Raw genomic sequence first — 57,671 nt, forward strand, 5'->3', positions numbered from 1 at the left:
CCACACAGTGTTAACCGCAACATTTAAAGTTCAATAAGGACGGTTTCAATTTTATGTATAAAACAGCATTAGTGATGATTATCGGGATCCTCGGATGCAGTAAAGCATTTGCAGCCACTGAATTACAGCTCCAGCAAAAACGCGTTATGCAGTTCTGTGCCAACGCCAGTCTTCCATTGTTAGTTGCGGGTACAACGTACGCGAATACGTCTGACAACGGGCGACCAGAAAAAGAAAGATTGGCAATCCTGAAAAATTCAGTTGCAAGCTCGACAGCTTATAAAATGGCATCTCCCGGAGTTCAGATTGCCATGATGAGCGTGGTGGAAGATATTGCCGATCCGAAAGAATTAGCTCTACATCAAAAAGAAGTTAGACGTCTTGGGGCTAGTTATCTTTCCGACAGCGGTGTTTCATGGGCTTCAAAAACTGTTTCACCATTTACAGCCTGGTGTAACTTTAACCGTTTAGAAAGTTAAGGCTGGCAAGGCGGTTCCTGTTCAGGAAAGTTACTTTCCGTGCGGGGACCGTAAGATACAGATAAAGCTTAAGGCCTTTGAATTTCTGGAAAGCATTTGAAAATTTCATTGCGCTTGTCTGATATGAAACAGCCCCTGCATTTCTGCAAAGGCTGAAAGAGTGTGTACGGACTTTGGAAGGAGTGATGATATACGCCTGAGCCATCCCATCACCGCAGACAGGGTAATTAACCCTGACTAAAGCTTTCACCTATTCCGTCGCTCGCAAGCGGCTTTCGCACACTAACGAAGGTATGGCCTTTCGTCGGTGTTAAATTTTTCAAACTTTGCTTACTTTGTCAAGGAAGGTGACCGCAGTAGTAGGCACAACTACTTTAATCTGTATGAATAATAAGGTAGAACCGGCCAGTGAATGAATGCTTTCCCTGAAATCAGGCGGACAACCTTCAGGAATATTGATAGCAAGACTGAATCTCTCGCTGCGGCGATAAACATTTCGCCATAACCCTGAACGAGAGTGGTTCATCCATCATATACAGGAGCGTTACATGCGCAAATTTAAGTACATAATCTGTCACCAGTGCGAAGGCCACGGGACCATGGAAAACCCGGCCTTTGAAAATGGATTCACCCAATCAGAAATGGCTGAGTGGGAGCCAGAAATGCGTGAAAAGTATTTTGCCGGAGCATTTGATGTTCGCTGTGACGTTTGTGCCGGTGACGGTAAGCTCAGCGTACCAAACGTAGCGGCTATGTCTTTTTCAGAACGACGGGTTCTGGCAGCACGGCGGCGTGATGAGCGTCTTCAGGCTGCTGATGAACGGCTGTCCCGCCAGGAACGAGCAATGGGGTACTGAGGTGTTACAGCAAAGATGAAAATGACGAAGCCAAAACCGGTAAGCCGGATGAAAAGACCGTTTATTAGTGAGCTTGCAGAGCTGGGTTTATCGGGTGAAATTCTTTCAATTCGAACTGACGGCATGCAGGGGACGCTCATACCCGATCTTACCGCAGGGGTGAGTGAAGCAGGCCGTGTGAAAACCGGCAACTGGGTAATCTCTGACAAGAGAACCTTCGACCATGTCGTTCTGTGTGTTGAAAGACAAGATGAGAACCATGATGTGTACGTAGGTAAATTCATCCAGTTACATGTAGCCGCTAATAAGAGCCTTAAGATCGTCGAAATGGGCGATGTGAAACTGGTGGCCATAACCAGCTCGATTCCTACCACTTTTAATGGTGGGATAAAGAGATACAAAGGGGTTACGTATGTGTCACTTTCCCAAACAGCTCAAACCACTATCGACTTCCCGAAGCGTATCTACAAAGAGGGCCAGGAATGTACTTCTGTCACCAGTCCTGACCAAGGTCCTTTCGCCCGGGATGTTAGGTTGAATTGCTACGGGCGATGTGTTGTCACCGGCGTAAGGTCCCCCTGGCGTACTGAGGCCGCGCACTTAACGCCACGTCATGAAGAAGGCATTCCCGACGTAACGAACGGAATTTTACTTCGCCGTGATATCCATACACTGTTCGACAATGACCATTGCGCCATAAACCCTGACACTATGAAAATTTACTTCAGCCGGGAGGCCCGGGAGTTGGATGATGATCTCCTGAAATGGCATGGGAATGAGATAGAGACGACACGCATGCAGGTTCCGGTTAACATCGAAAACCTTCGGATACGATGGCAAAAATTTAAGGCTAAGGATCGTCAGCGTAAATAAAGCCATAAGCTGAACCACGGCGAGGATTAGTCTTGTTCACTAAATGACAGCGAGAGATTAAATGCAAACCCAAAAAGATATTACAGTTGGCCAGATCTGGGAAGAAGTGGATCCAAGACTGATCCGGAAAGTGCGAGTTGTTGAGGTGGCCTCGTTAGAAGGGCCCAAAGGCATCCTAATCGAAAACGTGGAGTCTGGTCGTAAGAACTGGGCGTCGTCATCCCGCTTTAATGGAAAGCGTGGAGGGTATCGTCTTATTTCCTGAAGGTTTTGCCAATATGGGAAACTGAAGAGGTTGAAACCATCCCGGTGAGGGAGCATATCTGGTAAAGAAGAGTCTTTAAAAAGGTTTTACGCGACCTGGGATAATAAACGGGAAAACGATACCCAAAAAAAGAATACAGCGATGATAACGATAAGGAATGGTAAGGGCTTCAATATTTTGAGAAATGACCTGGCTTCCTTTGCATCTGCATTTCTAATCAAACTGTCCACATAGGGATCACAGCTCTTAGGTTCTGAATTTTTCATATGTTCTGTACCTGAAATTGATTCCGTATGAGAAAAGGCCACCGAAGTGGCCTCTATCAAAACTGGTGGCAAAAGTTAGATCAGGAAATCATCAAGACTTTTACCGGCTGCAATTTGTTCTGCCAGAGCTTTGGGGGTACGGCCCTGTCCAGTCCACGTTTTTGTTTCGCCATTTTCATCAGTAAATGAGTATTTGGCCGGGCGTGGTTCACGGCTTTTCTTGGTAGCCGTAGATTTGGCCTGGAATGAGCCAAGCAGCTCTTCCGGGTTGATACCATCTTCTTCCATTAACTTACGCAGGGCGTCAAGTTTCTCCTGACGAGCTTGCAGTTCGGCAGCTTTGGATGATTCTTCCTGACGACGCTCATCAACAATGACATTAAGCTTTTCGAGGATTTCCTCAAGTACTTCTAAAGGCAGCTCGCGGCCCTGGGCGCGAAGAGTACGAATATTGTTTAACGATTTGAGTGCTTCAGACATACGACCTCACTTTCTAATTCTTTGATAAGGATTTACTTAATCATAATACACTCTATAAGGAAAAAGATGCCAGCTTTATGTCTTCAGGTACAAAGATATCTTGCTAAGAATACTCCTTATCTTCCTTGTGCAGACTGTTTCGTGCTTTCGATGTTGTTCATGAGTCTTAAAATCTGCTCACTGTTTAGGGTACTCATGCTGTAAATCATCAAGAAGGAAGCGCAGAACAACATAAGCAATCGGAAAAGGAAACCATGCCAGTGACAGGCCATATATGGCGGAGATAAACATAGGGTAATTTAACTCACTTACAAAATTCGCTTCATTGTATTGTTGAATCGAAATGGCAGAAGCAAAAATTATAATTAAAGTAAGAAAAATCCACTCTAGCCATCTCTTTTTATAACAAGCATAAGCGAAAGCTGTAGGGTAAAAAATAAAGCAAAAAATTCCAGCTGCAATTACGTTCATAAAAGTAACTTTCCTGATAGCGCAGTTATTTTTCGAATGCAGCATCATGAACAACTGCCATAACATTGATGATTGGCTTTCTTTTTCTGAAGAACCTTCCGCGCGGCAAAGTTTCTCCCGCTTTGAGACGATAAAGCCAGAAAACATAAGCCGGAGGAACATTGCTGTCAAAAATATCTGAACAAGTTTGAACTGTGATGCCTACTGTATTGTCTTTCCTCATCTCTTTAAAAGTGCCTTGCAATGCAGCGGATAACGTCATTTTTAAGAAACCTTTTTCTGTTTGAACGGATAGACTTGACTTAGCTGGCTTGACTGTAATGTTTGCCACTAAAGATCCCTCGTTCTGAGGATGCAGGCACTACAAAGTTACCGTCAGGTCTAATCATACGAGTTTGGATGAAATTTTTGCCGGATTTGGTTTTTTCAACCTGGTGCTCGATCTTCCATTCTTCTTTGACGGGACCGGATGACAAATGAACTAGAACCGGTACTTTTTTACGTGTTCTATCCAGAACAATACAATTTGATTTATCCGTATCAACGCTTCCCTGAAGAGTATTCAAAGAGCAATTATCATATCCCTCAACCGGAACTGCATTACCTTGGATATCAATTTTGAATCCTCCAGCTATTACAATTTCGGGTGCATTATCATTTAAAGTCTCGTCATAGGCAGCATCAACTACATCGCAAGCAGTAAGAGTAAGTGACGATGCCACAGCAAGACACAATAAAGAAAATCTGTTTTTGAGCATATTTGAGACCTTTTATAAAAATAAAATAACAGGAGAATTGTATCATTAACAGTCTAGTTCTAACGACTACCACTTTTAAGTATGTATTGAGCCAGTTTTATATTCAGGCACACCATATTGCACTCTAGGGAAGGTGCGAATAAGCAGGTCATTTCTTCCCAAGCTGACTCGCTGATTAAAATTTCGCGGATCTGGGCCGATTTTTTTCCCGCAAACACATCGAATCAGCCTATTTAGGCTATTTTTTCCACCATTTCTGGCGTTATTTCCGGTTTTTACTGAGATCTCTCCCACTGACGTATCATTTGGTCCACCCGAAACAGGTTGGCCAGGGTGAATAACATCGCCAGTTGGTTATCGTTTTTCAGCAGCCCCTTGTATCTGGCTTTCACGAAGCCGAACTGCCGCTTGATGATGCGAAACGGGTGCTCCACCCTGGCACGGATGCTGGCTTTCATGTATTCGATGTTGATGGCCGTTTTGTTCTTGCGCGGATGCTGCTTCAAGGTTTTTACCCTGCCGGGACGCTCGGCGATCAGCCAGTCCACATCCACCTCGGCCAGCTCCTCGCGCTGTGGCGCTCCTTGGTAGCCGGCATCGGCTGAGACAAATTGCTCCTCTCCATGAAGCAGATTACCCAGCTGATTGAGGTCATGCTCGTTGGCCGCGGTGGTGACCAGGCTGTGGGTCAGGCCACTCTTGGCATCGACACCAATGTGGGCCTTCATGCCAAAGTGCCAGGCACTGTTGCAAATAGTCGGTGGTGATAAACTTATCATCCCCTTTTGCTGATGGAGCTGCACATGAACCCATTCAAAGGCCGGCATTTTCAGCGTGACATCATTCTGTGGGCCGTACGCTGGTACTGCAAATACGGCATCAGTTACCGTGAGCTGCAGGAGATGCTGGCTGAACGCGGAGTGAATGTCGATCACTCCACGATTTACCGCTGGGTTCAGCGTTATGCGCCTGAAATGGAAAAACGGCTGCGCTGGTACTGGCGTAACCCTTCCGATCTTTGCCCGTGGCACATGGATGAAACCTACGTGAAGGTCAATGGCCGCTGGGCGTATCTGTACCGGGCCGTCGACAGCCGGGGCCGCACTGTCGATTTTTATCTCTCCTCCCGTCGTAACAGCAAAGCTGCATACCGGTTTCTGGGTAAAATCCTCAACAACGTGAAGAAGTGGCAGATCCCGCGATTCATCAACACGGATAAAGCGCCCGCCTATGGTCGCGCGCTTGCTCTGCTCAAACGCGAAGGCCGGTGCCCGTCTGACGTTGAACACCGACAGATTAAGTACCGGAACAACGTGATTGAATGCGATCATGGCAAACTGAAACGGATAATCGGCGCCACGCTGGGATTTAAATCCATGAAGACGGCTTACGCCACCATCAAAGGTATTGAGGTGATGCGTGCACTACGCAAAGGCCAGGCCTCAGCATTTTATTATGGTGATCCCCTGGGCGAAATGCGCCTGGTAAGCAGAGTTTTTGAAATGTAAGGCCTTTGAATAAGACAAAACGCTGCCTCATCGCTAACTTTGCAACAGTGCCACATAAATCACTCGAACTGATGACGCCAGTGGACTATATTTTACGTGAGAGTAAAAATTGCAATATGTGGTGGACCCATACAAGTTCTTGAAATTCTATTCTTGATTGCATATCATCTCAACGAGTTTCGATAAGAAAGGATGCGCATGCGACCGTCTGTTGTGCTTGACATGAAGCGAAGCGCAGTGCGTGAAGCGGTAGGCCGCTTTCGCGCCGCGAACCCGCGCGTCTTCGGCTCGGTGCTGCATGGCACCGACCGGGATGGCAGCGACCTCGACCTGTTGGTCGATGCGCTGCCCGGTGCCACGTTGTTGGACTTGGGCGATTTGGAAGAAGAACTGAAATCGCTGCTCGGCGTTGACGTCGATCTGCTGACTCCCGGCGACCTGCCGCCGAAGTTCCGGGCCAAGGTGCTCGCGGAGGCGCAACCGATATGAGCGAGAACCGCCTGCCCGATTACCTCGACCACATTCAGCAGGCCGCAACCGATGCGCGCAGCTTCGTGGAAGGGATGGCCAAGGACGACTTCTTGGCCGACAAGCGCACCCAGCAGGCCGTCATCATGAGCCTGATCGTCATCGGCGAGGCGGCCACAAAGGTGATGGATGGCTACGTCGAGTTCACCCAGGCGCATGCCGACGTGCCGTGGCGCAGCATGCGCAATATGCGTAATCGCATGGCTCACGGCTATTTCGACATCAACCTCGATGTGGTGTGGGAGACGGTACAGGAATGGCTGCCGGCGTTGCTCCAGCAATTGCCCGCCGTGCGTCAGGATGCCGACGATGAAGACCGTAACGACAACTGTGAAAGAGGGATCTCCGATGACTGTTGAATCGAGAATATTTTCTGTAGCCGAGTATGTTCAGCCGTCCGAAGGCGAGCCTATTCGTTCCGTTGTGCTTGAAACCCGAGACTCAATTATCGTGGTTTGGCATGTCCATCCCGGGCAGGAAATTGCGGCTCACATTCATCCTCACGGCCAAGACACGTGGACTGTTTTGTCGGGAATGGCTGATTACTTTCAGGGCAATGGGATTGTTCGTGCCCTCAGGGAAGGTGAGATAGCCGTGGCAAGACCGGGCCAAGTGCACGGGGCGCGAAATACAGGTACCGAGCCATTTGTGTTAGTCTCGGTTGTGGCATCAGCCAATGCCGGTTTCGTATTGGCTGAGCGATAGAGCCCAATCTCTGGAGTTGGTCCAATGAGCGGTCGGGGAGATAGGTAACAGACATGCAGCGGACACGGCTGCTAAACCAGGTCGCAAACCTCCTTGCGTCGCAGCGTGCCGCAAGCGACGCGATCAATCGAATGGGGTCGGCATGAGACTGAACACCATCCAGTTCCCGACCGCGTAGCCGCCTGTCCTGCCGATCAGGTCTTGACCATCGACGCCTGGGATCAGTCCTGAATGTTCTTGGAGACCACTACGTTATGAGCCGCAGCCGCCGCAAAACACCCATCGTCGGGCACACGACCTGCGGCAGCGAGCGCGAGGACAAGAAGCTCTGGCATCAGCGCTGGCGCACCCGTGAGCGCACGGCGCTGACCAGCGCGTCGCCCGAAGCCCTGAGCGCCCATCTGCCCCTGCTGGAAAACCAGGCCAGCAGCGTCTGGTCGATGGGCAAGGATGGCCGCTCCTACTGGCCCGTCAAGCGCCAGGCCGCCACGGCGGATCGCATCGCCAATCACAAGGGACGCAACCCGCAAGAACGCGCCTCCCTGAAAAAGCGCCTGCTTACACTGTGATTCCTTCAAAATATCTCAACGAAATTTCCCGACACCTGTTTGGGGTCGTCTCAGAAAACGGAATCTATGGTCACTCCCGTTTTTGCAACACCGATTTTGACGACAAGTTGGCTTGCTTGAATCTATCCGGCGTCTGAATGGGATTTTATTCCCGCGCCTTGATGAGTTCCGCGCCTGATGAACCTCCAGAAAATATACGGCTTCAATGAGCCTTTCCGTTTTACAGGTTCCTCAACAGGCCGGTGGGCCGTTAGTATCATCAATATCAGTATTCGCAAAACCAGATCAGTAATTCTTTAAACCGGTGTATTTCTGCCGTTATGCTACATAAGTTTGCTGTCGTGCCGTTAGGGCCCAGGCTATTCTGGCCAGCTTGTTTGCCAGAGCACAAGTGACGACAAAGTTGCTTTTCCGGCACAGTAAATCCCTGACCCAATCGGCCAATTTGCCAGACTGGTGTTCCAGTTTTTGTATGAATACCCTGGCACATTGAACCAACAAAGTTCGGATCTTTTTATGGCTATTTGCATTCTGAGGTAGAATCGCAGATTTAGCTAGGAATTGAAATCCATCCCCTTTTGTGCAAAATCTGGTTGACATTCGCAGATTGACTACAGTACCGTTCTGTGCAAAAGGTGGTTGGAGTCAAGAATGAACGAATTTACGGGATCGGCAGCTTCACAGGCTGACTTTATTTGGAAGAACGCGGAAGACCTGTGGGGGGACTTCAAGCATACGGACTTTGGCAAGATCATTTTGCCGTTTACCTTGCTGCGCCGCCTGGAGTGTGCGCTGGAGCCGACTCGCGAGGCGGTGAGAGAAGCGCATGACGCTTTCAAGGATGCCGATGTTGAGCTGGATACCATTCTGCGCTCAACCGCTGAATACCCCTTCTACAACACCTCTGAATACTCCCTTGGCACCCTGGGTAGCACCAAGACGCGCCGCAATCTGGAAGACTACATCGCCCTGTTTTCGGATAACGCCCGCGCTATCTTCGAGGAGTTTGAGTTTGGCAATACGGTGATCCGGCTGGAGAAAGCGGGCTTGCTGTACAAGATTTGCCAGAACTTTGCCAAGATCGACCTGCACCCGGACGTGGTGCCGGATCGGGTGATGAGTAACATCTACGAACACCTGATTCGCCGCTTTGGTGCCGAGGTAAATGAAGGGGCCGAGGACTTCATGACGCCGCGTGACATCGTTCACCTGGCGACCGCATTGCTGCTTGACCCGGATGATGCCCTGTTTGAGGCCAGCCCCGGTTTGATTCGAACTCTGTATGACCCGACCTGTGGTACGGGTGGCTTCCTCACCGATGCCATGAACCATGTGGGCGACTACGGTAACCGCGACAAGATCCCGCCAGTGCTGGTGCCGCACGGGCAGGAGTTGGAGCCGGAAACCCATGCGGTTTGTGTAGCCGGTATGCTGATCCGCCGTTTGGAGTCCGACCCCGGCCGAGATCTATCGAAGAACATTCGTCAGGGCAGCACGCTGTCCAACGACCAGTTTGCCGGTGAGCGTTTCCACTACTGCCTGTCCAATCCGCCTTTCGGCAAGAAATGGGAGAAGGACAAAACCGCCGTCGAAGCAGAACACAAAAAAGGTGAGTTGGGCCGTTTTGGGCCGGGCCTGCCGAAAATTAGCGATGGCTCCATGCTGTTTTTGATGCACCTGGCGAGCAAGCTAGAACTGCCGATCAACGGCGGTGGCCGCGCCGCTATCGTGCTGTCGGGTTCGCCACTGTTTAACGGCGGTGCCGCGTCTGGCGAATCGGAAATACGCCGTTGGTTGCTGGAAGACGACCTGATTGAAGCCATTGTAGCTCTGCCAACGGAGCTGTTCTTCCGAACCAATATCGCCACCTACCTGTGGATTCTGTCCAACAAGAAGCCGCAGGAGCGCAAAGGCAAGGTGCAGTTGATTAACGCCACCGACCTTTGGACTTCAATCCGCAACGAGGGCAACAAACGCCGTATTGTCAGCGATGAGCAGCGCCGCCAGATTCTGGACATCTACGCCACAGGCGAAAGCGGAGCGCTTTCCCGGATGCTTGACTACCGTACCTTTGGCTACCGTCGTATCAGGGTTCTGCGCCCGCTGCGCATGACCCTGGAGCTGGATAAGGTGGGCATGGATCGGCTGGAAGCCGAAGCTGCCTGGGAAAAGCTCTCTGATGCGCATCAGACATTCTGGCGTGAAGCCCTCAAGCCGCTGATCGGGCAAACGCAGCCCTATAGCTGGGCAGAAACCTTTGTTAAGAACTCGATCAAGTCCGACGAAGCTAAGCAGCTCAAGGTCAAATCCAGCAAAACATTGATCACCGCGCTGATCAACGCCTTTGGTCACAAAGACCCGAAAGCCGAGCCAGTCACGGATTCCAACGGCGAGCTGGTGCCAGACACAGATTTAACTGATTACGAGAACGTCCCCTATCTGGATGACATCGACGACTACTTTGCTCGCGAAGTGCTTCCTCATGTGCCGGATGCCTGGCTGGATGAGAGTTTTACCGATGCCAGGGATGGTCAATTGGGCCGCGTTGGCTATGAGATCAACTTCAACCGCTTCTTCTACCAGTACCAGCCGCCGCGCAAGCTGCAAGATATTGATGAAGACCTGAAGCAAGTAGAAGCCGAGATTGCCGCGCTACTGGCGGAGGTGGCCAGCGAATGAGCCAGTACAGAGCATATCCCGCATATAAGGATTCCGGTATTGAGTGGATTGGGCAGGTGCCGGAGCATTGGAAGGTAGCGAGAGTCAAGCGACTGGCGTCATTGCGCAATGAACGACGAAATGATGTATCTACTGATACCATTTATATCGGACTTGAGGATGTAGAAGCAGGATCAGGGCAGTACAAGCCAACGAATGGAAGCTCCCGTCAATCAGAAGATTCAACTGTAGGCATCTTTTATGAAGGGGATGTCCTGTACGGTAAGCTGCGTCCATATTTGCGAAAAGCCATTATTTCAGAGATGGCAGGGTGCTGCTCAACAGAATTTTTGGTTCTGAGGGCTGAAAAAACAGAACCCAGATGGCTGCAAGAATGGCTTTTAACTCCTGATGTAACGCATCAAATAGAGTCAGGATGCGAGGGAGCGAAAATGCCTCGTGCAGATTGGGGGCATATCGGTTCAATTGAAGTTGTATACCCAGATCAGCCTGAGCAAGCGAAAATACTAACCTCCCTCGACCGCGAAACCGCCCGCATTGATGCGCTTATCGAGAAGAAAACCCGCTTTATCGAGCTACTGAAGGAAAAGCGCCAGGCGCTGATTACCCATGCTGTCACCAAGGGACTAGACCGCAACGCCAAGATGAAGGACTCCGGCATTGAGTGGATTGGGCAGGTGCCGGAGCACTGGGAGGCGACAAAACTAAAGCATGTTGCTGCATTCTCTGGTGGTGGTACGCCATCAAAAGAAAATCCAGACTATTGGAACGGCTGCATCCCTTGGGTCTCTCCAAAGGATATGAAACATGAGGTGATTACCGATTCTATAGATCATATAACTACCAAAGGACTGGAAAATAGTGCCACGAAACTGATTGACTCGGGAGCGGTGTTGCTGGTTGCTAGATCAGGTATTCTTCGTCACACGATACCGGTTGGGATCAATAATGTTCCTGTTAGCTTAAATCAGGACATGAAAGCATTGAGCCTTGATGAAACTAGGGTTAGACCCCGGTTTATACTTCGGTGGGTACAGGGGCTTAACCGCTCGTTGCTTGGGATATGGGCAAAAGAAGGAGCTACTGTTGAAAGCTTAGAGCATGAATATGTAGCGAACACTCGTCTACCTCTTCCAGATCTGAAGGAGCAAGATGCCATTCTAGCCACCCTCGACCTTGAAACCGCCCGCATTGATGCTCTGATTAGCAAGTCGGAACAAAGTATCATCCTGCTCAAAGAACGCCGCGCCGCCTTTATCACCGCCGCTGTCACAGGCCAGATTGATTTGCGAGGAAAACAATAAATGCAATCAGCAGCACATCAGGAAAAACACTTCCAGCAATACATCATCGACCGGTTGGTAGAGCAGGGCTGGAAGCTGGGTGATTCCAAGTTCTACGACACCGAGCGGGCGGTGTACCCCGAAGACCTGGAAAGCTGGATTAAAACCAGCGGCCAGCAGGAAAAATGGGACAAGCTGGAACGGCTCAACGGGGCCAAAACCCTTGAAGTGCTGATGGATCGCCTGGATAAAGCACTGGAGAAACAAGGCACCATGCAGGTGTTGCGCCAGGGTTTTTCCATTGCCGGTTGCGGCCTGATCGAGATGACCGAGGCCGCACCGGAAGACAAGCGCAATGCAGCAGTCATTGAGCGTTACCAGGCCAATATCCTGCGCGTGGTGCCGGAACTGAAGTATCACCCGGCCCGTGAATTTGCCATTGATCTGGTGCTGTTTATCAACGGTCTGCCGGTGGCAACCGTCGAACTGAAGACCGACTTCACCCAGTCCTGCGAAGCGGCCATGGATCAGTACCGCAATGATCGTCTGCCGTATGACGCCAAGACCAAACGCCGGGAGCCATTGCTGACCTTCAAGCGCGGGGCGGTGGTGCATTTCGCCATGTCCGACTCTGAAATCATGATGGCGACCAAGCTGGATGGAGAAAACACCTTTTTCCTGCCGTTCAATAAGGGGCGAAAGGACGAAAGCGGCACGGTACATGCGGGTAACCCGCCAGGTGAAATTAAGGCCGATGGTACCCAGGAATACCCGGTAGCCTACTTCTGGGAGGCGGTCTGCCAGCCGGATGCCTGGCTGCGGATTTTCCATAGTTTTGTCTACGTCGAGAAAAAGGACGTGGTGGATATTCAGGGCAACTGGTCGAAGAAAGAAACTCTGATTTTCCCGCGCTTCCACCAATGGACGGCAGTGAACCAGATGCTGGCCGATGCCCGCGAAAACGGCGCAGGCATGACCTACCTGTGTGACCACAGCGCCGGTTCCGGCAAGACCAGCACCATTTCCTGGACGGCTCATGACTTGGTGAAACTGCGCGAAGATAACGGCGACGCGGTATTTAACAGCGTGATCATTGTAACCGACCGTAATGTGCTGGACGGCCAGCTTCAGGACGCGGTGAAACAGATTGACCATCAGTTTGGGGTGATCGCCGCCATTGACCGGCAAAAGTCATCCAAGTCCAAGAGCAAGCAGCTCTCGGAAGCCTTGTTGTCTGGCACGCCGATTGTGGTGGTCACGATCCAGACCTTCCCCTACGCGATGGAAGCCATCATCACTGACAAGGCCCTGAAAGGGAAAAACTTTGCTGTGATCATTGATGAGGCGCATAACTCGCAGACAGGCTCTACCGCCGCTAAGCTGCAAGCCGCGCTGGGGATGAGCGGACAAGGCAAGATGTCCACCATGACGGTGGATGAACTGCTGGAGCAACTGCAAAAGTCCCGCGCCCGCCCGGACAATATCAGCTACTTCGCCTTTACCGGCACGCCCAAACACTCCACTTTGATGCTGTTCGGTCGCCCGACAGATCCAAGCCAACCGATCTCGGACGATAACCCGCCGCAAGCCTTCCACCTGTACACCATGCGCCAGGCCATTGAGGAGAAATTCATTCTCGATGTGTTGAACGGCTATGTACCCTACAAAACAGCCTTCAACCTTTCCAAGCAGCTTGAAGACAGCAAGCGGGTAAGCGGCAAGGCCGCCAAACGCGCCCTGGCACAGTGGATGTCATTGCACCCCACCAATGTGACCCAGAAGGTACAGTTTATCGTTGAGCACTTCACCAAGAACGTCGCCCACCGGCTGGATGGCAAGGCCAAGGCGATGGTCGTGACCAGCTCCCGTGCCGCTGCCATTCGCTACAAGAAGGCGTTTGACCGCTATATCGAGCAGCACAGCGAGTACGGCTTTATTCATTCACTGGTGGCCTTCTCCGGCAAGATGACCGGTAAGCAGGTGATGCACCAGGATGACAGCGAGTTTAAGGACGATGTGTTTATCGTCGATGAGAACGAGGAGTTCACCGAGCAGAGCATGAACCCGGATGTCCACGGGCAGGATTTGCGCTTTGCCTTTGACCGCCCAGAATACCGGGTAATGTTGGTGGCCGACAAGTTCCAGACCGGCTTTGACCAGCCCAAACTGGTCGCCATGTATGTGGACAAGAAAATCGCCAACCATGTGGAGATTGTGCAGACCTTCGCCCGCCTGAACCGGACGGCGCCTGGGAAAGATGAAGTCTTTATCATCGACTTCGTGAACGACCCGGAGAACGTGCGCAAGGCCTTTGCCACCTATGACAAGGGCGCTCACATCAGCGAAGTGCAAGACCTCAATGTGGTCTACGAGATCAAGGAGCGACTGGACGAGCACGGCCTGTACGACGAGAAGGACTTGGCCGCGTTCAAGGAAGCCCGCTTCAAGACCATACGTGACATCACCCATACTAAATCGCCACAGCACAAGGCGCTGTATACCGCTACAGCTGGAGCGACGGCCTTGTATAACGACAAGTTGAAAATGTTGCGCGATGGCATGGCAACCTGGGAAGCAGCGTTTGAGAAGGCCCGCGCCAAGGGTGACGAGGCGGGTATGAAGTCTGCCGATCACCACCAGGATGAGTATGCCGAGCAAATCAAGGCGTTGATGGGCTTCAAGTCGGACCTGGGGCGCTTCTGCCGTACCTATTCCTATATCGCCCAACTGATTGATTTTGGCGACCCGGAGTTGGAAAACTTTGCCGCTTTCGCCAAGCTGTTGCAAAAGCGCCTTCAGCACGAAGCACCGGAAACCGTGGACTTGACAGGCCTGGTGCTTACTGGCTTTGACATCAATGCTCGACCCGATGACGTAGAAGACGAAGGCAAAACCCCGGTATTGCAACCAGCAGGTGCAGGCGGTGGTGGCGCGGTAGGCGACAAGCCTAAATTCGTCAAAGAAATTATCGAGAGGCTCAACAGCCTGTTTGGTGAGGCGACGCCGATACAGGATCAGGTGGCTTTCGTTAATCAGATTTCAGCGATTACCGGTGAAAGCGATGTCGTCATGGCTCAGGTGGAAAGCAACACCCGTGAGCAGGCTATGAAAGGCAACCTCCCCGGTGCTGTTCAGCAAGCGGTTGTTCGTGCTTTGTCCAGTCATCAGAAGCTGGCAACCCAGGTGCTCAAGTCTGACCGTCAGGGCATGACCGCATTGGTTGATATGGTGTATGACCTGCTGCGCGAAGGCAAAGACATCGATCTGGGTATGGATTAAGCCGATGCTTGACCTGCTGAATCTGCCAGGCATCAAGCCGGTCGATATGCGCCACGAGGGCAAGTGCCTTGTGATAGTTGCTGAGCCGGTAACGGTCGAGGTGCCGTTATGTGGGGACTGCAACATCCCTATGCACAGACACGGTACGCGCAAAAACAAGTTCATGGACACGCCGTTGTACATGGAGCCCGTCCGCCTTGAAGTTCAGCGCCCGCGCTTTCGCTGTAAGTCGTGCGGAAAAATGTCCATGCCGGAGTTGAGTTTTCTGGATGACAAACGCCGAGCCACCAAACGGCTGGTCGATGTTATTCGGCAACAGTGCCTGGGAACCACCTTCCATGCTTTAGCCGAGCAAACCGGTGTGGCAGTGAACACCGTCAAGAACATCGCTCACGATCTCATTGAGGAACTCTCCCAAACCGTTCGTTACGAAACCCCGGTCATCATGGGTATTGACGAAGTGAACCTTGCCGGCGGGTATCGCTGTGTAATCACCAATCTGGCAACCAACAACGTCTTTGATATGTTGGAGCATCGTACTCAAGAGCACCTGAAGCCCTTCTTCAAGGATTTGCCGGATGCTGACAAAGTGGAATGGGTCTGTACGGATATGTGGCGACCCTTCAAGCGTTCCTTTGCTCAGTATCTGCCCAACGCCAAACTGGTGATCGACAAGTTCCATGTCGTCAAGATGGCCTCTGAAGCCTTGGAAGCGGAGCGCAAGAACTATCAGGCACAGTTAAGCAAAGAAGATCGCATTTACGTCAAAAAGTCCATTCGCTGGCTCACCCTGAAGCGACCCGGCAACCTGACGCCCGCAGAGCAAAAGGCGCTGGAGGTTATAAAGCAGGCGATCCCAGCACTTGCCATGGCCTATGACTTCAAGGAAGCCTTCTTCTGCATCTACGACGAACCCGATAAGCAGAGCGCTCAGAACGCCTTTGAGGCTTGGGAGAACAGCCTGCCGCCTTATGGCATGGAGCCTTTCAAAAAACTGGTAAAAACGGTACACAACCATTACGACGACATCTTTGCCTACTGGGATGCGCCGTTCTCAATCACCAATGGCTATACCGAAGGGCTCAACGGCTTGATCAAGATGTCCAACCGGTTAGGTCGGGGTTATAGCTATGAGATCATGCGTGCAAAGACGTTGTACTCCAAAGAAGCCCGCAAGGTTGGCAGTGGTATTCGAGCAGGACGAGGCAAGGTCGAGTATGGACCGCACATTCCGACATTGTTGAAGCAGGCAGAAGGTGGAGAGTTGGATTAACGCGAGAGAGGGCGCGTCTGAGAATCCAACCAATGTTAGATTTTCGCAGGGTGGTGAAAAACAGAAAAATCCAACCAGAAGCAGCTTTTTGTCCGACTAAGAGTCTAGGGTTAGAATGGATGGATTCCAACCCTAGAATGCAAATAGCCCCCGAAAACCAGGTGCTGCACCGGGTAGCGTTGCGCACGGATGATATTGACCAGACGCATGCAGAGTTGCGCAGTCAAGGGTTACAGGTCTCGCCAATTGTTAACGGCCAGCGCAACGACCCGCAAGGAAACGTCATTAGCTGGCGTATTTTTACCATTGATGGGGATTTTAACGGCCTGCCGTATCCCTTTGTTCTGCAATGGGGAGAAGATGATAACGCACGGCTAACGCGGCTACGCGCTCAGGGGCTCGACAAGCCGCATCCGGCAGGCGAAGTGACATTACAGAGCGCCATTTTTGAGGTGCAGGATCCGCAGGCCGCGCGTGAGCACTGGCACGCGTTGTTCGGTTTTAATGAACTGTCTGAAGGTCTGTCCGCAGGACAGCAGCGCTTTCTCTTTCGTCAGGGGGAGGCCAATCGATTAGTCGAACTGGTTTTTAACGCCTCTGATCCGTCGCTGAAAGGCCAGCGTTTTCGCGTCGGTCGCGGTGAATATCGCTTTCAATAAGGCGTTGCCGCTCATGGCAAATGTACATTTTATTGGTGCCGGCCAAATGGCGGAAGCCATTATCCACGCCCCGCTGGCGGCGAAAACATGCAATAGCCCGTCACGGTGAAAGCACGTCCACTTCCTTCAGGCCGCCATTGATGCGAAAAGCGACGCGTTGCGGGTGATTCACCGAGACCAGATACTCAATCGGCTGATGCTGGCTATCGTAAATCACACCACGGTAGACCAGCGCCGGGCTCTCTGGTTTCGCCTGCAACAGTTGATGCTCCTCTTCGCTCATCGCCGCTGCCCGGATGGTTCCTTCATCGTACACATCGTGAATAGCGTAACGTTCAGCCAGCAGGCGATAAAGCGACCCTTCTTTTTCTAACATATCAGCGCTCAAATCCGCGACACGGGCTTGAGGTAAGTAACTGGTTTCGATGCAGAAAGGGTGTCCATCAGCCAGGCGCAGGCGTTTGATCATGACTAAAGGATCGCCCTCTTCAATGTGCAGTAGCCGTGCAATGCGGGCGCTGGCCGCGGAAATATGGAAGTAGATCAACTGGCTGCTGGGCACTGCGCCATTCAATTCAAGAATTTTACTGATGCCCAGCGCAGGCTGTAGCGGGCGTTCAATCGCCGTATCGACCAACCAGGTTCCCTGATTCCCCCGTCTTTCCAGCACGCCTTCGTCAATCAATTCAGTGATGATTTTTCGCACTGTCACACGGCTGATACCCAACACCTCGCTTAATTCGCGCTCTGCGGGGATCTGATCGCCGCTGTTGAAATCGGGTGAATTGAGCATTCCGAGTAGTTTTTTGCGCGCGTCGAGATAGCTCCTGCGCGGCCTTCTGGTCTGTTTTACTGGGCTGGTCATGGTCTGTTTTGTGTCGGTTATGGAAAGCAAAAAATAGGAAATCAATCAGTTGATTATACAAAATAAAATCATTTATATCGGTATGGCGTGACACTAAGAATAACATACCACGACAATTTTTTTGGTTATTATTCGCGAATTATTGTTGCTATATCCGCCAGATCGAGCGTATATCAATCTTCGTGGTATATTTTTTGGTATGTTTAAACCTTGGGGGGAACAGCTATGAAAATTAAAAAAGCCATCGCCGGGCTTGCTTCAGCGATAGCCATGTTAGGCTGCATTCACACGTCGGCGGCGGCGGATCAGCTGCGTTTCGGTATCGACCCGACCTTCCCACCGTTTGAATCGAAAAATGCCAATGGTCAGCTCATCGGTTTCGATATCGACCTTGGTAATGCGATTTGCGCGGAGATGAAAGTGCAATGCTCCTGGGTACAGAACAGCTTCGACGGGCTTATTCCGGCACTTCAGGCAAAGAAATTTGATGCCATTCTTTCTTCTCTGTCGATCACTGATGAACGTAAAAAAGCCATCTCTTTCAGTGACAAACTCTTCAATACTCCCGCATTCCTGGTGACCGCTAAAGGCAGTTCGCTCGCCCCCACGGCGGCATCGCTGAAAGGTAAACGTATTGGCGTCCAGCAGGGTTCGGTATTTGAAAGTTATGCCAACAAATACTGGCGCAACGCGGGCGTTGAGGTGGTTGCTTATCCGGATGCGGAATCGGTCTATGCCGATCTGATTAATGGCCGCCTTGATGGCACGCTCGATGATGCGGTGGTGATCACTGAAGCGCTGTTGAGCAAACCCCAGGGCCAAAAGTTCACGCTAATCCAGCCGCAAGTCAAAGATGATGAGATCTTTGGGCCCGGCACCGGGATCGGGTTACGGCAGGATGATATAGATTTACAGGCCCGTTTTAACAAGGCGATCGCCGCGATTCGCGCCAACGGCACCTATGATCGTTTAGCGAAAAAATACTTCAATTTCAATATCTACGGTGATTAACCCCATGCAGACCCAACCCATCATTACCTCCCTGATGAGCAGCCATTTTCAGGATAAGCCGCTGCGTCAGGTTTTCCTGGTCGCTTGCGGTGGCTCGCTGGTCGATATGTATCCTGCTCATTATTTCCTCAATGAGCAGAGTGAAAATCTGCGCTCATGGATGATGACTGCCAATGAATTTGTGCATGCTGCACCGCGCGCGTTAGGTGCCTCGTCACTCGTGATTGTCTGTTCGCATGGTGGCAACACGCCAGAGTCTGTGGCTGCGGCTCAACTGGCAAAAAACCGTGGTGCCGCCACTATCACGCTTACGCACAATGCGGAAGCGGAACTGCTGCAATGGGCCGACCATAACCTGTTATATAAATGGGGTGATGATACGCTGGTCACCGAAAACCCGATGGCGCTGATCCTCAGCCTGTGCATGGATACGCTGTATCAGGTGGAAGATTTTGCCGAATGGCAGGCTTTCCAGCATGGCTTTGCGCAAATCGATACGGTGATCCGCCAGGCCCGCGCTAAGGTGGTAACCCGTTGCGCCGCGTTCGCAGAACGCTATCAGCATGAGTCCCTGTTCTATGTGCTTTCGAGTGGCGCCTCATACGGGCATGCCTATGGATTCGCCATCTGCTCACTGATGGAAATGCAGCGTCTCGATGCCGCTTCTATTCACAGCGGCGAGTTCTTTCATGGCCCATTTGAAGTCACCGATAATCACGTACCCTTTATCCTCCTGATGAATGAAGGCCGCACACGTGCTCTGGATCAGCGTGCGCAGGCGTTCCTGAATCGTTATAACGACAAAACAGAGGTTGTGGACGCCCGCGAGTTGGGCCTGAATGCGCTGCCTGCATCAGTGGTGGACTACTTTAACCCGGTGCTGTTTTACAGCATCATGTGCGACTACCGTGCGGCACTGGCTGATATCCGCCAGCATCCGCTCTCAACCCGCCGCTATATGGGCGTGGTGGATTACTAAGGGCGGCGATCAATGAAAGTCATTGGCATAGGCGACAACGTTGTCGATAAATATGAACACCGGCGTGTACGGTATCCTGGAGGCAACGCGCTCAATTTCAGCGTGTATGCGGCGATGCTGGATGCATCGGCTGCCTATCTGGGCATTTTTGGTAACGATGCGGCGGCTGACCATGTGATGCGTGCGCTGGCAAAGTTCGGCATCGATATACGCCATTGCCGTCAGGTTGCGGGTGAAAATGGCTATGCGCGGCTGACGATTGAACAGGGGGAACGGGTGTTTCTCGGTTCGAATCTCGGCGGTGTGCGCCAGACGGAATCGATGGACTTTATTTTGCAACAGATGGACTGGCTTAATGATTTCTCGCTGATCCACACCAGCAGCTACAGCTATATTGATGCGCAACTACCTGCGCTGGCAACGTTATCCGGATGGCTTTCATATGATTTCTCAGATGATTTTGTCATCGCACAGGCGCTGCCATTATGCCGCTGGCTCGACGCGGCATTTTTCTCCTGTGCGGGATGGTCGCTGGTAGAAACGCGTGAACTTCTGGTGCAGGCGGTGCAGGCAGGCAGCGGTTTGGCGGTCGCGACGCGTGGCGAGCAAGGTGCACTTCTGTTCGATGGTAAAGACTGGTATCAGCAGGAGCCGGAGACGGTAACACCAGTGGATACATTAGGTGCGGGTGATGCGTTTATCACTGCGTTTCTGCTCCATTTACGTCAGCACGGTAATATCACCGCAGCACTGCAGGCTGCTGCGCATTTTGCAGCGAGAATTTGCCTGGTGGACGGCGCCTTCGGCGAAGGCGAAGCTTATTAATCCCGCAGGAATGTCTCCGCTTTTGAGTGGATTCCCCTTCGTTAATGGGAACCGCTCATTCTGCTGTTTTTGCAGCAAAAATGATGGTCCTGCTCAACGAGCAAACTTGATGCCGGCTTCGGTAAGTCTGGCGTTTCGTTAATATTATTTCTGATTGCCGATCTGATGATAAAAGGCGCTGCCACTTATTATTGAAGTATGTAAGTAACTGATTACTTGTGTGTGCTGGTTAATTAAAGGACAATACCCTTAGTAAAGTGGTGGGTTTATCGCCGGGAGCTTACTTCATTAAGGATAAAGCATGCTGATGGATCAGTCTGCATTCACCGGGAAAGGGGTAATGGTGCCAACTTACTGATTTAGTGTATGATGGTGTTTTTGAGGTGCTCCAGTGGCTTCTGTTTCTATCAGCTGTCCCTCCTGTTCAGCTACTGAAGGCGTGGTGCGTAACGGTAAAAGTACTGCCGGACATCAGCGCTATCTCTGCTCTCACTGCCGTAAAACATGGCAGCTACAGTTCACTTACACCGCTTCTCAACCCGGTACGCATCAGAAAATCATTGATATGGCCATGAATGGCGTCGGATGTCGCGCCAGTGCACGCATTATGGGCGTTGGCCTCAACACTGTTTTACGTCACTTAAAAAACTCAGGCCGCAGTCGGTAACCTCGCGCATACAACCGGGCAGTGATGTGATTTTCTGCGCTGAAATGGACGAACAGTGGGGCTACGTCGGTGCTAAATCACGTCAGCGCTGGCTATTTTACGCGTATGACAGGATACGGAGGACGGTTGTGGCGCACGTATTCGGTGAACGCACTCTGGCCACGCTGGAGCGTCTTCTGGGCCTGCTGTCGGCCTTTGAGGTCGTGGTATGGATGACGGATGGCTGGCCGCTTTATGAATCACGCCTGAAGGGAGAACTGCACGTTATCAGCAAGCGATATACGCAGCGCATTGAGCGGCATAACCTGAATCTGAGGCAACATCTGGCAAGGCTGGGCAGGAAGTCACTGTCGTTCTCAAAATCGGTGGAGCTGCATGACAAAGTCATCGGGCATTATCTGAACATAAAACACTATCAGTAAGTTGGAGTCATTACCTAATATCCAACGATATAGTCCGTTATTGCGTGAGCTGCATCGCTGAAGCTTACATAGCCCGTCGCCGGCACCCATTCGTTCTTCAGACTCCTGAAGAAGCGCTCCATTGGGCTGTTATCCCAGCAGTTTCCACGCCGACTCATACTCTGCCTGATCCGGTATCGCCACAGTAACTGCCGGAACTGCCTGCTCGTATAATGGCTGCCTTGATCGCTGAGGAACATCACCCCGACGGGCTTACCACGGGTTTCCCATGCCATTTCCAGTGCTTTCATGGTGAGCCTGCTGTCCGGCGAGAACGACATGGCCCAGCCCACCGGCTTTCTTGCGAACAGGTCGAGAACAACGGCGAGGTACGCCCAGCGCTTACCCGTCCAGAGTAGAGTAAGAGGCAGGGCGTAGTCGGACTATTTCCCTGCCTCTCCTCCCCGAACCGGACGTGCACCTTTCAGCGCATCCGGCTCTCCATTTAAATGCTGGCGAACGCCATTGCCACTTCTGTAAAGCGCGATGTATACGTGTTTCTGGTCTCCATCCTCAGATAGGGATTACCTTCGGGTAGCCGCCAGCGGAACAGCTTCTTGCCTTGCCCCACCAGCCGGTACAGTATTTCGCCGCTGAGCTTGCCGTGATTGGTTTTACCAAATAAAACCCACGTTTTGCTCTGACCCGGTTTCGGTGATTTACACCACCACCTCATCAGGGAAGCGATACCTGTACGGTATTTGCGGGCCAGCCAGTGAGCCAGCTTCCAGAACACGACACGGTCGATATAACTGAAGACTTTGGCCTTAAAATCAACGAACTGATAGAACATGGCCCAGCCTTTCAGTTTTCGGTTGAGTTGTTCAGCCATATCGACTTTGCTTTCACTGTAGTTGCCTGATAACAGTGCTGTCAGCGATGCGGCGAAGTTTCTGGCTTTCTCCTGCGGGATCGTTGAGACCACTCGCATCTCGCCATAACGACTGCGTTTGCGAATGATCCTGTGCCCCAGAAAGATAAAGCCGTCATTAACATGGGTGATTTTAGTCTTATCCATGTTCAGCCTGAGTTTCAGACTGCCTTCGAGCACACCCCGACACTCCTCCCTGATGGCTTCCGCCTGTGCTTTGGTGCCTTTGACGATGAGGACAAAATCATCGGCATAGCGGCAGTACGCCACCGCGGGTTTCCACTGCCAGTTTTCTCTGACCGCCGTACTTCGGCCCCGTTGGATACTGTTATTCCAGTACCACCGATCTTTTCTGGCTTTCCCGCTCAGGTAGCGCTCATGCAGGTATTGATCGAACTCATTCAGCATGATGTTCGATAATAGCGGCGATATAACACCGCCCTGTGGCACACCTTCACTGGCCGCCCGAAAGAGACCGACATCGATATGTCCCGCCTTGATGGTTTTCCACAGCAGAGTCATGAAACGTGCGTCACTGATCCTGCGGCGTACAGCCTTCATCAGCAGTCGATGATGTACGGTGTCGAAGTAACTGGACAGGTCGCCTTCAATCACCCAGCGTCCCCGGGTTTCACCGCAGTCTGTGAGCTGTAATTTCACCGTGCGGATCGCGTGGTGGACACTGCGCTCAGGCCGGAAGCCATATGAGAGCGTATGAAAATCACTCTCCCATATCGGCTCCATCGCCATCAGCATGGCCCGCTGAACAATACGATCCCGCAACGCGGGGATACCCAGTGGTCGCAGTTTGCCGTTGCTTTTAGGGATGTAAACCCGTCTGGCGGGCAAGGGCTGGTAGTGGCCTGAGAGTAATTCATCCCTGAGGATTTGCAGCTCAACAGCCAGTCTGGCCTGTAGCATTGTTTTGTTCACGCCATCAACGCCGGGGGTATGCGCCCCCTTTGATGAAAGCGTGATCCGCGCCGCTTCAGCCAGCCATTCTGGTTGTGTTATCAGACGCAGCAGCCGTTGAATCCGTAGGGACGGATCGGTGGCTGCCCATGTGGCAAGCTTGCGTTGCATTTCGCTGATTATCAAAGGTCTTCACCTCGTTAGGTCAGTTAATTCACGTCGCAAACACATTCAAACTGCTTCCCTTCGCCATGTAATGGGCTTTCCCCATCGCGGACTACTACGGAAGCTCCGCCAGCCAGCGCGTCATCGGAGCCATGCCCCCTTAACATCCGTCGCTGACCTTCCCCGGTTTACCTGCCTGGACTCAGGCATACTGAGGAGGCTGCCCGTCGCACTCTTTATCCTTGCTTGCCGCAAGTTGGCAGAAGTCAGCAACGCAAGCGTGATAGACGCTGCTGCCCCGGTGTTTCGCATACATGTCAAAACACCTTCGACCGGCAGTGCTTACGTATCACTGCCAGTTCCTCCTGCACGGCCTGTCAGATCACGTAGGCCGTGGTGACGTTTTCAACCCACAGAGGCGGATTAACGGGTTCATGTTCTTCAGCCTTTCAGTACTTAACCTTGAGGATCATCTCGGCTTAGTGATCTCGCCTCAATCCCCGTTGTCAGCGGGTTACATCACCCTGCGGGCATGCCGCAGGTCACTGCCGCTCAGGTTCTCCACCGTCACACCCGGTGGGATTGTTGGGTTTCTCATCGTGAGTTACCGGTTCAATATTCCAGACAGACTCGCGGTTCATTTAAGCATCCATGCCCGCCCTGAACTCCGGGCACACTATAGGTCACATCACCGCACCACACCTGATTTGGTTCCGTTACGGCGAACTGTCGCTCAAGATGATTCGGGATAGCAACGTGCTCATGACCGCCACGCTTATACCGGTGAGTCGGCTGCTGGCAACTGACCAGCCCCAGCTCTTTCATGAGTCTGCCAGCAAGCCAGCGCCCCATCTGGTAACCTCTCTGGGTTGCCATTGTGGCGATGCTTCTTGCTCCGGCAGAGCCGTGGCTGATGCCATGCAGTTCAAGTACCTGACTGCGTAATACAGCCCGTCTGCCGTCTGGCTTTTCAGGACGGTTTTTCCAGTATTTGTAGCTGCTGCGATGAACCCCGAACACATGGCAGAGAGTGGCCACAGGATAACGCGCCCTGAGTTTCCCGATTATCGAGAACTGTTCAGGGAGTCTGACATCAAGAGCGCGGTAGCCTTTTTTAATATTTCATTTTCCATTTCAATACGTTGTAGCTTTTTCCTGAGCTCACGGATTTCAATTTGTTCCGGGGTAATGGGGGAGGCTTTTGGTGTTTTGCCCTGCCGTTCATCACGTAATTGTTTCACCCATCGCGTCATTGTGGAAAGGCCGACATCCATAGCGCTGGCTGCATCTGCCACGGTGTAGTTCTGGTCAACGACCAGTTGAGCGGATTCGCGTTTAAACTCTGCGCTGAAATTTCTTTTTTTCATTATGACACCTGTGTTGTTCTGAGGTGAGCATATCACCTCTGTTCAGGTGGCCAAATTCAGTAAACCACTTCAGACTGCGCCATTGTGATTCGGTGGTGATATGTGACAGGGACGGCGGCAGGGCCACGCCTTCGAACCAGACGCTCAGCAGAAGCTGGCGGATATTCCACATCCAGCGGGCGCGCATGGCATCCTTACGGAAGCTGATTTTCTTCCACTTCCCGTGCTCATCGATACCGCCACAGGTGACGGAGACGTGGACATGAGGGTGCCAGTTCTGCCTGATAAAAATGTCAGGGCAGGTCTGCGCGAATACGCCTCATTGTCGCTACATTTTCTCCCTGGCATATAGCGAATTTATTGCCAACGCTGCCGCTGCGGTGCGATTGTCCACACTCAGCTTTGGAAATACAATTTCAAGGTGTTTATTCACGGTTCTGGGGCTAAGGTTTAAAATATCGCCAATTTCGCGGTTTGTTTTTCCCCTGGCAATCCACAGGAGGACTTCGGCTTCTCGTTGCGTCAGCCCTAGGTTGTTTTTCAGGCGTTTCACCGCTTCGACTTCTTCATGTCCTTTGATCTCTTCAATACGTAGCAAACTTTCTCCTTCAGCGGTCCGGCGTGAAAGATAGAATTTCAGAGCGATGCCTTGCGATGAAAGATCTAAGGGTATTTTTAAACCTTCCGTATTGTTCAGCCAACCGATGATCCGGTTTACTATTTTTTTATTGGGTTCATACCCGGTATCGCTGAAGTTTTTCATCAGTTGCCATGCATTGGGCGTGGCCCAGCGTAGTTGCCCCTCTTTGCTAAAAACACATAAGGTCTGGCCAACGGAATCCATCGCGCTATAGGCACTGACCGTTAATTTTGAGTTCCGCAAGTGGGTACGCATTCTGACAACCAGCTCTTCCGTGCGTATCGGCTTAATTACGTAATCGACCACCCCGGCATCAAATGCATCAACGATATTCTGCGTATCACTCAGGCCTGTCATGAAAATAATCGGGGTATGCCGCAGCCCCGGATTTTGCCGCAGGCGCTTACTGGTTGAAAACCCATCCAGATGCGGCATTACGGCATCAAGCAGAATGATATCTGGGGTTATCTGGCTGGTTATCGAAAGGGCTTGATTACCCTCCAGAGCGACCAGAACGGTAAAACCGGCTTCATCAAGCGTGTCATTCAACATACTTACCGTGTTGATATCATCATCGACGATAAGTACCGTCGGCTTTGCTATTGCCATTTTTCTCTCCCTCCGGGCGTTCAAGACTCTCGACTATCTCTTTGAATCGAAAGCGCCTCAGCAACTCGGCAAATTTTTCGCCCTCGGCTTTGCTGATCTGGTTAGCGGAAATATGTTTGTCCAGCAGTTCACGAAACCCTCTCACATAACCCAATCTGGCCATCTCTTTTAACGACTCAATCTGGACACGGGTAAGCTGCGAGCGTGGTTCATGTATTTCCGGCTGCTTTGGCGGCTGACATTCCGTGCGCCACTGGAGATGCAATATTTCACCGATGTTCTCCAGTAGTAAAGGGAAACGCAGCGGTTTAACCAGGTAGCGAACTTCCCCTTCGCCAGTGAAATGGCGGCATTTACCCTCATCCGCTTCCGCAGAAATCATAATTACCGGCGCTAATTGTCCCTTATTACGTAACTGACGTAGCAGTTCCCACCCCGACATTTCAGGCATTGCAACATCCAGAAGAAGAAGGTCGATATGATTTTGCCGGGCTAAATGTAGCGCGACATGACCATTTTCGGCTGTTAGCAGCGTGAAGCCTATGGGCGTGAGTAAATCCATCATCAGCTGCCGATGGGATTCATCATCGTCAACTACCAGCAGGGTGTGTCGCTTGCCTGGATATCCGGTGATTACCGCAGGCTCGGCGGGTTGGTAGGCATCCCCGCTATAGCTTGGCAGCATCAGGGTGAGTTTAAACGTTGTGCCTTCGCCACGGATGCTTTCCACCTGGAGATCGCCACCCATGATATAAGTCAGAAGCCGGGTAATCGTCAGCCCAAGGCCCGTCCCGATCCGACGACTATCGCCGGATACGCGTTCGAAAGGCTTAAAGATGCGTTCCAGGTTCTCAGGGGCGATGCCGATGCCGGTATCGTGAACCGAGAAAAACGCCACCTCGCTACGATACTGGAAATCGAGGGTTACACTGCCTCTGTCCGTGAATTTAACCGCATTAGAAAGCAGATTGATAAGAATTTGCCGGAGGCGTTTCTCATCCGTCATCACCGCCTCGGGCAGCCAGTGTGGGGCGTTGTAGTGAAATGTCAGTCCTTTATCGCTGGCCTGTTGTTCAAACATGGCGACCAGTTGCTGCACCAAATCGCCAATGCGCACTTCTTCACGATATATTTCTAATTTTCCCGCTTCAATTTTCGAAATATCCAGTAATCCCTCAATTAGATTAGCCAGATGCTCGCCGCTTCTGCGCATAATACCGATACCGCGCTGCCGGGCTGGGGGGATATCATCAGCACGTTCGAGTAATTGCGCATAACCCAGCATCGCATTGAGCGGCGTTCTGAGTTCATGAGTAATGCCGGTGAGATAGCGGCTTTTGGCCTGATTAGGGAAGGTGCGAACAAGTCCCTGATATGAGATCATGTTTGTCATCAGGAGCCATGGAACAGGGTTCATCATGAGTCATCAACTTACCTTCGCCGACAGTGAATTCAGCAGTAAGCGCCGTCAGACCAGAAAAGAGATTTTCTTGTCCCGCATGGAGCAGATTCTGCCATGGCAAAACATGGTGGAAGTCATCGAGCCGTTTTACCCCAAGGCTGGTAATGGCCGGCGACCTTATCCGCTGGAAACCATGCTACGCATTCACTGCATGCAGCATTGGTACAACCTGAGCGATGGCGCGATGGAAGATGCTCTGTACGAAATCGCCTCCATGCGTCTGTTTGCCCGGTTATCCCTGGATAGCGCCCTGCCGGATCGCACCACCATCATGAATTTCCGCCACCTGCTCGAGCAGCATCAACTGGCCCGTCAATTGTTCAAGACCATCAATCGCTGGCTGGCCGAAGCAGGCGTCATGATGACCCAAGGCACTTTGGTGGATGCCACCATCATTGAGGCACCCAGCTCTACCAGGAACAAAGAGCAGCAACGCGATCCGGAGATGCATCAGACCAAGAAAGGCAATCAGTGGCACTTTGGCATGAAGGCCCACATTGGTGTCGATGCCAAGAGTGGCCTGACCCACAGCCTAGTCACCACCGCGGCCAACGAGCATGACCTCAATCAGCTGGGTAATCTGCTTCATGGAGAGGAGCAATTTGTCTCAGCCGATGCCGGCTACCAAGGAGCGCCACAGCGCGAGGAGCTGGCCGAGGTGGATGTGGACTGGCTGATCGCCGAGCGTCCCGGCAGGGTAAAAACCTTGAAGCAGCATCCGCGCAAGAACAAAACGGCCATCAACATCGAATACATGAAAGCCAGCATCCGTGCCAGGGTGGAGCACCCGTTTCGCATCATCAAGCGGCAGTTCGGCTTCGTGAAAGCCAGATACAAGGGGCTGCTGAAAAACGATAACCAACTGGCGATGTTATTCACCCTGGCCAACCTGTTTCGGGTGGACCAAATGATACGTCAGAGGGAGAGATCTCAGTAAAAACCTGAAATAACGCCAGAAATGGTGGAAAAAATAGCCTAAATAGGCTGATTCGATGTGTTTGCGGGAAAAAAATCGGCCCAGATCCGCGAAATTTTAATCAGCGAGTCAGCTTGGGAAGAAATGACCTGCTTATTCGCACCTTCCTTAGCCCCTTGTGCTGATGTGTAGTGATCCGCAAACAAAAGTCAGTGTTGACAGATGGACAGGCGAAGGGCTATCGGACAAAGAGACCCTGCGGTACCAAAACGCGATACCGTCCGTAAACGCTATCTATGGATCGTATCGGACCTCATCCATGTCAGATGTCTGCGACTGACACAGGCGCGTCAATTCTTTCACCGAATCGTTCTTCAGTTCACGTAAAAAAGAACGCATCAGGAAGAGAATAAACAAAATTCGGGAGGTGGTCCGGGCGGATATCTTCGATTACATTGAAGTGCTTAGCAATCATGCCCGGTATTACGGGCATCCCGGTGGCATCAGTCCGGAATCCTTTGGACTGGCCTCGTCGTGAGGTCAGGATATGTTTGCTCTGGTGGAGGCCGCCCAACAAAGCATCGTACAGCAGCATATAAAATGAAAAGCATTCAGCAACGTACAGAACAACACCGTCAAATCTGGGCGACAGCCAGTGATGTCAGAGGTTCAGTAGACGGATGGGATGCTAAACAGGATTCAGGGTCAAGATGATAACCAACAAGCGTATCAGGAGGATAACCCATGTTTGATCCAAAAAAATTCACCGCACCGACCGCCAGGCCGCTTCCCGTCGTCCTGCTTCTGGATGTCAGTGGCAGTATGTCCGGAGAGAAAATCGATAACCTGAACAAGGCCGTCAGGGATATGCTGGATGCCTTTGCGCAGGAAGAGAAAATGGAGACCGAGATCCTGGTTTCCGTCATTACTTTTGGCGATCAGGTTGAGCTACATGTTCCCTACACCCGGGCTTCTCAGGTGCAGTGGCAGGGTCTGCAAGCAAGCGGTATGACCCCGATGGGAACCGCACTCGAAATGGCCAAGGCCATGATTGAAGACAAGGAAACCACGCCGTCCCGCGCTTACAGGCCGACGATTGTTCTCGTTTCAGACGGACAGCCTAATGACCGTTGGGAAAGGCCACTGGAGGACTTTATTCTCGAAGGACGCTCGTCCAAATGTGACCGCATGGCAATGGCTATCGGGCGTGATGCGGATGAGGCGGTTCTGAAGCGATTTACCGAGGGCACGCCGCATGACCTTTTTTATGCGGAAAACGCCGGGCAGATGCATGAATTTTTCCAGCGAGTGACAATGTCTGTGACCCTGCGTACCCAGTCCCGAAACCCGAACGTGTTACCGGCGTCCATTGAGCTCGATGCGCGTACGAAGTCAAATATTGCAGCGTCAGTCTCTATTGCGAATGATGATCAAGGTTATTGGTAGGGGAGCATAATGGAAAGGAATCAGGAAAATGTGGATTTACCGACACTGATAACGAATGGCGCACATCATAGTGAAGCTCAGGCAGACGCTTTAGCTGGACAGATAGAGGTTACGCCAGCGGGGGCAAACAAAACTCGCAGAGTGATTGGTTCATTTATTCGTTCTTACAGAGATAAATCGCCTGATCTCTCCAGTAAGGCCTGGCTTAACCTTGAATTCGCTAAATATCCGGATATTTGGCGCACTGAAGAGGAACGCCAACAAGCGGCTAGCGAGATTGTTGAGGAGGTGGCGATTTTCCGATCCTCTCAGCAAGAATTGGCGGCACATCACAGCAAAGGATTAAGTACCAGCAACTGGCTGGCGGGGAAAATTGAGCAGGGTGCAACGGCAGGCGGCGTCACCAACTTCGGCGCATACGCCACGATAATTGATAGCGCCATTGAGACGGCAAACAAAGCAAACATTGATTTGCTTTACCGGAACGATGGCCAGTTGAACCAGCAGCTTAATCTGGATGGTTTTATTGCTGAACAGCACCATGCTGATACCTTCAACCTTGATGCAGTAGCCAAAGGCAGTGAATACCGCGCTGAAGTGTTAAAACCCAAATCCGGCGGGACATATGGCAAAAATTCGGTAGATGTTGTGATTCGGGATGGCGAGGGAAAAATTGTACGTCGCTATCAGGCCAAATATGGGGCCGATGCGGATGCAACAGACACATTGCTTAAAAAGGGTGATTATCGGGGGCAGCGCAAGTTGGTGCCTGAAGGGCAGTCTGAAGACATACCTGGCAGTACTGAAACAATAGAAATTGATGGCGTTGAATCGAAGCCGCTTTCTAAACAGGAAGCCAAAGAGAGGCAACGCAGAGCCCAGGAAAAAGCCGAAGCCAAACAATATGACTGGAACGAGACCAGCAGGATCGATATTGCAAAAAATATCGGGAAAAACGCGGGTACTGCGGCTCTTTTGTCTGTGGGATTTCAGGGGGCACGTATTCTCGGGCGGCGGATCTGGAAGGGAATAACAGGGCAAGAAAATAATAGTGCTGAAGAAGACCTCCAGGAGTTTGTACAGAGTGCTCTGAAATCGGCGGCGACCTCGGGGTTAAGCGTCGCTGTCACGGGTGCTGTGACCGTAGCAGTGAAAAGTGGCTGGTTGGGCACTGTGTTAAAAAATACACCGGCTGGCAGAATTGCTAATGCTGTGTGCATCGGTATTGAAAACGCGAAGGTTCTCTACAAATACGCAACCGGAGAAATCACAGCGGAAGAAGCGCTTGATCAAGCCGGCAGTGTCACATGCAGCCTTGTGGGGGGACTTGTCGGTGGGGCCAAGGGAGCGGGCATAGGTGCTGCACTGGGAACCGTTCTGGGACCCGTGGGGACTGCTATTGGGGGCCTTGTTGGTGGGGTGGTCGGCGGCATGGCAGGAAGTACCGTTGGAGAAGCGATTTATGAAGGTGGAAAGAGAATTGTATCTGCAGTTGTTGATTCCGTTAAATTGGTGGGGTCAGCAATAGGCAGTGGTGTTTCATCGTTCTGTAGCGGCGTGGCCTCTCTGTTTGGATTTTAAGTATGGATATTAAAGGCATTATTGAGGCCATTCGTTCCGGTGTAACAGGCATTCAGATTCTGGGCCAGGACGTCAATCGAATCGATGAAGAAATCGAGACCGTTGCGACCACACTGGGCTTCAGGGTAAAGGAGTGGAATCTGGGGTATGGTTGGGTTGATTTTAAGACAAAAAGGGCTCTGAAACCGGATCAAGACGCATTGCTGTATCAGGATTTAAAAGCCATTGCGGATGACGATCCGACGGGTCGGATTTATGTCATACAGAACGCCTGTTCCGTATTGAAAGATGACATCAGAGCGATTGCAAGACTGCAGCAGGAATTGTTAAGGATCAGGCGTCACTTTAAGGGGCAGGCAGCGATCTTTTTCGTCTCAAAAGAGAGTATAGAATTTTCAGAGCTTGTGGATCTTTTGATCCCTTTCTCTTGCTCTCCTCTTTCGTTAGAGCAAGTGGACGGCATTTTTGACTCTCTCTTACAGGAGTACTCTGTCACGGTTACTACAGCAGTGCGTAATTCTCTTAAATCCATATTTTCAGGTATGGAGCGAGACAGGGTATTCCAAATATTCGAAACGCTAAACAATAAATATAAGGGCACATTTCCCCAGGAGTCTGTGGGTGATGCTCTGGCCCTGAAAAAGAGAGCGTTATCTCGCTCCGGTTTGCTGGAGCTGGTCGATAGTCAAATAGATATTGGCCAAATCGGTGGGCTGGAACGGCTCAAAAGCTGGTTACGTAACAAGAAACACATCATTGATGATTTAACGAAAGCGCAGAGTTTGGGCATCTCGGCCCCCAAAGGTATGCTGTTAGCCGGTATGCCGGGATGTGGAAAATCAATGAGTGCAAAAGCGGTGTCTTCATTATTCAATGTTCCTCTTTTTCGTTTAGACATTGGCTCCCTGATGGGAAAATTTGTGGGCGAGAGTGAAGCAAATATGAAGGCCGCCCTAAAGGTTGCAGAACAAGCGAGCCCTTGCGTGTTGTGGATCGATGAACTCGAGAAAGCTTTTTCAGGCATTAACGGGACCGGGGGAAGCACAGAAATCACAACCCGTCTGTTTGGTTATTTTCTGACCTGGATGCAGGAGAAGCCGGGCGCGGTGTTTGTTGTGGCAACTGCCAATGACATTACCCATATCCCTCCAGAGCTATTGAGGCGGGGACGGTTTGATGAAATTTTTTATGTTAATTTACCCAGTGAACGTGAGCGAAAACAGATTTTCGCCGTTAAATTAAATCAACTGACCCTTCCACCTAAAGGGCTCGACCTTGCAGAGCTTGCAACCCTGTCTAAAGGTTTTTCCGGCGCTGATATTGAATGTGTTATCAATGATGCTTTAGAAAGTTTGTTCCGCAGTAATGAGCCTGTTCTGACCCAGGCCCTTATTAAGAAGCACATTGACCTGGTGACACCCATAAGTGTTGTTCTTAAAGAGAAAATTGCGGTCTACCAGGCGTTGTTTGAGAAATTGAGTCTCAAAGCCGCCTCCCTTGCAGAGGAAGATCTTGAGAACATTAATGCACTGAGTGACAGCGATGCAGTGTCGGAAAGAGAAAACGCCGCATCAAATGAATTTATCGCATCTGAAAAGCTCATACAATTAGTTAACGATCAAAGCCCGGTCGTTCGCCAGGCTGCCTTAAAAAACCCTCAATGTCCATTTTCAGCCTTACAGCAAGTCGTAAACAGATATTGCAAATTTGATTTTAGTAAGCCCGGCTCCTGGAGTAACAACGAAATCACCAAAAATGAGTTCGAGCTGGCATTGCAGCACCCCAATATGAGTGGCGAGCTCATTCTTGAACTCCATTCAAAGCAACTAATTGATGCGCAAAAGCTCTTATCGCTGGCCCATAAGCTTTCATTTGAGGAGCGAAAAAAAATATTTGATTTGGCAACAATAAAATTACCTCGGCCTGTTACAGCAGGTACGGTTCAGAATATTCTTTGCTTTACAGGCAATATTGTTAAATATAACGATGTTCTTATTGAGATAGATAACGAGCGAGGTAACACCCAAAAAATCAACGCTTCTGTTGACGGGCTTGTTGTCAAGGTGTGCGTCAAAACCGGTGAAACAATTCATGCAGGTGAACAGATCGCGCAAATACTCGTACCTAAAGGTCAGGGACGTATAAATTGAAAAAATATTTAATGACATGGTACGGAATGACGGATTTCAGGGCCTCTCTCGGACTGGAACAGACAACCGGCCCTGTTCTGGGGGCTTTGTTGGCGGAAGATTACACCGACGTGGTCATCCTGGGGTTTACGCGCCCGGTGAAAATCGAAAGCCACGCGGATGATGTCCAGCCAAAAATTGCCGCGACAGAAGGCGTTGACCCGGCTGCGGCAAGACAGTGTATGGGCCTGTTTTCAAATACAGAAGGTGCGCACACGCATTTCAATGAATGGCTAAATAAACAGCTTCAGGCTGCCGGTAAAAAAGTCGATGTACATTTTCAACCCGTGGAGCTGGCACATCTCAATGACACGGAAGGTATCTATGAGGCGGCAACGCAATCCCTTAACTCCGTTGCTGCCTCCGAAGGTGAAAAACTGGTTACGCTCTACCTGAGTCCGGGCACTCCGGTGATGGCATTCGTCTGGGCTTTTGCGGCCCTGAGGTACCCAACGCTAAAAAAACGTCTTATCGCATCTTCTCAGCCGGGCAAACCGCCGGAAAGAATCGTCCTGCCGAACGAGTGGCTGGAATGGCACGGAAGACAGGTCCGGACAGTCAGTGCGGGATCGGATCGGTATGATGCCATTTTTCACCTGTTCGGCGAACAGCGGATCCCTAACCTGCTTGGTGTACTCCAGTTTTCAAGCCGGAAGCATATCTTCGTGAATTCTGCCCAGTTTCCTGCCGATGTCATGAAACCGTTTCTTGGCGAAGCAGAATACGGTGAAATTGCGGTGGACCCGTATGATCCTGACAATGTCCGGTCCACCATTCTGGAGCAGATTGCGGACATGCCTGCTGAGGCGAAGATCGGCTTTAACTTAACGGGTGGCACCAAGTTGATGTATGCCGGGGCCCTTGCCGCCTGTCGCAAGGTGAATGCAACGCCATTTTATTTCGATTTTTCAAAGAAGCAGGTGATCAATCTAAATAGCTTCACGAAAAGTGAGATTGTTTCAATTGATTCGGTAGAAACATTCCTGAAGTTGAATGGTGATGGATTAACCATCTCTAAGCCCGGTCTGACTGAACACGATATTTCTCGCGAGATGATTACGGCTTCTCAGTTAATTTGGGAAAATCGTAAGTTAATGGTGTCTAAGTATCGCGAACTGAAATCTTATCTCGAAGAGAAATCATTCAAATGTTGGGGGAATGACTTCTACGCAGAGCTGACAATAGAAAAACAAGGAAAACTGACCATCGGGGGTCAGTCGTTTGTGTTTGATGAATGTCCGGATTTTATGGAATTTCTCCTGGGGAAATGGTTAGAGGTGTATGTCTTTAGTGTGTTAATGCCGTTAAAAGAATCGGCCGTACTGAAAGATATACGCCTTGGGCTTGAAGTATCCGTTGAGGACGTTGATTCGAACGATAACTTTAAGTCCTATCATGATGGGTTTAAGGAAAAAACAGGTTATCAAGAATTTGATGTTATCTGTACCGACGGATACGCTTTATTTGTTATTGAATGTAAAAGTGGGAAAGTTGAAGCACACCATATTTCGAAGCTTAGCGAAATTACCAAGCATTTTGGTGGGGTGAAAGGCAATGGGGTTATGATTTCAGCATTTCGCCCCTCACATCCTGTGGTCAAGCAAAAATCAGATGACCAGACGAATGTAAACTGGTTTTTTGGGGAGCATGCGTCAGACCGCTTGTTGAAGTTTTTTGAGAGTAATTAAAATGGACATATATTTTATTTTCGATACTTCAGGAAGCATGGATGAAATGGGGAAAATTCATCTTCAACGGAATTTAGCCCGTTATGCAATTCAAGTGCCTAGCCTAGCTCAGGAAAACTGTACGGATTTCGTCATCCGTTTATATCAGTGGCATCAGGATATTTCCGATATCACGCTACAAAGCGATGGGGATATTCCATCCTTAACCGCAAAAGGCTCCTCGAGCCTTGCTGAGCTCTCTGATTTTTTATCCCAACATGTATATAAGAGCGGGGTGGCAAGAGTTCTCATTCTGTCTGATGGCAATTTCCCCAGTTCAGACACCATCAACTTTCAAAACCAGCTTTGCACCTTCCCCGACCTCATTATCCGGACTGTTGCAGTCGGCGCTGATGCTGACCTGTTGAAGTTGCGGAAACTGTCTACAAACAACACCGTTTACCTTCCGGAGAATATCGCTTCAGCGATGAACAGCACTCTCTTTGGCTCTGATGAGCCGGTGACCGCTCCGGTATCCGCAGCCCAGATACAGCACTCCGCACCCGCTGAAACAGCTGGGCCTGAGGAGGACTGGGATGCATGATCCACTCTGGAACAGCTGGGGGGCCTCAGTAATCGGCCCCCTTCATGTTAAAGCGGGAATACCCAATCAGGATTCCTGGAGGGCGCGCCGGTATAAATGGGGAAATGTCGTCGTTGTATCGGACGGACTGGGCAGCAAGGCACATTCAGATCACGGGTCAAAAGCCGCCTGTCTAGCTGTCTTTGAGGCAGCCAGGAACTATCAGAATACCCCTGCGGCTTCTGTCGGTGATGTTCTCAGACTCATTCATGCCAACTGGCTTATGAAGATAGCGCCGTACGCTTCAACAGAGTGTTCGGCCACCTGTCTTTTCGTCATCCAGACAGAAGGAACTATCACTCTGGGTCGTCTGGGGGACGGCATGATTGCTGTCCTTGGCGAAACTGACGAACACCACCTTATCCTCAGTGATACCCGACACGATTCCTTCTCAAACTTCACAAACAGTCTTCAACAGGCGTTTAGGCCCGAACAATGGGAAACCGCGACGATTGCAAGCGCGGCGTGCCATGCCGTTGTGTTATGTACGGATGGGATATCCGATGACCTGTTACCTGAAAAACAGATGATTTTTGCACAGGAGCTCTGCTCCACGTATTCAAACGTTAAGCCTGAGGAAAGAAAGCGGGATCTTCGGCGTTGGCTCAGTGAATGGCCGGTTCCAGGACACTCCGATGATAAGACGATTGCCTGTCTGTTTAAGCAAGGAGGCACCCGGTGAGTGAATGGTTCAATAGGTATGTGGATGAATATCAGAATGTGCACATTCAGGACAAGGTGCTCGGTCAGGGGGGCCAGGGTGTTGTTTTCCGTACCAGGGACCCTGATCTGGCGATCAAACTGGTGACCGATGAGAGCGGGAACCCTGTCACCGATGACGTCTTGGTGGAACGGTATTCGAAACGCTTTAAGCGCGTCCGGCTCTTGCCTCTGCCGGAAAACCTGAATATATCCGTACCGGCAGCGCTGCTTCAGAACAAGGCCGGTTACGTGATGCAACTGTTGAGTGAAATGGTCCCGTTCAGCCATTTCTGGCTTGATGGCCAGACCGCAGAAAAAATGGGGCCTGACCAGATCCCGGCATGGCTTTCTGCCATGCCGGAGAACGAAGCTAAAAAGATCGTCCATTACTGCAAAACGGGCGGGCTAAGGCGCAGACTTCATGCGCTCTACAAGTGTGCATCATTACTGGCACGTCTCCATGGTAACGGCATGGTCTACGGTGATATCTCGCCCAACAATATCTTTATTTCAGAAGGCATGAATGATACCTCCGTCTGGCTGATTGATGCCGACAATATTCGATTTGAAATTTTGGCAGGGGGAAGCGTTGTTTACACACCAAAATACGGCGCCCCGGAGCTGGTTCAGGGCACTGATGGTGGAAGACCGTCAAGCGATTGTCATGCGTTTGCGGTGGTGGCGTTTTACCTTCTTTCTTTGATTCACCCGTTTGTTGGAAAAAAAGTGGATGGAACAGATGAAGGCGACTGGGCTGATGAAGAAAATGATGACGGGGATATAGAAGATAAGGCTTACGCTGGATTGCTCCCCTGGGTTGATGACCAAAATGATGATGCCAACTCTTCCGACAGCGGTCTGCCCAGATCCCTTCTCCTCACAGCGAAACTGACGGCCTTGTTTGAGAGCACATTCGGTCCGGGAAGGACATCTCCTTTGCTGCGGCCGACAATCTATCACTGGCCTGAAGCTCTCGCCCAGGCCGCGGATATGACCGTCACATGCCCGGGTTGCTCGATGCATTATTACTATGATTTTATTCACCCTGAAACAGAGGCGCACCATTGCCCTTACTGTACAACACCGAGGCCGCAGGTGCTCATTCTGGAGTCTTATCGATGGAAGGGCACTGACACCCCCCTGGAACTTCCCTGCTGGCGCTATGTCCGCGAGATCCCGCCGGGGTCAGAGCTGACAGTACCGAGACGCGTCTTTGATGAGTTTCTCATGCTTGATTCTGATACAGCAGAGGTGCTCATCTCTTCAGGCGATGAGGGCATTCTGATTAAAAAGTCAGATCATGCTAAAGCCGATGTCTCTGTTGCCGCTGACAGCCATCCGCAACGTGGTTTTCAGACAGTTTATTCACAGATGAAAATAGACCGTGCAACCCCGGATGTTCAGTTTTGGATGTTCTCAAACATGAATAGTCCCCGGTTGGTTAAATGCATGATCAGCGGAAGTGACAAATGAAACTCAAAGACATAAATGCTGAAATCACTTTTGAATTATGGATGACGCCGGCGCTGTACGAAGAGACGCCAACCACGGGGGTGGGCTCTATTGCTCCTCACCAAAATGACCAGGCATACAGATTAAGAATCGATGGCCGGCAGTGGAGCATGGTGCTTCGGGATACTCCGGCCGGAAACGATCTGAATTTTCACTTAAAAAGAGGCTGTGCGCACCTTGCCGAAGTCATGCTGGTTGCCCAGGATCGCAGTGTGTTGGTGAAAATTGTCTTTTTTAACGGCGAAATTGTTGAAATTGGTGATGTGGAGATCGGCATTGATGAGCGCATAGAGTTAACGGCGAAAAGAAATGGCATTCGCTTCAGTGGCACTGAAGAGCTGGGGGGCGTATTAAACGAAAAATGTAACATCAACGTTGGTGGCGACGATTACTTTCTGCTAATGAGTGGACCATCCGCTAGGGCTGACTTTGAAGCGGATATGTCTGAAGAGGGAGGCTCACCTGATCCCCAGGGCGTTGTACAGGAAAAATACAGGGAATTTTCTGTCTATGGTGAGAGGGTGCGTATTCCGGTTGAAAGGCGCAATGCCGAGCCGTTCAGGGATATCTATTTTGCGACCAAAGCTATCTTTAGAGACGAGCATAAGAGGGAAGGAGCATTACGTCTGGCAAGGGGGAGGGTCCGGTTTACTGATTACACGAAGACGGGACGCATCCGTGCTTTAGCTGCCGGCGCGATGAGTCAGCTTTCCAGGGAAACTGGGAGTTACCTGAAACAGTGGGACGAATACGGCGCAATTGAAGGTGAAATGTTGCTGGCCCGTGCAAAAGCTGTTGGCAGGGTGGATTATCATGGCACTGAACAGACAACAAAAGGGGTTAAGTTCTTTGTGTCGTCTGTTCCGGAACAACTTAGCGAAGGCGATGAGATAGAGATCACCTCCGAGGAGCCTTTATACCTCAGGGCTCCGGATCTTACTTGGGAAGCTTACAGCAAGGCTCTGGAAGAAGAATTTGCCACCAAACGGGATCGAAAAAAGAACGATGCTGAAATATCCGTTTCTGTTTATGCCCCGATCCTGACAATTTCAAAGACCAGTATTGAACTGGATCTGCCGTCAATTCCGTCCGGTCAGATGTTTTTGATCCTGTCCATCAATGGCGACAAGATTCAGATTGAAAGACGAATGCGGGCACGTTCAGCCATTCTGGAAGGACGCTGCGCAAATCCGCTTCTTGGCCTGCTTATTGAAGAAGGCGGTATACTCCCGGACATACAGCGTGTCACCAAACTGAAACCTTTGACGTCTTTTGTGAAAGAGAAAATTTTCAGGCATGAACCAACGCCTAAACAGACAGAGGCCATCGATGTCGCACTGAACACCCCGGATATTGCGCTTGTTCAGGGGCCTCCGGGAACAGGGAAAACAACGGTTGTGACAGCCATTCTTGAACGGCTCAATGAGGAATATGATAAAACCCGCTCGATAAGAGGTCAGATACTTGTCTCCGGTTTTCAGCATGATGCCGTTGAGAATATTGTGGCAAGGCTGAGTGTGAATGCGCTTCCGGCAGTGAAGTTTGGCACCCGGTCTGGTGGCTCAGAATTTACGACAGATGCCGTTACTGAAAAACTGAACAAATGGTGCGCCACTGTCGCCGGAAAGATTCGAACCAATAACCCTCAAATGGCTCAGACGGAGCATCAGGTCAGACTGACAGAGCAGTTTGTCGCCTATTCACTGTGCCCCTCAAAGAACAACACCGCCAGTTTAATAAAGCGTATTCTGGATTTGCCCAGAGACGTGATTTCTGAAGATATCACCCGTGAGGCTGAAGACATCATCCATTCCCTGCAAACGGAGCCCACGTCAGACGATCCTTCCACCTTGCGGCTCGTGAGGGCTCTGCGTGTCAGTGAAGCCGCCTTTGTTGACGACGGTGCGGTAAGAGCGGTTGATTTACTGGACAAGATAGAAGACGGACCGGCTAATCCGGATTTACGTGTTCTTGAAAAAGCGGCTCGCTGGCGCAGCGGTAAGCCGCTGAATTTTCTTCCAGAACTCAGAGAACTGAAAGCATCACTGCTCTATCAATATCTGCCCTCGCCTGATTTCAGGACAGAAAAACCAAGAGAGGATGTGTTGAGACTGGTGACAACGGTATCTCAGCGTCTGGAGAAAGAACTCAGTTCAACCCGTAAACGGGATGCAATACTGGCTGAGTTTTTACATGAGCTTGAAGACAATCCTGATGGCGTACGTGAGGCCATAGAGGACTACAACTTTGTGTATGCGGCCACCACGCAACAGGCTGTCGGAAAAGACATCATCCGGTCAAAGAATAAAAACGTCCAATATGATCAGCGAACGGAAATGGTTAAGTACGACACGGTGATCATCGATGAGGCCGCGAGAACCAGTCCGCGAGATCTGCTTATCCCGATGTCCCAGGCGGTGAAAAGGATAATTCTTGTCGGGGACCACAGGCAGTTGCCTCACCTGATTGACCAGGAGGTCGCCAGAGCTCTCGAAGGTGACGATCGTTCAGCTCCGCCGGTTGATGTCGATTTTGTGAAGAAAAGCATGTTTGAGTATCTGTTCAACCGCCTGAAAAAACTGGAGGAGAAGGACGGCATCAAGCGAACGGTGACACTGGATGCGCAGTACCGGACACACCCGTTGTTGGGGGAGTTTGCAAGCCGCAACTTTTATGATCGATACAATGAAGGTTATCGTTCTCCTTTAGGCGCTAAATATTTTACCCAGAAGTTAAACGGCATCGAAGATAGCGCCGCCGTCTGGATCCATGTGCCCAATGAGGCTGGAAAAGAGCAGCGTCTTGAGAGTGGCAGTCGTGATAGAGAGGCTGAAGCTAAAATTATCGCCAAGCGACTAAGTGACTGGATTAAGTCAGATGAGTCCACTGCAGATTATATGAAGACGTTAACCCATGATGACAGGCAACCCGGCCTTAGCTTTGGTGTCATCAGTTTTTATAAAGCCCAGGTATTTGCTGTTTATAAAGCCCTGCAAAAATACGGTATCACGGAACGGGCACAGGATGGTACATGGCAGATATGTCAGGAATACCGCTTTCTCGACAATGGTGAAGAGCGGCTCCGCATCGGCACCGTTGATGCCTTTCAGGGGATGGAATTCGACATTGTGTTTCTTTCCATGGTGAGGTCTCAGGATATGAACGCCTTGCCGCCTCATATACGCAACGAGGAGGATGACAAAAAGAAACAGCAAAAACTTTTCGGGCATCTCATGTCGGAAAACCGCCTCTGTGTGAGTATGAGTCGCCAGAAGAAGGTCCTGGCCATAGTGGGAGATGGCGTGTTTGCGAACACCCAGATAGCGGAGGATGCCGTTCCGGCCCTGAAAAACTTCTATGATTTGTGCCATGAAAAGGGGGTGATCCTGTGAGTGCAAAACCCAAAGATCATCGTCCTAAAGTCATCAGTTTCCGCACCGCACTGGATGGATTGAACATCGCTGCCAGACAAAGTGTTCTGTGGCCATGTCATGCCTTCAACATCTCACTTCCGCAAAAGAAAAAGAGCGGTCTCAATGTATTTGAAGAAACTGTTCTGAAGATCACAGAGATTGAATCCGGCGACACAGAAACGATTGCGCAGCTCACGTGCCTGGAGAAGGAGCTGGTGGCTTTTATTCAGAGTCGCCTCAACCAGCTCGGTCTTTTGAATGATCGCTATGAGTTGTCTCAGCAAGGACAGGCGCTTTTGAACGAGTGGCAGAATAAATCCGACGGAGATCTGGAATACACCGTGGCCACTGTGTTTGTGGATCTGCTGTACGGAAAGCTTCTACCTTATGTCAGTACAAAACAGCTGAGCTACAAAAAAATAGAGACCCTTTACTCAAAAGAGAATCTTCAGAAAAAGGGGGAGTTTGAACACTATGTGAATTTTTTCATCACCCCCACTGATGATAAATACATTCGGGCGATTCAGATACGTCCAGCAAACGACGCTTTCTGGAAAACCGTTCCTGACGCCAACGACATCATCAGAGCTATCAGGGAATTTAAGAGGAAATATAAGCGGCAGGCGCTGTTGAACCAGGGCGTAGAGCAGTACCCGCCTCCGATCCCTGTGGCTGAAGCCATATCCTTACAGGCGAATCCGGAACTGGTTTACCTGCATTGCCACGCCCTGATCCAGACAGGCAATTCTGACATTCTGGTGACGGATGGATGCGGCTTCGGCTTCTCTGAGAGCTTTGCCAGTTACCTTATGTCTCAGAATTGGCAGTGGGTCATCGACCTGAAGAATAAAGGGGTTGTCGACACGCTGAACCCCGACCAACGCAATGAAGAGGCTGAAGAAGACTCTTCAGCGGCGGATGAGTTGAAGCAATATCCGCGGATAGCGCGCCCACTTCGGCGCGCACAAGCGTATCTGTCAGACGCTGAAAAAATCAGGATTGATTCATCAAATGATGAGCAGGAATTCACCCGCCTGACCGGCCTGGCGGTCGTCGCCCTTTATGAAGCAATAGAATGGGCATTGCGGTTTGTTGTTTCGGATAACCCAGTGACGCACTGGGAGCGATTATTATCGTCACAGTCCTACAGGGAAAATGAAAAGATACTTCGCTCGTTTGCCACCCGGATTGGGTTTGATGTTTCAGAGAGTGTGAAGGGCCTGCTTCAGGTTAAACCCGGCAAAATCAGAGCCGTTAACCATGGTGCTTCCGAGATGCAGCCGCTACTGGCTATGGCAATCGCCGGGGCGATCAATGATCCCAGCCATCCACTTAATCGTCTGGCCATTGAAGACGCAGGATGTCTCTCTTTTATTCACGCGCTGAAAGACGTCAGGGATCCTGTTTCCCATGGAAACGCAATGGGTGTGCAACTCTCAAGGGAAACCCTTCAGGGCTATTGCAGGAGAACCGTTCGGCTTATTCAATTACTGATACCGGATATCACGCGGGATGCTGATACAGCCAAAACACGGCAGAAAACCGATATTGATCAGGTCAGACTGAAGGCCAGGATCGAACTGGACAGGTCATTGGGGCTGGGTTTCGTCCACGCGGTTTCCCCGTCGTTGCGGGAAGAACTGGTCAAAGTGACGATCTTAAACCAGATGACGACTCTGGATAATGAACAGCAACAGCGCTACATAAATTTACTGGCGTCCATTATGCAACTGTCGTTATTTGAAGCCGCTAAGGACCGGATAACCCCCTTCAAAAACCGAACAAACCTGAAGGATGAGGCGATTGAAAAAATCGTTCAATCCGGTTTTTATCCCACACCTGATGCCATACCAGTGCAAATCAGCACGGTAAACAGCAGTCGACTCTCTCGTGCTGTGCAAGGTTCAAGCACAACTCTTGGGGCTCAACTTCTTGCGCTTTGTTTATTGGCATCAGAAAGCGAAAGGGTCGCACTCAAAAGGTCTTTTCCGGATTGTTTCGAGCTTATCGCCAGTTTAATCAAACTGCGTGGGCACGGTAATCAACAGAAATTTGACTATTCAAGGGAATACCTGGCGTCATTAAAAATGAACGTTTTCAAACTCATCAAAATAATTATGGAAGAATTTTAGTGGACTCTAAAAAAAATAATAGCGTTCAGTTTACTGCGGATAATGATATGGCAGATCTGACGGATAACACAATCAACGTAACGGAGAGTGAGTTCCTGAATAAACTGCAGGAACTGAAGGAACGGGAAGACTTTCTGACGCAAAAAGAAACGGTTTTAGCCCAAAAGGAACAGGCGCTACAGGCGGCTAAAGACGCGATGGCCCAAAAAGAAGCAGAGCTGAATGATAAATATGTTCATCTTCAGGAGATGGAGCTTCAGGCAAAAAACGGCTTTCCGCAATTCTTTGAGGAAAAGTTCGCAGCATTCAAAAAACAACTGGCGCAGCGGGAAGCTCAGTGTGTAAGTGAGCGGGAAACTCTCGAAGCTGAAAAGGAAAAATTGCGGCAAAGAGAGGTCGCTGTTCAAAAGGCGGAAATCCAAAGGGACAGGGGGTATGCCGATGAAAGGGCCAGGCTTGATGATGAACTCTTCAGTCTCAGAAAAGGACAGGAAAAGGATCTGGAGTCAAAACGCGCCAGCGCCCTGACGGCCCTTGAAGAAGAGCTTACAGTGGAGAGAGTCTCCAGAATAGCAAACCTGGGGAAAGAGATAGCTGACCGGCTAAGCGCGCATGAAGCTGCTATTCAACAGGATAAGGATGAACTTGAACAAAAAAGAAAGGCATTCCTTAAGAACCAGGCGGAGCTTGATGAGCTCAGGGATGAACTTGAGTACCAGAAACAGCGCCTTCGCTCTCATAAAGACCGACTCGAGGAAAGAGAATCTGATCTGAACCTTGAGGTGGATGCCAGGGTTGCTCAGCGGAAACACTCTTTCGAGAGTGAGAAGTCTGTGCTTAACGATGAAATTGCCCGTTTGAGGGAATCCCTCAAAACAAGCAGTGCCCTCATTTCAAACTTCGAAGTACTGAAGCATAAGCTCGGTGATGAAGATCCTGCCGCCGTTTTACTTAAGCTGAAAACCTATGAAGAGGAAATCAACACCCTGCGCGAGGATCTTGCCACACGCCCAACACAGGAGATGCGGGACGCCTTTGATCGTTTGACGTCTGAACAGAACGAACTGAAGCTGGCCTGTGAGCGATTCTCTGAAGAAAATGAGGGGCTCAGAAGTGCAGCACGCGCACAGTCAGATCTGGAAATGCAGGTAGCGGAACTGACCGATAAAAACAAATCGCTGCTGAGGCGGTTTGAATCCGTGGATGCCGACAACAACCGCTTGATGGAGGAGCTTAAACGCTTGCAATCCTCTTACGAACGGGAACAGGACCGTGAGGCAAGGATTCGGGACATTGAAACGCCATACGTTCAAAAGGAACTGCCTCGTGCGGTTGAAAACGTTGAAGAGCTTCAATGGCTGGATGGCATCCGTCAATCCTGCATCGATTATGGGCTGAGATTCCCGCGGCGAATTTTACATGCATTCCACACGGCACTAAAAACGTCGGAGTGGTCTCCTGTGACTGTTCTGGCAGGCGTGAGTGGAACCGGAAAGTCTGAACTGCCAAGGCTGTATTCACATTTTGGCGGCATAAACTTTTTGAGTCTGGCCGTGCAACCCAACTGGGACAGTCAGGAATCCATGCTGGGTTTCTTCAACTCTATCGATAACAAGTTCGATGCCCAACCGGTTCTGCGTTTACTGGCACAAAGTCAGAAGGCGCAGGCTGAAGGCTATCCTTTTGGTCTTAAAGATGCCATGAATCTGATATTGATGGATGAAATGAATCTTGCCCATGTCGAACTCTATTTTGCGGAATTCCTGAGCAAGCTTGAGCTGCGCAGAGGAATGAAAAAAGAACTCCCCTTCCTTGATGTTAAGCTGGGGGCCGGAATTCAGCCCTATCAATTGCCAATCGGTCGTAATGTGCTCTGGGCTGGCACAATGAATCAGGACGAGACAACGAAATCCCTCTCAGACAAGGTCCTCGACCGGGGAATTGTCATCAACTTTCCCCGACCGACTACGCTGGAAAGACGCCGTCAGCTGATTCCGTTGGGCGACCAGGCGCCATTACTGTCCCGCAGACTGTGGGAGAGTTGGTGGTGCAGAGAAAGTAAATTCAGCGATGATCAGATTTTGCCCTTTAAGGGTTTTATTGAAGACATGAACGATGCTCTTTCTAAAGTCGGAAGAGCACTGGGGCACAGGGTGTGGCAATCGATCGAATACTACATGGCAAATTATCCTGATGTGCTCGACGCCCAGAGAAAAAATGATGATGCAGGCCTGGTCAAAGCCATGAAAGTCGCTTTTGAAGATCAGCTTGTTCAAAAGGTTATGCCTAAGCTGCGCGGCATCGAAACCCGAGGTAAATCCAGAACGGACTGTCTTGACCGAATTCGTACTCAACTGGTGAATGACAACTATACGATAATCGAAGATTTCGATCTGGCGTGCGAATTTGGTTACGGTCAGTTCATCTGGAGCAGTGCTAATTACTTAAAAGACGATGAGTCATTGAATGTTCAAACTGGTAACAACGCCAGTGCCAGTGAAGCCAGTATGCTGTCATCTGAACACGCCGGACTTCATCATCGGTCTGCTGCAGGCGCAAGCGCTATTCCTGCTGAGCTCAGCGGGTATGCAAGTAATAGTGCAAGGGAACTCTGGCAGCTGACAACAAACGAAATAATGACCGTCCTGAAATGTGATGCAAAAGAAGCAAAGGCTATCAAGTCTTTGTGTAATGCGACCAGGGAATCATAAGCCATGGAGGGTACATTCAAAATTGACTCTGTTGAGTCTGTTTACAGGGGTCTAAATAATACCGATGAGTTAAAGGCTCATGCCCAGTTAATTCTTGTGGTTCGCAACTGGCTGACGGAAGTGTCGAACTTCGACCCAGTATCCGGACTTGTCCTGCATACCGGTATCGACGATTTCTTGGATGTTGTGGCGAAATCGGTGCGGGATACCTCACCAGAGGAGGAGACAAAAGACCGTATCTATCGCGTGGTATCACATGTGAAGGACGCTGTCCTGGCAATAATGGAGCATACCCGGGATAAGGTGATACGCGAACATGCCATGCTGCCGATATATGCGGCGAGAGAGGTTGACAGCAACAGTGTTCAATGGCTAAGCCGTCAGCCGGGCAGGACACTCCGAGAAAAGCTTTCCGGTAAGCCTTATATGAAGGCCGTCAGACGGAGGAGCAGTGTGGATACGTCGGAAAACAGACTGATGAGAGCTTTTCTCTTCCGGCTGGAACACATTCTGACAGAAAGACAGGGTGCATTATCTGCCGCAAAAGAAGAGACCTGTGAGGACATACTTGTTTCCCTTCAGCGATGGCTAAGAACTGACGATGCCGCTGAAATCGGTGCATGGGGAAATCTTCCACCCAACAATACGCTTCTGCAGGACAAGCGCTATCGAAAAATATGGGATGGTTGGCTCTGGCTCCAGGCCAGCGACGTTCAGATAACCGAGGACAGCAAACGGCTTAATAAAGACCTACTCACCGTTATCTACTGGAATACACTTTCCCAGCTTTACGCGAGTGGTGGCTTTCGGACAGTTCAGCAACCGGTCGGCTTTGATTACGACAACTTTTCTATCGTGCCTGAATTTCCCATTCGGGGATATCTATTCCCCGGGTACGGCGCAAAGAAAAAAGGGAAGGTTAAGTTCATTAAGCCAGAGAGTTTATTCGGATTTATCACGTCTGAAGAGGGTGTGGATTTATTTTTCCACCAAAAAAATCTATCTCAAAAATTAGACATAAACTCACTAACTGCTGGAGATGAGGTGTCTTTTGTCATTGGCAGTAACCCAAAGGGGGAATGTGCTGATGACATCGACCGTCTAGCGGGGATCATCCCTGTGGCGTTCAATTTGACGGGGGATAAATGGGAGATACACGTCGGTGAGGATAAGTATTTATTACATATCGTTTCGGGGTATCTGGTTATTGCGTCAGCTCAGGGCGTAAATAAAAAATTAAAAATCGAGCCTGCAGCGATCAACGAGATACCGAAGACGATAATGTCATTCGTCACGGATGCCCCGCCTGAATACGCTGCGCCGACGAATACTGAACGTGACCCGATACGGATGGAGAGCACCGTTGTGGATCTGTGTTCAGTCCGTCCTGCGTTCACGCACGGTACAGGCTCCCAGGCGCATCTGCCATTCAGGTTGGTTCAGCAGTACTGGCCCCTGCATTCTGATGGCGAAGTGGAGATTGACTGCGGTTACGCTAAATGCATCGCCCTGCATTCCGGTATTCAGACGGTCAGCATGAGGAGCCTTTTTTCACCTGACTCAACACTGCCCGAGGCTACTAAAAGCCGGGCATCGATGTTTTTTATTAAAAAGTTGAGTGACTATATCAAGGCAGATAAGTTGACCTATCTTATTCCTGATTGGGGGAATGATTTCGATCTGGAGGGGATACGAAAAAGCACCAATTTTTATTTTGATGAGTCAACTCCGCTTCCCAAAAGTATCGCTGCTATCTTTGCATGGCAATCGTCGAAGAAATTTGTACAGGACAGCGTCCAGGGCAATGATGTTGTGCTGGTGATTGATTCCTTTGACGGTGGCATTTCAGTAACCCCGGTTCAGGCAATTTACCAACCGGAGCTTGAGGGACTGTTGCCTGAGACAAAAGGTATTAGCTGGGAAAGACATCCTACGGTTAATCAGCCCGACAGCGGCATTCATAATGCCATGGTCCGCAATCTTGACGGGAATGGCTGCCAGACATCTGAAGACCTTCTTCATTTGTTTGGATTCGAGGGTTTAGCCAGCGATGCCGGAGACGTGTCTTTTGTCAACGATGAACGCTGGTATCACGTTCCTGGTTCTGTTCGGGAGGTTCTGACTCAGGATCTAGATCTCAGCATATTGACAAACACCGCCATCAGTAACTGCCTGAACTCTGCAAACCTGGATTGTCGGGGCGCGAATGTCTTTATCCTGCCTCTTGACGTTACCCTCAGGAAACCCGATGGGCGAATGGATTATAAGTGGCTGGGGTCTGCATGGTCGCCAATTAAAGGTTGCCAGACCTTAAACAGATGGCAGGGGGAAGTGGGTGATATGACCCTCTGGCGTGATCATCTGCCAGCGCTATCAATAGAGGTACAGAGTGACAAAGGGTATAAGGTTAATTTTTATCTTGTAAAAGACGCGACAGTAACGCCGCAACGTGGCAGAACGGTGGATATACCCGTGGAAGAATGGTTCACGCTTCCCGCGGGACAAACGCATTATCGTTTTCCCCTGCAACAGGGAGAAGGCAATAAAGAGATGCGGTTTGTTGCATACCTGATGTCGCCAGCTTTTCCATTAAAGAAGGACACAACGTGCAAGCTGAAGATGACCTATACCTATGGCGCGGATGACCCGTACGAACTGAAATTCCTTCCGCTGGATTCAGCGGAAGCAGGTTTTAAATCTGTCCGAGTTGAGTGGCGCTCAGCATCAGAAAGGGGGATTGCCGATCTGGCGAACTTACCGATTCCGGATTTCCCGGCCAGAAAAAGCTGGTCCGATTTTCAGTCCTTCCCGAAAGACGATGGTAAGAGCGTCTCTGACCTCCTGGACTGGTGTTGCTCCAAAATTGCAGGTTTGAATGATCTGGTCTCCTTTGATTATGAAAAGGAATTTCAATCCATCCTGAATAAAAGAAAAGTCGGCTATCTGGAATGGGGAAGCACAGACAGTAACGGGAAATACTATTGTCGCGTCAATGTTGAGGGACAGAGTGTGTTTTGCCACAGTTCTCACTTTATTGAGGCTGTTGATGAAAACTCCCTGCATAAAGGCTGCCCGGTTTATCTGGATGTATTTACGAATGAAAAAGGGCCTTACGGGGCAACGATATCCTTTTTGGAGCGCGTCCCCTCACAGCTTCAGGAGAAGGCACAGGATACCCTCAATCGGAAGCTGTCCAGAACCATTGAATATGCTGAAAAAGGGATCTTCAGCCTCCGTTTCCCCGCATTAACCATCTGGAATCACGGTCACTCGCTTTCCGAGCCAGATGTGCCCGACCATTTTAGAAACGCGATACTCGACGGAACGCAAAAGATCATATCGATAATTGAGTCTGAAAATATGCCGGACACGCTTAAAGAGGAGCTTTTCTTCTTTCTGTGCTGTCTGCATAAGGACGCCCCTGAAATGGTTGGCTCCCGGCTTCTTGATGCAGTGAAGGATAGAAAGCTGTTGCGGAAGTACCACAAGAATATTGCTTTCGCCATCGGTAATGCCGACCTGTCTTACCAACAAGTGCTGTTGGAGAATGTCATTGATCCCATTGATAATGAGGGCCTGACCAGATCCATTACCCTGGAAGTTTTGTCGATAGTGCTTTGGCGTTCCAGAACAGTGATCAACAGATTGACTAAAGAGAAGCTCGAGGCTTTATCCGTAAGCTTATATCGTTGCCTCAGGTTCGATATTCAAAAGCTGGATAGTGAAGGAACGAGATACCAAATCGCGACTCTTGGTAAGCATCTGGAGCTTCTGCTGGCATTGCTGAGAAGCAGAGGTTCCGAGGATGAAGGTCTAAAAATGATTTTCGCGCCAGATAATGAACGGACCCAAAAATTTGTGGACCTGATCGATCGCGTTTCCAGGTTAGTGATCGACAACAATATCGGTTTGCAGTCTCGCATCAATCTGCAAATTGAAAAGCCGAAAATTTTTCTTAATACTCCCGACCTTTTATATGCATTACGCATGTATCTGACGGGAGACGCAGGTGCAAGCGCGATAGGCATTACGTCTGTTTCAGACGATTAACCAAACGGTCCGAGTCGAGTGAAGCAGGGCCTAATTGTTGTTATCTATCTTATTGGCGTGTTCTTAGAGAGCCTTCTCACTATCGTGTCGAAGGTTCTTTAAATATGAATGACCTGATTATGCGGGATATTGACAGAATGACGGGCAAAACCCATGCCCAGTGTGACGATGTAAAGCGCGAAGCGCAGATCCACATTCACACCGCCAGCGACGTTAATTCGAACAGGCCGAGAAGAGAGGCCTGAAACTCACCGAATGGCTGATTGAGGCGGCAGAGCAGTTCTACAGTGAAGAAACAGCGGATCCTGAACCACGCAAATAACCGCCCCGGCGGTTACCGGGCAAGAGAGGCAATAAATGGGCAAGGGCAAACGAGCACGAGCAGCATCTAATGCGGCGCGTCATCCGAATACCACGGCCAAACAGATGATCCGCGAGCGCAACCAAATCGCTGACAGCATTGTTAAGGGATTACGCATAGCGCAGCAGGATGTCAGCAAGGTAATGACGAACGTGACTCACTTGCTGGCGGTGGGGATGACAAAAAGTGAAGTGGTCAGGGCTATGAATACAGATCCTCTCGTTATCACCTCCCGGGGGAGGGAAGTTGCTTACCGCGAAAAATTGGCTCGTATGGCCGCTCTTCGCCGCGAAAACAAAGAAAGAACAGCCCGCTCAAACCCGCACCACCTGCTGAAAAAGTCGAAAGGCAAGCAGACGGTAACAGCTAAACTGGATCCGTGGGTTGTTGCGCGTACAGCTTCCGGTGCCGAAGCCACTAAGCCCTTGACCTTTGGCACTGTCCAGGATATAGGCGAGCGTGTGACACCTCGTCAGGTGGAGGGCTTCAATCAGCGTAAGCTGGGCGGAACTGACACCCCCGCCGTCGCTATCAGGACCTATGATTTACCGATAGCCAAACCCAAAGCGGCCACCCAAACCGGTAAGCTGTCCGGCATTGAAGCGGCCATGAAGCGGATCCCCGCCGCGCAGCGTCATCAGTTTGCCTTGTTCGTGCATAAGCACCTCGCCAGTGGCATGACCGTACAGCAAATGGCCAAGCAGTTCCTGGGTAAACCGCTGGCCGAGCCCCTGAAGACCAGGCCTGCAGCCAACGAGACGGTAACTGTCACGCAGGTAGTTAATGCTCCGGTTGAGGTTTCCGCGCCGGAAGTGATTGATATGGCCGTGCCCGTTGCGCTTCTGATGAAAGACATCACACCGCCCGAGCTGCGCGACGGTCGCGAGCTGAAAGGCGGCTCCTCCGAGCGCGTTGTCATGCAGCGCGACGCGGCCATACAGGCAGAGTTTAGGGTATTGGTTCGCCAGAACTTTGGCGGCCGTTGTGCGGTGTCTGGTAAGCATCTGGGCGGCGTGCTGGAGGCTGCGCACATCGAAGGTGCAGATCTGGGTTGCTACAGCGTCGGCAACGGTATCCTGCTGTCGCCGACACTGCACAAGCTGTTTGACCGCCATTTGATGGGTGTTAACCCTGAAACACTGACTGTTCACTTTAAGCCAGGCATTGAGTTTGAAGAGTATGAAGGCCGCGTGATCATTCCCTTGATTTACAACCTGGACAAAGCGCGTCTGGCCGTTCGCTGGGCCGAATACTTGAGCGGCACAAAGTGAAAGACGTTTTATACGCAGACTTGGCTAACGAACTGCGCAGCGCCACGCGGCCAGCCATTGTGGTAATCGACAGTCTGTATTTCGACATGCCGGAGGTTGCCGAACGTCTTAAACAGGATGCGGGGATCACGCCGTTATTCCTTAAGCTTGCCTTTAGCCTGTCCGAAAACGCACGCCAGAGGCAGCTGAATATCCTGGCAAAGATGGACGGCAAACCCGTGATCTTTGTTGATCAGTATCCGCTGGCCGTTCACTGGGAATCTGGTTTGGCAGGCTTCCAGCTGCTTAACGAAGAAAAGAAAGCGATCCTTGACCGGATTCAGGCGGAAAACGAGTGGATCAGGAGTGCACCGACCAAAGAAGAGCGCACCCGTCGCCAGGACGAATCCATGAACCGCGCAATGTCCGGCATGGGTAACGCGATGTCCAACTTGCTGGAAGAGTCACGCGCTATCAGTGCAGAACGAGACGAGAAGGTTGCGAAAGTCATCGAAACCGAGGATGGAGCTGCCTTTAAGGCGCTGGAAGAAGAGTACAGCGAACAGAACATTTTCAGACGACTACAGAATCGCATATGGGGTAAAAAATAAAGAGCTTTGAAGGAGCAAAAATGCTCCTGCACCAGGCCGTCTCCTGACATGCACCCTAACCACATCGTACATTTGCTCCCATTGCCTTAAGGTGTGGGCGACCCATCCTAAATTTTCCCCAGAAGCGTAGGCGATGATCGCCAAACTTGACCCTGACCCAAAATCCTGCGCCATTCAGAAACAGAATGCCGGCACGATCTACATTGAATCGCCACGAGTTTAACAGTCACCTCGGCGGCGTCAGTCCGGAGGCCTTCGAACAGGCCTCATCGTGAGGACAGAATTTGTCTACGAGCGTGGGGTCAGTCCACCAGACCTGCAGCACCAGATTCACGAAAGCGGTTCATCAAACGCTGAGTCTGACGTTCGGTCAGAGCAAGTTGGTGTGCAGCATCACGACGGCGCATGCGCTTTCGACAACCGACTGAATGACATTAATCCGGTTCAGTTCTTTATCTGACATGGTCACTAGGGAAGGTGCGAACAAGTCCCTGATATGAGATCATGTTTGTCATCAGGAGCCATGGAACAGGGTTCATCATGAGTCATCAACTTACCTTCGCCGACAGTGAATTCAGCAGTAAGCGCCGTCAGACCAGAAAAGAGATTTTCTTGTCCCGCATGGAGCAGATTCTGCCATGGCAAAACATGGTGGAAGTCATCGAGCCGTTTTACCCCAAGGCTGGTAATGGCCGGCGACCTTATCCGCTGGAAACCATGCTACGCATTCACTGCATGCAGCATTGGTACAACCTGAGCGATGGCGCGATGGAAGATGCTCTGTACGAAATCGCCTCCATGCGTCTGTTTGCCCGGTTATCCCTGGATAGCGCCCTGCCGGATCGCACCACCATCATGAATTTCCGCCACCTGCTCGAGCAGCATCAACTGGCCCGTCAATTGTTCAAGACCATCAATCGCTGGCTGGCCGAAGCAGGCGTCATGATGACCCAAGGCACTTTGGTGGATGCCACCATCATTGAGGCACCCAGCTCTACCAGGAACAAAGAGCAGCAACGCGATCCGGAGATGCATCAGACCAAGAAAGGCAATCAGTGGCACTTTGGCATGAAGGCCCACATTGGTGTCGATGCCAAGAGTGGCCTGACCCACAGCCTAGTCACCACCGCGGCCAACGAGCATGACCTCAATCAGCTGGGTAATCTGCTTCATGGAGAGGAGCAATTTGTCTCAGCCGATGCCGGCTACCAAGGAGCGCCACAGCGCGAGGAGCTGGCCGAGGTGGATGTGGACTGGCTGATCGCCGAGCGTCCCGGCAGGGTAAAAACCTTGAAGCAGCATCCGCGCAAGAACAAAACGGCCATCAACATCGAATACATGAAAGCCAGCATCCGTGCCAGGGTGGAGCACCCGTTTCGCATCATCAAGCGGCAGTTCGGCTTCGTGAAAGCCAGTAAGGGGTTTGAGGTCCAATGGAACGAAAACGTACGCTAAGGATATATATTATTGATTTATTATAAAATATGAGAAAGTTCCTTTTCAGGAACCCTCTCATATGATGTACCTGATGCTATTTTCTTCGTTTCTTTTGAGTGCTTTTAATGGCCATATATGATGTTTCATATAGAGTTAAAAGTTTCCCCATCTGACTATCTATAGCGTCATGCTTCTCAGGGTTTCTTAATTTTTGCAACAATTTAGATATGTATTTCGCAGGTAATTTTATTATTAATGAATTATGAGATTGATACATTTCTTTTGTCCAATCCAAATCTCTCCCTGATTTCAATGCCTCACTTTCTTCTCTATTAATAATAAACCCTAATTTTCCATACGGACCTGTTAAATATGATTGTAATTGTCTGTACTCAGATGGACCTAATTCTTCAAAATTTTTTGCATCAAAAACAACTTGTCTTGTTTTATAGTCTTCTAATACACGCTTCCAAAAATCTGATTTTCCACCATTGGTACCTATAATATCTCTTCTCTGAACCGCGTTACCGTTTGGATGCGGTTTTATATCTGTCAGGTGGGATGCAAATACAATTCTTAGTGCGTCTAAGCACCATTGCTCAAATTCATTAGCCCCTTCATTTCCTGTCGGTATTTGATCCAGATGAGTGGTTATTTGACCTATTGTTTTATTTCTAATGGCTGAATTATCGGAAACAACATTGATATCATATTCGTCATTTATTTCCTCAGCTTCCTCTGGAGCAAGAGCGTTGCGATTTAAATTCAAACCAAGCCAATAACATGGATGAATTAATAGTTTTTCACTGCTTTCAAAACCTTTGTCTGGGGTTCGTCCATCATGGCAAAATGAATAGGATGAAGTGTTTTTATCACGTATACCCACAAATCCTACGCTATACAAACTTTGGAGGATCCCACTAGCTTTTAGTAATTGTATTTCAGAGATTATTTTTGGGTCTTCATTTTCTTCTATTGATTCGAAAGATGCTTCTATTTTTTTTAAGCAAGTGTAGACTGTTAATTCAGGTTCAATACTACGGAATGCACTAGTTATAACTTGTATTGAAGGGAAAATCTTCTGGTACTCCTTCCAAAGATCTTCAAGCCTGGCCATGGAAATTGACTTGGCTGCATATTCTAGATCAGTGTTAATAATGGTTTCTCGATTCTCTCTAAATGCGGAGAAAAAAGCTTCATTTAACAATGACAGTAAGTCTCTGGGACGGTAAAGGGTAAATTGCAAGCATCGCTTAAAACCATTCCTTCCTTTGAGGTCATCGGCTGTACACCTATCCCAAACCCGTTGATCTTTCTCAATATCTAGATTAAATGCCACTTTCATTCTTTTAGCCGATAGCATTAAGAGTTGTGCCCAATCCCAATGCAGCCTTATGACTTGCCCCTCTATATTTCTTGAGTAGTCAGGATCTTCCTTTGATAGCGATCTAAATATATTATCCCTTAAAAAAATGATTGGGCGAATGCATTTTGCTTTTTGATTTAATTCGATTGAGGCATATGCCAGACCAGCTATGATTCCTATTCCTATATTATCCGGTTCATATGCTTCATCTAGCTTATCCATCAAAATGACAACTTTCCTGTCTGAGCGTTCAAGAAGTGAAACTATATTGCCTTCGATTTCTGAAATATTCAAATTAAATTGAAGGTCACCAATTGATTCTTCAGGATTGTTTTCATCTAAATATTCTTTTGCTACAATCCTACACTTTCTTAAAATATCACCTTGTGCAGCATTCCATTTCTTTAAATGCTCATTCAACAATGTTTCTGTCGAAATTTGAGATGATAATTTATAATGAGAAGATATATATGATGCTATCTCCATTAACATAGCATATCGCCATAATAACCTTGTTGCTGCCCTGGCTAAATTGAATGAGCCTGTAAATGGCTTCAACATTGATCTAAAGCCAATTATTTGCGTGTCGTCTGGTGAAAAACTTAGGATTAATATTTTTTTATCTTTCTTCCAATGCTCATTTAGCTGAATGAATAAAGCACTTTTACCAGTCCCTCGTCTGCCTACAACAATAGTTCGGTCATCTGTTTCAATTAAAGTTCTAAAGTCAGCAGTTTCGATGAAAGCACTGCTCAACATTTTCTTATCATTTTCTGCTGTTGTATCGCCAAACGGATTAGACTTTGAAGTAATATTAAATTCCATATTCAACCTTTTATATTAGTTGCTTTCATTTATTACTTTATATACTGTTGAACGAGCAATATTCATTGTTTTTGATATGTGTGAGGCTCCTAAACCTTGTTTCCACATATTTAATATCGCACCTCTGTTTATTTTTCTTTTTCTACCGAACACAACTCCCTTTGCCATTGCTTCTTGGCGACCTTCATTTGTTCGTTCTAATATTCTTTGACGTTCGGCTTGAGCTACAGCAGACAGAATAGTGACCACCATTTTTCCCATGTCACCATCAGTACTGATTCCGTCATCGATAAACCGGACAGCTACGCCCTGAGCGTCGAATGCTTTAATTAACTGGATCATATCGGCAGTGTCACGGCCAAGACGGTCGAGCTTCTTCACCAGAATGGCGTCACCATCCTCCACCTTCATACGCAGCAGATCAAGCCCCGGACGATCAACCGAACTGCCGGATGCCTTATCAGTAAAGATACGATTTGCTTTCACTCCTGCTTCTTTGAGCGCACTGATCTGAATATCGAGCGACTGCTGACTAGTTGATACCCGTGCGTAACCAAAAAGGCGCATAAAAATGTATCCTAAATCAAATATCGGACAACAGGTGTCTGTTATAACAAAAAATCGATTTAATAGACACATAAACAATACCATTTTAGTATGTCCGATAATTTATAATATTTCGGACGGTTGCGAAATTGTTAATTCATGACCATCAGGCAGGGAGGCCGGTATGCCCGTCGATTTTCTGACCACTGAGCAGGAACTGAATTATGGTCGCTATGTTGCAGAACCCAATGACGTGCAGCTGGCGCGCTATTTTCATCTTGATGAGCGGGATCTTGCCTTCATTAACCAGCGGCGGGGAAGGCATAACCGGCTGGGAATTGCGCTTCAGCTCACCACCGCCCGTTTTCTGGGCACCTTTCTGACAGACTTAACCCGGGTTCTGCCAGGTGTTCAGCAATTTGTCGCGGTGCAGCTTAATATTCGCCGTCCAGAAGTCCTTACCCGCTACGCAGAACGGGTTACCACCCTCAGAGAGCATACTGCGCTGATTAAGGAATATTACGGTTACCATGAATTTGGCGATTTC

The 57,671-nt window shown here is 50.0% G+C and carries 44 protein-coding genes and 10 pseudogenes (1 of these 54 running past the window's edge); 37 read left to right on the plus strand and 17 right to left on the minus strand.

Annotation, left to right across the window (positions count from 1 at the left end; translation table 11 throughout):
- Positions 1-53 precede the first annotated feature (53 nt).
- The 3 genes from ACQG11_RS23640 (at position 54) to ACQG11_RS23650 (ending at position 2,209) form a co-directional block, all read left to right on the plus strand.
- Positions 54-479: a hypothetical protein gene (locus tag ACQG11_RS23640; protein ID WP_000278471.1), complete on the plus strand. Its 426-nt coding sequence runs from the start codon at positions 54-56 to the stop codon at positions 477-479.
- A 548-nt stretch (positions 480-1,027) separates the two neighbouring features.
- On the plus strand, positions 1,028-1,336 hold the full coding sequence (locus ACQG11_RS23645) for a hypothetical protein (RefSeq protein ID WP_001224686.1): 309 nt from the start codon (positions 1,028-1,030) through the stop codon (positions 1,334-1,336).
- 15 nt (positions 1,337-1,351) lie between these two features.
- On the plus strand, positions 1,352-2,209 hold the full coding sequence (locus ACQG11_RS23650; RefSeq protein WP_000784387.1) for an HNH endonuclease signature motif containing protein: 858 nt from the start codon (positions 1,352-1,354) through the stop codon (positions 2,207-2,209).
- Between the two features lie 606 nt (positions 2,210-2,815).
- On the opposite strand, the gene ACQG11_RS23655 is transcribed toward ACQG11_RS23650, so the two are convergent.
- The 6 genes from ACQG11_RS23655 to ACQG11_RS23680 all read right to left on the minus strand — a co-directional run bounded on the left by ACQG11_RS23655 (position 2,816) and on the right by ACQG11_RS23680 (position 5,228).
- Complete coding sequence (locus ACQG11_RS23655) at positions 2,816-3,220, minus strand: H-NS family nucleoid-associated regulatory protein (protein WP_001287391.1); 405 nt, start codon at positions 3,218-3,220, stop codon at positions 2,816-2,818.
- A gap of 177 nt (positions 3,221-3,397) precedes the next feature.
- The gene (locus tag ACQG11_RS23660; RefSeq protein ID WP_001100635.1) at positions 3,398-3,691 is read right to left on the minus strand and encodes a hypothetical protein; all 294 of its coding nucleotides are present in this window, start codon (positions 3,689-3,691) and stop codon (positions 3,398-3,400) included.
- A gap of 25 nt (positions 3,692-3,716) precedes the next feature.
- A complete protein-coding gene (locus ACQG11_RS23665) occupies positions 3,717-4,022 on the minus strand; it encodes a hypothetical protein (RefSeq protein WP_223152485.1) in 306 nt (101 codons plus the stop codon).
- Positions 3,994-4,449, minus strand: coding sequence for a hypothetical protein (locus ACQG11_RS23670; protein ID WP_000916941.1), 456 nt, complete (start codon positions 4,447-4,449; stop codon positions 3,994-3,996). The genes ACQG11_RS23665 and ACQG11_RS23670 overlap by 29 nt, the downstream gene beginning before the upstream one ends.
- A gap of 75 nt (positions 4,450-4,524) precedes the next feature.
- The gene (locus ACQG11_RS23675) at positions 4,525-4,743 is read right to left on the minus strand and encodes a hypothetical protein (protein ID WP_306307795.1); all 219 of its coding nucleotides are present in this window, start codon (positions 4,741-4,743) and stop codon (positions 4,525-4,527) included.
- Positions 4,725-5,228 carry an IS5 family transposase gene (locus tag ACQG11_RS23680; RefSeq protein ID WP_259420315.1) on the minus strand — a complete coding sequence of 168 codons (504 nt, stop codon included), beginning with the start codon at positions 5,226-5,228 and terminating at the stop codon, positions 4,725-4,727. Before ACQG11_RS23680 ends, ACQG11_RS23675 begins: the two co-directional genes overlap by 19 nt.
- Before the next feature lie 24 nt (positions 5,229-5,252).
- On the opposite strand from ACQG11_RS23680, the gene ACQG11_RS23685 reads away from it, so the two are divergent.
- From ACQG11_RS23685 to ACQG11_RS23705, 5 genes are all read left to right on the plus strand, one after another.
- Positions 5,253-5,957, plus strand: a complete 705-nt coding sequence (locus ACQG11_RS23685; protein ID WP_001067855.1) for an IS6-like element IS26 family transposase — start codon at positions 5,253-5,255, stop codon at positions 5,955-5,957.
- Positions 5,958-6,155: 198 nt separating this feature from the next.
- Positions 6,156-6,446, plus strand: a complete 291-nt coding sequence (locus ACQG11_RS23690; RefSeq protein WP_001247892.1) for a nucleotidyltransferase family protein — start codon at positions 6,156-6,158, stop codon at positions 6,444-6,446.
- Positions 6,443-6,844 (plus strand): HepT-like ribonuclease domain-containing protein, encoded by a 402-nt coding sequence (locus ACQG11_RS23695; protein ID WP_001293886.1) that lies wholly within the window; start codon positions 6,443-6,445, stop codon positions 6,842-6,844. The genes ACQG11_RS23690 and ACQG11_RS23695 overlap by 4 nt, the downstream gene beginning before the upstream one ends.
- Complete coding sequence (locus tag ACQG11_RS23700; RefSeq protein WP_000215515.1) at positions 6,834-7,190, plus strand: cupin domain-containing protein; 357 nt, start codon at positions 6,834-6,836, stop codon at positions 7,188-7,190. The genes ACQG11_RS23695 and ACQG11_RS23700 overlap by 11 nt, the downstream gene beginning before the upstream one ends.
- A gap of 254 nt (positions 7,191-7,444) precedes the next feature.
- Positions 7,445-7,759, plus strand: coding sequence for a hypothetical protein (locus ACQG11_RS23705; RefSeq protein ID WP_000091613.1), 315 nt, complete (start codon positions 7,445-7,447; stop codon positions 7,757-7,759).
- Between the two features lie 318 nt (positions 7,760-8,077).
- Here the strand turns inward: ACQG11_RS23705 and ACQG11_RS23710 are convergent.
- A pseudogene (locus tag ACQG11_RS23710) lies at positions 8,078-8,278 on the minus strand (IS110 family transposase); the annotation flags it as partial.
- 132 nt (positions 8,279-8,410) lie between these two features.
- Here ACQG11_RS23710 and ACQG11_RS23715 point away from each other — a divergent pair.
- The 5 genes and pseudogenes from ACQG11_RS23715 to ACQG11_RS23735 all read left to right on the plus strand — a co-directional run.
- Positions 8,411-10,438: a type I restriction-modification system subunit M gene (locus ACQG11_RS23715; protein WP_045358028.1), complete on the plus strand. Its 2,028-nt coding sequence runs from the start codon at positions 8,411-8,413 to the stop codon at positions 10,436-10,438.
- Positions 10,435-11,742, plus strand: coding sequence for a restriction endonuclease subunit S (locus ACQG11_RS23720; RefSeq protein WP_045337252.1), 1,308 nt, complete (start codon positions 10,435-10,437; stop codon positions 11,740-11,742). The genes ACQG11_RS23715 and ACQG11_RS23720 overlap by 4 nt, the downstream gene beginning before the upstream one ends.
- A complete protein-coding gene (locus ACQG11_RS23725; RefSeq protein ID WP_045337254.1) occupies positions 11,743-15,000 on the plus strand; it encodes a type I restriction endonuclease subunit R in 3,258 nt (1,085 codons plus the stop codon).
- Positions 15,001-15,004: 4 nt separating this feature from the next.
- On the plus strand, positions 15,005-16,273 hold the full coding sequence (locus tag ACQG11_RS23730; protein ID WP_426728912.1) for an ISL3-like element ISKpn25 family transposase: 1,269 nt from the start codon (positions 15,005-15,007) through the stop codon (positions 16,271-16,273).
- A 146-nt stretch (positions 16,274-16,419) separates the two neighbouring features.
- Positions 16,420-16,932: pseudogene (locus ACQG11_RS23735) on the plus strand (VOC family protein); the annotation flags it as partial.
- A gap of 100 nt (positions 16,933-17,032) precedes the next feature.
- Here ACQG11_RS23735 and ACQG11_RS23740 read toward each other — a convergent pair.
- Positions 17,033-17,797 (minus strand): GntR family transcriptional regulator, encoded by a 765-nt coding sequence (locus ACQG11_RS23740; RefSeq protein ID WP_032451558.1) that lies wholly within the window; start codon positions 17,795-17,797, stop codon positions 17,033-17,035.
- Positions 17,798-18,022: 225 nt separating this feature from the next.
- On the opposite strand from ACQG11_RS23740, the gene ACQG11_RS23745 reads away from it, so the two are divergent.
- From ACQG11_RS23745 to ACQG11_RS23760, 4 genes are all read left to right on the plus strand, one after another.
- Complete coding sequence (locus ACQG11_RS23745; protein WP_003032097.1) at positions 18,023-18,808, plus strand: ABC transporter substrate-binding protein; 786 nt, start codon at positions 18,023-18,025, stop codon at positions 18,806-18,808.
- A 4-nt stretch (positions 18,809-18,812) separates the two neighbouring features.
- Positions 18,813-19,787, plus strand: coding sequence for an SIS domain-containing protein (locus tag ACQG11_RS23750; RefSeq protein WP_003032095.1), 975 nt, complete (start codon positions 18,813-18,815; stop codon positions 19,785-19,787).
- Positions 19,788-19,799: 12 nt separating this feature from the next.
- The gene (locus ACQG11_RS23755; protein ID WP_003032093.1) at positions 19,800-20,612 is read left to right on the plus strand and encodes a PfkB family carbohydrate kinase; all 813 of its coding nucleotides are present in this window, start codon (positions 19,800-19,802) and stop codon (positions 20,610-20,612) included.
- A 391-nt stretch (positions 20,613-21,003) separates the two neighbouring features.
- Positions 21,004-21,701 (plus strand): IS1 family transposase gene (locus ACQG11_RS23760; RefSeq protein ID WP_223861918.1). Its coding sequence is split into 2 segments (ribosomal slippage): positions 21,004-21,253 and positions 21,253-21,701, totalling 699 coding nucleotides; the frame shifts between segments, so codons are not numbered across the junction.
- A gap of 17 nt (positions 21,702-21,718) precedes the next feature.
- Here ACQG11_RS23760 and ACQG11_RS23765 read toward each other — a convergent pair.
- The 6 genes and pseudogenes from ACQG11_RS23765 to ACQG11_RS23790 form a co-directional block, all read right to left on the minus strand.
- Positions 21,719-22,105, minus strand: a pseudogene (locus tag ACQG11_RS23765) (DDE-type integrase/transposase/recombinase); the annotation flags it as partial.
- Between the two features lie 80 nt (positions 22,106-22,185).
- Positions 22,186-23,694 carry a group II intron reverse transcriptase/maturase gene (gene ltrA / locus ACQG11_RS23770; protein WP_200442762.1) on the minus strand — a complete coding sequence of 503 codons (1,509 nt, stop codon included), beginning with the start codon at positions 23,692-23,694 and terminating at the stop codon, positions 22,186-22,188.
- Positions 23,695-24,366: 672 nt separating this feature from the next.
- A pseudogene (locus ACQG11_RS23775) lies at positions 24,367-25,055 on the minus strand (IS3-like element ISEc52 family transposase); the annotation flags it as partial.
- 70 nt (positions 25,056-25,125) lie between these two features.
- Positions 25,126-25,338 (minus strand): annotated as a pseudogene (locus tag ACQG11_RS23780) (transposase); the annotation flags it as partial.
- A 45-nt stretch (positions 25,339-25,383) separates the two neighbouring features.
- On the minus strand, positions 25,384-26,304 hold the full coding sequence (locus tag ACQG11_RS23785) for a response regulator (protein WP_004181990.1): 921 nt from the start codon (positions 26,302-26,304) through the stop codon (positions 25,384-25,386).
- Entirely contained in the window at positions 26,267-27,724 is a 1,458-nt protein-coding gene (locus tag ACQG11_RS23790) for an ATP-binding response regulator (protein ID WP_268086846.1), read from the minus strand. The genes ACQG11_RS23785 and ACQG11_RS23790 overlap by 38 nt, the downstream gene beginning before the upstream one ends.
- On the opposite strand from ACQG11_RS23790, the gene ACQG11_RS23795 reads away from it, so the two are divergent.
- The 18 genes and pseudogenes from ACQG11_RS23795 (at position 27,723) to ACQG11_RS23880 (ending at position 52,950) form a co-directional block, all read left to right on the plus strand.
- The gene (locus tag ACQG11_RS23795) at positions 27,723-28,703 is read left to right on the plus strand and encodes an IS5-like element IS5 family transposase (protein ID WP_426728913.1); all 981 of its coding nucleotides are present in this window, start codon (positions 27,723-27,725) and stop codon (positions 28,701-28,703) included. The genes ACQG11_RS23790 and ACQG11_RS23795 overlap by 2 nt on opposite strands.
- Positions 28,640-28,867, plus strand: a pseudogene (locus ACQG11_RS23800) (hypothetical protein). The gene ACQG11_RS23795 and the pseudogene ACQG11_RS23800 overlap by 64 nt, the downstream one beginning before the upstream one ends.
- Positions 28,868-29,034: 167 nt before the next feature.
- Positions 29,035-29,220, plus strand: a pseudogene (locus ACQG11_RS23805) (IS3 family transposase); the annotation flags it as partial.
- A 62-nt stretch (positions 29,221-29,282) separates the two neighbouring features.
- Positions 29,283-29,378 (plus strand): annotated as a pseudogene (locus ACQG11_RS23810) (type I restriction-modification system subunit M N-terminal domain-containing protein); the annotation flags it as partial.
- Between the two features lie 48 nt (positions 29,379-29,426).
- Positions 29,427-30,128: a vWA domain-containing protein gene (locus ACQG11_RS23815; protein ID WP_045620708.1), complete on the plus strand. Its 702-nt coding sequence runs from the start codon at positions 29,427-29,429 to the stop codon at positions 30,126-30,128.
- A gap of 9 nt (positions 30,129-30,137) precedes the next feature.
- The gene (locus tag ACQG11_RS23820) at positions 30,138-31,709 is read left to right on the plus strand and encodes a hypothetical protein (protein ID WP_045620707.1); all 1,572 of its coding nucleotides are present in this window, start codon (positions 30,138-30,140) and stop codon (positions 31,707-31,709) included.
- A 2-nt stretch (positions 31,710-31,711) separates the two neighbouring features.
- Positions 31,712-33,859, plus strand: a complete 2,148-nt coding sequence (locus ACQG11_RS23825) for an AAA family ATPase (protein ID WP_049011976.1) — start codon at positions 31,712-31,714, stop codon at positions 33,857-33,859.
- Entirely contained in the window at positions 33,856-35,586 is a 1,731-nt protein-coding gene (locus tag ACQG11_RS23830; protein ID WP_045620706.1) for a Card1-like endonuclease domain-containing protein, read from the plus strand. The genes ACQG11_RS23825 and ACQG11_RS23830 overlap by 4 nt, the downstream gene beginning before the upstream one ends.
- A gap of 37 nt (positions 35,587-35,623) precedes the next feature.
- Entirely contained in the window at positions 35,624-36,169 is a 546-nt protein-coding gene (locus tag ACQG11_RS23835) for a hypothetical protein (protein WP_200013477.1), read from the plus strand.
- Positions 36,162-36,890 (plus strand): PP2C family serine/threonine-protein phosphatase, encoded by a 729-nt coding sequence (locus ACQG11_RS23840; RefSeq protein ID WP_045620705.1) that lies wholly within the window; start codon positions 36,162-36,164, stop codon positions 36,888-36,890. The genes ACQG11_RS23835 and ACQG11_RS23840 overlap by 8 nt, the downstream gene beginning before the upstream one ends.
- Positions 36,887-38,383, plus strand: a complete 1,497-nt coding sequence (locus ACQG11_RS23845; RefSeq protein WP_045620704.1) for a protein kinase domain-containing protein — start codon at positions 36,887-36,889, stop codon at positions 38,381-38,383. The genes ACQG11_RS23840 and ACQG11_RS23845 overlap by 4 nt, the downstream gene beginning before the upstream one ends.
- Positions 38,380-41,814, plus strand: coding sequence for a DEAD/DEAH box helicase (locus ACQG11_RS23850; protein WP_045620703.1), 3,435 nt, complete (start codon positions 38,380-38,382; stop codon positions 41,812-41,814). The genes ACQG11_RS23845 and ACQG11_RS23850 overlap by 4 nt, the downstream gene beginning before the upstream one ends.
- Positions 41,811-43,967, plus strand: coding sequence for a hypothetical protein (locus ACQG11_RS23855; protein WP_200442838.1), 2,157 nt, complete (start codon positions 41,811-41,813; stop codon positions 43,965-43,967). The genes ACQG11_RS23850 and ACQG11_RS23855 overlap by 4 nt, the downstream gene beginning before the upstream one ends.
- A gap of 47 nt (positions 43,968-44,014) precedes the next feature.
- The gene (locus ACQG11_RS23860) at positions 44,015-46,678 is read left to right on the plus strand and encodes a chromosome partitioning protein ParA (protein ID WP_196238761.1); all 2,664 of its coding nucleotides are present in this window, start codon (positions 44,015-44,017) and stop codon (positions 46,676-46,678) included.
- Between the two features lie 3 nt (positions 46,679-46,681).
- Entirely contained in the window at positions 46,682-50,728 is a 4,047-nt protein-coding gene (locus ACQG11_RS23865) for a DUF2357 domain-containing protein (RefSeq protein WP_426728914.1), read from the plus strand.
- 104 nt (positions 50,729-50,832) lie between these two features.
- Positions 50,833-50,973 (plus strand): hypothetical protein, encoded by a 141-nt coding sequence (locus tag ACQG11_RS23870; protein ID WP_157844814.1) that lies wholly within the window; start codon positions 50,833-50,835, stop codon positions 50,971-50,973.
- Positions 50,974-51,085: 112 nt separating this feature from the next.
- Entirely contained in the window at positions 51,086-52,360 is a 1,275-nt protein-coding gene (locus ACQG11_RS23875) for an HNH endonuclease signature motif containing protein (protein WP_053089226.1), read from the plus strand.
- The gene (locus tag ACQG11_RS23880) at positions 52,357-52,950 is read left to right on the plus strand and encodes a hypothetical protein (protein WP_045620515.1); all 594 of its coding nucleotides are present in this window, start codon (positions 52,357-52,359) and stop codon (positions 52,948-52,950) included. Before ACQG11_RS23875 ends, ACQG11_RS23880 begins: the two co-directional genes overlap by 4 nt.
- A 308-nt stretch (positions 52,951-53,258) precedes the next feature.
- On the opposite strand, the pseudogene ACQG11_RS23885 reads toward ACQG11_RS23880, so the two are convergent.
- Positions 53,259-53,413 (minus strand): annotated as a pseudogene (locus tag ACQG11_RS23885) (ISNCY family transposase); the annotation flags it as partial.
- Positions 53,414-53,490: 77 nt separating this feature from the next.
- Here ACQG11_RS23885 and ACQG11_RS23890 point away from each other — a divergent pair.
- A pseudogene (locus ACQG11_RS23890) lies at positions 53,491-54,363 on the plus strand (IS5-like element IS5 family transposase); the annotation flags it as partial.
- Positions 54,364-54,481: 118 nt separating this feature from the next.
- Here ACQG11_RS23890 and ACQG11_RS23895 read toward each other — a convergent pair.
- Together ACQG11_RS23895 and ACQG11_RS23900 are read right to left on the minus strand one after the other, a co-directional pair.
- Positions 54,482-56,578, minus strand: coding sequence for a P-loop ATPase, Sll1717 family (locus ACQG11_RS23895; protein ID WP_032309855.1), 2,097 nt, complete (start codon positions 56,576-56,578; stop codon positions 54,482-54,484).
- A 15-nt stretch (positions 56,579-56,593) separates the two neighbouring features.
- Complete coding sequence (locus ACQG11_RS23900) at positions 56,594-57,145, minus strand: recombinase family protein (protein ID WP_032309862.1); 552 nt, start codon at positions 57,143-57,145, stop codon at positions 56,594-56,596.
- A gap of 163 nt (positions 57,146-57,308) precedes the next feature.
- On the opposite strand from ACQG11_RS23900, the gene ACQG11_RS23905 reads away from it, so the two are divergent.
- Positions 57,309-57,671, plus strand: the 5' portion of a protein-coding gene (locus ACQG11_RS23905) for a Tn3 family transposase (RefSeq protein WP_426723465.1). It continues 2,589 nt past the right edge of the window; only the first 363 of its 2,952 coding nucleotides appear in the window; its start codon is at positions 57,309-57,311; its stop codon lies off the right edge, out of view.

Source organism: Enterobacter cloacae complex sp. 372C4 (assembly GCF_050030615.1).
In the GTDB taxonomy this organism is placed as follows: domain Bacteria; phylum Pseudomonadota; class Gammaproteobacteria; order Enterobacterales; family Enterobacteriaceae; genus Enterobacter; species Enterobacter intestinihominis.

Bases quoted from the DNA above. Each gene is read 5' to 3' on its own strand.
- ACQG11_RS23865 (WP_426728914.1), top strand. From the start codon at position 46,682: ATGGAGGGTACATTCAAAATTGACTCTGTTGAGTCTGTTTACAGGGGT.
- ACQG11_RS23755 (WP_003032093.1), top strand. From the start codon at position 19,800: ATGAAAGTCATTGGCATAGGCGACAACGTTGTCGATAAATATGAACAC.
- ACQG11_RS23690 (WP_001247892.1), top strand. From the start codon at position 6,156: ATGCGACCGTCTGTTGTGCTTGACATGAAGCGAAGCGCAGTGCGTGAA.
- ACQG11_RS23745 (WP_003032097.1), top strand. From the start codon at position 18,023: ATGAAAATTAAAAAAGCCATCGCCGGGCTTGCTTCAGCGATAGCCATG.
- ACQG11_RS23650 (WP_000784387.1), top strand. From the start codon at position 1,352: ATGAAAATGACGAAGCCAAAACCGGTAAGCCGGATGAAAAGACCGTTT.
- ACQG11_RS23655 (WP_001287391.1), bottom strand. From the start codon at position 3,220: ATGTCTGAAGCACTCAAATCGTTAAACAATATTCGTACTCTTCGCGCC.
- ACQG11_RS23785 (WP_004181990.1), bottom strand. From the start codon at position 26,304: ATGGCAATAGCAAAGCCGACGGTACTTATCGTCGATGATGATATCAAC.
- ACQG11_RS23875 (WP_053089226.1), top strand. From the start codon at position 51,086: ATGGGCAAGGGCAAACGAGCACGAGCAGCATCTAATGCGGCGCGTCAT.
- ACQG11_RS23840 (WP_045620705.1), top strand. From the start codon at position 36,162: ATGCATGATCCACTCTGGAACAGCTGGGGGGCCTCAGTAATCGGCCCC.
- ACQG11_RS23730 (WP_426728912.1), top strand. From the start codon at position 15,005: ATGCTTGACCTGCTGAATCTGCCAGGCATCAAGCCGGTCGATATGCGC.
- ACQG11_RS23820 (WP_045620707.1), top strand. From the start codon at position 30,138: ATGGAAAGGAATCAGGAAAATGTGGATTTACCGACACTGATAACGAAT.
- ACQG11_RS23835 (WP_200013477.1), top strand. From the start codon at position 35,624: ATGGATGAAATGGGGAAAATTCATCTTCAACGGAATTTAGCCCGTTAT.
- ACQG11_RS23680 (WP_259420315.1), bottom strand. From the start codon at position 5,228: ATGATAAGTTTATCACCACCGACTATTTGCAACAGTGCCTGGCACTTT.
- ACQG11_RS23715 (WP_045358028.1), top strand. From the start codon at position 8,411: ATGAACGAATTTACGGGATCGGCAGCTTCACAGGCTGACTTTATTTGG.
- ACQG11_RS23640 (WP_000278471.1), top strand. From the start codon at position 54: ATGTATAAAACAGCATTAGTGATGATTATCGGGATCCTCGGATGCAGT.
- ACQG11_RS23725 (WP_045337254.1), top strand. From the start codon at position 11,743: ATGCAATCAGCAGCACATCAGGAAAAACACTTCCAGCAATACATCATC.
- ACQG11_RS23645 (WP_001224686.1), top strand. From the start codon at position 1,028: ATGCGCAAATTTAAGTACATAATCTGTCACCAGTGCGAAGGCCACGGG.
- ACQG11_RS23790 (WP_268086846.1), bottom strand. From the start codon at position 27,724: ATGATGAACCCTGTTCCATGGCTCCTGATGACAAACATGATCTCATAT.
- ACQG11_RS23670 (WP_000916941.1), bottom strand. From the start codon at position 4,449: ATGCTCAAAAACAGATTTTCTTTATTGTGTCTTGCTGTGGCATCGTCA.
- ACQG11_RS23685 (WP_001067855.1), top strand. From the start codon at position 5,253: ATGAACCCATTCAAAGGCCGGCATTTTCAGCGTGACATCATTCTGTGG.
- ACQG11_RS23900 (WP_032309862.1), bottom strand. From the start codon at position 57,145: ATGCGCCTTTTTGGTTACGCACGGGTATCAACTAGTCAGCAGTCGCTC.
- ACQG11_RS23795 (WP_426728913.1), top strand. From the start codon at position 27,723: ATGAGTCATCAACTTACCTTCGCCGACAGTGAATTCAGCAGTAAGCGC.
- ACQG11_RS23740 (WP_032451558.1), bottom strand. From the start codon at position 17,797: ATGACCAGCCCAGTAAAACAGACCAGAAGGCCGCGCAGGAGCTATCTC.
- ACQG11_RS23895 (WP_032309855.1), bottom strand. From the start codon at position 56,578: ATGGAATTTAATATTACTTCAAAGTCTAATCCGTTTGGCGATACAACA.
- ACQG11_RS23720 (WP_045337252.1), top strand. From the start codon at position 10,435: ATGAGCCAGTACAGAGCATATCCCGCATATAAGGATTCCGGTATTGAG.
- ACQG11_RS23695 (WP_001293886.1), top strand. From the start codon at position 6,443: ATGAGCGAGAACCGCCTGCCCGATTACCTCGACCACATTCAGCAGGCC.
- ACQG11_RS23660 (WP_001100635.1), bottom strand. From the start codon at position 3,691: ATGAACGTAATTGCAGCTGGAATTTTTTGCTTTATTTTTTACCCTACA.
- ACQG11_RS23850 (WP_045620703.1), top strand. From the start codon at position 38,380: ATGAAACTCAAAGACATAAATGCTGAAATCACTTTTGAATTATGGATG.
- ltrA (WP_200442762.1), bottom strand. From the start codon at position 23,694: ATGCAACGCAAGCTTGCCACATGGGCAGCCACCGATCCGTCCCTACGG.
- ACQG11_RS23870 (WP_157844814.1), top strand. From the start codon at position 50,833: ATGAATGACCTGATTATGCGGGATATTGACAGAATGACGGGCAAAACC.
- ACQG11_RS23750 (WP_003032095.1), top strand. From the start codon at position 18,813: ATGCAGACCCAACCCATCATTACCTCCCTGATGAGCAGCCATTTTCAG.
- ACQG11_RS23705 (WP_000091613.1), top strand. From the start codon at position 7,445: ATGAGCCGCAGCCGCCGCAAAACACCCATCGTCGGGCACACGACCTGC.
- ACQG11_RS23825 (WP_049011976.1), top strand. From the start codon at position 31,712: ATGGATATTAAAGGCATTATTGAGGCCATTCGTTCCGGTGTAACAGGC.
- ACQG11_RS23860 (WP_196238761.1), top strand. From the start codon at position 44,015: ATGGCAGATCTGACGGATAACACAATCAACGTAACGGAGAGTGAGTTC.
- ACQG11_RS23700 (WP_000215515.1), top strand. From the start codon at position 6,834: ATGACTGTTGAATCGAGAATATTTTCTGTAGCCGAGTATGTTCAGCCG.
- ACQG11_RS23815 (WP_045620708.1), top strand. From the start codon at position 29,427: ATGTTTGATCCAAAAAAATTCACCGCACCGACCGCCAGGCCGCTTCCC.